This is a genomic window from Candidatus Thiodiazotropha endolucinida (genome assembly GCF_001715975.1).
GTDB lineage: Bacteria > Pseudomonadota > Gammaproteobacteria > Chromatiales > Chromatiaceae > Thiodiazotropha > Thiodiazotropha endolucinida.
Window position 1 is genome coordinate 1 of the sequence record NZ_MARB01000007.1, and the last position, 57671, is coordinate 57671.

Annotated in this window: 54 protein-coding genes (1 of these 54 running past the window's edge); 35 read left to right on the forward strand and 19 right to left on the reverse strand. The window is 52.6% G+C overall.

Annotated features, from left to right (window positions below; all coding sequences use genetic code 11):
• Both CODIS_RS21345 and CODIS_RS07225 read left to right on the forward strand, forming a co-directional pair.
• A partial coding sequence (locus tag CODIS_RS21345; protein WP_235615152.1) for a hypothetical protein occupies nucleotides 1-206 on the forward strand: 206 nt, incomplete at its 5' end.
• A complete protein-coding gene (locus CODIS_RS07225) occupies nucleotides 203-925 on the forward strand; it encodes a GDSL-type esterase/lipase family protein (RefSeq protein WP_069122996.1) in 723 nt (240 codons plus the stop codon). The genes CODIS_RS21345 and CODIS_RS07225, both read left to right, overlap by 4 nt.
• A 15-nt stretch (nucleotides 926-940) precedes the next feature.
• Here CODIS_RS07225 and CODIS_RS07230 read toward each other — a convergent pair whose 3' ends face one another.
• Nucleotides 941-1651 carry a hypothetical protein gene (locus tag CODIS_RS07230; RefSeq protein WP_154723045.1) on the reverse strand — a complete coding sequence of 237 codons (711 nt, stop codon included), beginning with the start codon at nucleotides 1649-1651 and terminating at the stop codon, nucleotides 941-943.
• Between the two features lie 221 nt (nucleotides 1652-1872).
• Between CODIS_RS07230 and CODIS_RS07235 the strand changes: the two genes are divergently transcribed.
• The 3 genes from CODIS_RS07235 (at nucleotide 1873) to CODIS_RS07245 (ending at nucleotide 5038) form a co-directional block, all read left to right on the forward strand.
• The gene (locus tag CODIS_RS07235) at nucleotides 1873-2547 is read left to right on the forward strand and encodes a hypothetical protein (RefSeq protein ID WP_069123006.1); all 675 of its coding nucleotides are present in this window, start codon (nucleotides 1873-1875) and stop codon (nucleotides 2545-2547) included.
• Nucleotides 2548-2787: 240 nt separating this feature from the next.
• A complete protein-coding gene (locus tag CODIS_RS07240) occupies nucleotides 2788-4113 on the forward strand; it encodes an NTP/NDP exchange transporter (protein ID WP_069123010.1) in 1326 nt (441 codons plus the stop codon).
• Nucleotides 4097-5038 carry an aldo/keto reductase gene (locus CODIS_RS07245; RefSeq protein WP_069123014.1) on the forward strand — a complete coding sequence of 314 codons (942 nt, stop codon included), beginning with the start codon at nucleotides 4097-4099 and terminating at the stop codon, nucleotides 5036-5038. Before CODIS_RS07240 ends, CODIS_RS07245 begins: the two co-directional genes overlap by 17 nt.
• 110 nt (nucleotides 5039-5148) lie before the next feature.
• On the opposite strand, the gene CODIS_RS07250 is transcribed toward CODIS_RS07245, so the two are convergent.
• Nucleotides 5149-6204 carry a GGDEF domain-containing protein gene (locus CODIS_RS07250; RefSeq protein WP_069123016.1) on the reverse strand — a complete coding sequence of 352 codons (1056 nt, stop codon included), beginning with the start codon at nucleotides 6202-6204 and terminating at the stop codon, nucleotides 5149-5151.
• A 601-nt stretch (nucleotides 6205-6805) separates the two neighbouring features.
• Between CODIS_RS07250 and CODIS_RS07255 the strand changes: the two genes are divergently transcribed.
• The 10 genes from CODIS_RS07255 to thpR all read left to right on the forward strand — a co-directional run bounded on the left by CODIS_RS07255 (nucleotide 6806) and on the right by thpR (nucleotide 15567).
• Entirely contained in the window at nucleotides 6806-7294 is a 489-nt protein-coding gene (locus CODIS_RS07255; RefSeq protein WP_069123019.1) for an NUDIX domain-containing protein, read from the forward strand.
• Between the two features lies 1 nt (nucleotide 7295).
• Entirely contained in the window at nucleotides 7296-8933 is a 1638-nt protein-coding gene (locus CODIS_RS07260; protein ID WP_069123022.1) for an aminoglycoside phosphotransferase family protein, read from the forward strand.
• Entirely contained in the window at nucleotides 8926-9816 is an 891-nt protein-coding gene (locus CODIS_RS07265; protein ID WP_069123026.1) for a GAK system ATP-grasp enzyme, read from the forward strand. Before CODIS_RS07260 ends, CODIS_RS07265 begins: the two co-directional genes overlap by 8 nt.
• Nucleotides 9813-10943 (forward strand): HprK-related kinase B, encoded by a 1131-nt coding sequence (locus tag CODIS_RS07270; RefSeq protein ID WP_069123029.1) that lies wholly within the window; start codon nucleotides 9813-9815, stop codon nucleotides 10941-10943. The genes CODIS_RS07265 and CODIS_RS07270 overlap by 4 nt, the downstream gene beginning before the upstream one ends.
• Before the next feature lie 45 nt (nucleotides 10944-10988).
• The gene (locus tag CODIS_RS21155) at nucleotides 10989-11954 is read left to right on the forward strand and encodes a histidine phosphatase family protein (protein ID WP_083220604.1); all 966 of its coding nucleotides are present in this window, start codon (nucleotides 10989-10991) and stop codon (nucleotides 11952-11954) included.
• A gap of 58 nt (nucleotides 11955-12012) precedes the next feature.
• Nucleotides 12013-12717, forward strand: a complete 705-nt coding sequence (locus CODIS_RS07280) for a histidine phosphatase family protein (protein WP_069123036.1) — start codon at nucleotides 12013-12015, stop codon at nucleotides 12715-12717.
• Nucleotides 12707-14053, forward strand: a complete 1347-nt coding sequence (locus CODIS_RS07285) for a metallophosphoesterase (RefSeq protein WP_162420161.1) — start codon at nucleotides 12707-12709, stop codon at nucleotides 14051-14053. Before CODIS_RS07280 ends, CODIS_RS07285 begins: the two co-directional genes overlap by 11 nt.
• A gap of 50 nt (nucleotides 14054-14103) precedes the next feature.
• Nucleotides 14104-14379: an amphi-Trp domain-containing protein gene (locus tag CODIS_RS07290; RefSeq protein ID WP_069123046.1), complete on the forward strand. Its 276-nt coding sequence runs from the start codon at nucleotides 14104-14106 to the stop codon at nucleotides 14377-14379.
• A complete protein-coding gene (gene pncC / locus CODIS_RS07295; protein ID WP_069123050.1) occupies nucleotides 14380-14895 on the forward strand; it encodes a nicotinamide-nucleotide amidase in 516 nt (171 codons plus the stop codon).
• Between the two features lie 150 nt (nucleotides 14896-15045).
• Nucleotides 15046-15567 (forward strand): RNA 2',3'-cyclic phosphodiesterase, encoded by a 522-nt coding sequence (gene thpR, locus CODIS_RS07300; RefSeq protein ID WP_069123056.1) that lies wholly within the window; start codon nucleotides 15046-15048, stop codon nucleotides 15565-15567.
• Between the two features lie 171 nt (nucleotides 15568-15738).
• On the opposite strand, the gene CODIS_RS07305 is transcribed toward thpR, so the two are convergent.
• The 8 genes from CODIS_RS07305 to CODIS_RS07340 all read right to left on the reverse strand — a co-directional run bounded on the left by CODIS_RS07305 (nucleotide 15739) and on the right by CODIS_RS07340 (nucleotide 25325).
• Nucleotides 15739-16854: a lipid A deacylase LpxR family protein gene (locus tag CODIS_RS07305; RefSeq protein WP_069123061.1), complete on the reverse strand. Its 1116-nt coding sequence runs from the start codon at nucleotides 16852-16854 to the stop codon at nucleotides 15739-15741.
• Nucleotides 16855-17372: 518 nt separating this feature from the next.
• A complete protein-coding gene (locus CODIS_RS07310; protein ID WP_069123065.1) occupies nucleotides 17373-19202 on the reverse strand; it encodes an ABC transporter ATP-binding protein in 1830 nt (609 codons plus the stop codon).
• Nucleotides 19195-19575 (reverse strand): hypothetical protein, encoded by a 381-nt coding sequence (locus CODIS_RS07315; protein ID WP_154723046.1) that lies wholly within the window; start codon nucleotides 19573-19575, stop codon nucleotides 19195-19197. The genes CODIS_RS07310 and CODIS_RS07315 overlap by 8 nt, the downstream gene beginning before the upstream one ends.
• 58 nt (nucleotides 19576-19633) lie before the next feature.
• Nucleotides 19634-22096 (reverse strand): EAL domain-containing response regulator, encoded by a 2463-nt coding sequence (locus CODIS_RS07320; RefSeq protein WP_069123073.1) that lies wholly within the window; start codon nucleotides 22094-22096, stop codon nucleotides 19634-19636.
• Between the two features lie 215 nt (nucleotides 22097-22311).
• Complete coding sequence (gene tsaA / locus CODIS_RS07325; protein WP_069123075.1) at nucleotides 22312-23034, reverse strand: tRNA (N6-threonylcarbamoyladenosine(37)-N6)-methyltransferase TrmO; 723 nt, start codon at nucleotides 23032-23034, stop codon at nucleotides 22312-22314.
• A 2-nt stretch (nucleotides 23035-23036) separates the two neighbouring features.
• Nucleotides 23037-23759, reverse strand: a complete 723-nt coding sequence (locus CODIS_RS07330) for an SDR family oxidoreductase (protein ID WP_069123081.1) — start codon at nucleotides 23757-23759, stop codon at nucleotides 23037-23039.
• A gap of 139 nt (nucleotides 23760-23898) precedes the next feature.
• Entirely contained in the window at nucleotides 23899-24393 is a 495-nt protein-coding gene (locus CODIS_RS07335) for a hypothetical protein (protein WP_069123085.1), read from the reverse strand.
• 107 nt (nucleotides 24394-24500) lie between these two features.
• On the reverse strand, nucleotides 24501-25325 hold the full coding sequence (locus CODIS_RS07340) for a glycosyltransferase family 2 protein (RefSeq protein ID WP_069123089.1): 825 nt from the start codon (nucleotides 25323-25325) through the stop codon (nucleotides 24501-24503).
• A 282-nt stretch (nucleotides 25326-25607) separates the two neighbouring features.
• Here CODIS_RS07340 and CODIS_RS07345 point away from each other — a divergent pair, with 282 nt between their 5' ends.
• From CODIS_RS07345 to lysS, 3 genes are all read left to right on the forward strand, one after another.
• Nucleotides 25608-26474: an RNA polymerase sigma factor gene (locus CODIS_RS07345; protein ID WP_154723047.1), complete on the forward strand. Its 867-nt coding sequence runs from the start codon at nucleotides 25608-25610 to the stop codon at nucleotides 26472-26474.
• 134 nt (nucleotides 26475-26608) lie between these two features.
• Nucleotides 26609-27707, forward strand: a protein-coding gene (gene prfB, locus CODIS_RS07350; RefSeq protein WP_154723048.1) for a peptide chain release factor 2 whose coding sequence is annotated in 2 segments (ribosomal slippage) — nucleotides 26609-26683 and nucleotides 26685-27707 — 1098 coding nt in all. Because the reading frame shifts where the segments join, the coding sequence is not laid out codon by codon here.
• 83 nt (nucleotides 27708-27790) lie between these two features.
• Nucleotides 27791-29296, forward strand: a complete 1506-nt coding sequence (gene lysS, locus CODIS_RS07355) for a lysine--tRNA ligase (RefSeq protein ID WP_069123104.1) — start codon at nucleotides 27791-27793, stop codon at nucleotides 29294-29296.
• Here the strand turns inward: lysS and CODIS_RS07360 are convergent.
• Entirely contained in the window at nucleotides 29293-31275 is a 1983-nt protein-coding gene (locus tag CODIS_RS07360) for a monovalent cation:proton antiporter family protein (RefSeq protein WP_069123109.1), read from the reverse strand. The two genes, lysS and CODIS_RS07360, sit on opposite strands and share 4 nt — an antisense overlap.
• A 149-nt stretch (nucleotides 31276-31424) precedes the next feature.
• Between CODIS_RS07360 and rnr the strand changes: the two genes are divergently transcribed.
• The 14 genes from rnr (at nucleotide 31425) to slmA (ending at nucleotide 47821) form a co-directional block, all read left to right on the forward strand.
• Complete coding sequence (gene rnr / locus CODIS_RS07365; protein WP_069123113.1) at nucleotides 31425-33788, forward strand: ribonuclease R; 2364 nt, start codon at nucleotides 31425-31427, stop codon at nucleotides 33786-33788.
• Nucleotides 33788-34534, forward strand: coding sequence for a 23S rRNA (guanosine(2251)-2'-O)-methyltransferase RlmB (gene rlmB, locus CODIS_RS07370; protein ID WP_069123119.1), 747 nt, complete (start codon nucleotides 33788-33790; stop codon nucleotides 34532-34534). The genes rnr and rlmB overlap by 1 nt, the downstream gene beginning before the upstream one ends.
• Before the next feature lie 82 nt (nucleotides 34535-34616).
• Nucleotides 34617-35366 (forward strand): TIGR04219 family outer membrane beta-barrel protein, encoded by a 750-nt coding sequence (locus CODIS_RS07375; RefSeq protein ID WP_083220607.1) that lies wholly within the window; start codon nucleotides 34617-34619, stop codon nucleotides 35364-35366.
• Between the two features lie 213 nt (nucleotides 35367-35579).
• Nucleotides 35580-36017 carry a 30S ribosomal protein S6 gene (rpsF, locus tag CODIS_RS07380; RefSeq protein ID WP_069123124.1) on the forward strand — a complete coding sequence of 146 codons (438 nt, stop codon included), beginning with the start codon at nucleotides 35580-35582 and terminating at the stop codon, nucleotides 36015-36017.
• Between the two features lie 25 nt (nucleotides 36018-36042).
• Complete coding sequence (gene rpsR / locus CODIS_RS07385) at nucleotides 36043-36267, forward strand: 30S ribosomal protein S18 (protein ID WP_069123127.1); 225 nt, start codon at nucleotides 36043-36045, stop codon at nucleotides 36265-36267.
• Between the two features lie 31 nt (nucleotides 36268-36298).
• On the forward strand, nucleotides 36299-37210 hold the full coding sequence (locus tag CODIS_RS07390; protein ID WP_069123132.1) for a DUF2232 domain-containing protein: 912 nt from the start codon (nucleotides 36299-36301) through the stop codon (nucleotides 37208-37210).
• Between the two features lie 70 nt (nucleotides 37211-37280).
• Complete coding sequence (rplI, locus tag CODIS_RS07395) at nucleotides 37281-37730, forward strand: 50S ribosomal protein L9 (protein ID WP_069123655.1); 450 nt, start codon at nucleotides 37281-37283, stop codon at nucleotides 37728-37730.
• A gap of 310 nt (nucleotides 37731-38040) precedes the next feature.
• Complete coding sequence (dnaB, locus tag CODIS_RS07400; protein WP_069123136.1) at nucleotides 38041-39447, forward strand: replicative DNA helicase; 1407 nt, start codon at nucleotides 38041-38043, stop codon at nucleotides 39445-39447.
• Nucleotides 39447-40541 (forward strand): alanine racemase, encoded by a 1095-nt coding sequence (gene alr, locus CODIS_RS07405; protein WP_069123141.1) that lies wholly within the window; start codon nucleotides 39447-39449, stop codon nucleotides 40539-40541. The genes dnaB and alr overlap by 1 nt, the downstream gene beginning before the upstream one ends.
• Nucleotides 40541-41917: a DNA repair protein RadA gene (gene radA, locus CODIS_RS07410; protein WP_069123146.1), complete on the forward strand. Its 1377-nt coding sequence runs from the start codon at nucleotides 40541-40543 to the stop codon at nucleotides 41915-41917. The genes alr and radA overlap by 1 nt, the downstream gene beginning before the upstream one ends.
• Nucleotides 41918-41973: 56 nt before the next feature.
• Nucleotides 41974-43176 carry a bifunctional phosphopantothenoylcysteine decarboxylase/phosphopantothenate--cysteine ligase CoaBC gene (gene coaBC / locus CODIS_RS07415; protein ID WP_069123151.1) on the forward strand — a complete coding sequence of 401 codons (1203 nt, stop codon included), beginning with the start codon at nucleotides 41974-41976 and terminating at the stop codon, nucleotides 43174-43176.
• Between the two features lie 547 nt (nucleotides 43177-43723).
• Nucleotides 43724-46201 carry a phosphomannomutase/phosphoglucomutase gene (locus CODIS_RS21350; protein ID WP_154723049.1) on the forward strand — a complete coding sequence of 826 codons (2478 nt, stop codon included), beginning with the start codon at nucleotides 43724-43726 and terminating at the stop codon, nucleotides 46199-46201.
• A gap of 118 nt (nucleotides 46202-46319) precedes the next feature.
• The gene (gene argB, locus CODIS_RS07425) at nucleotides 46320-47216 is read left to right on the forward strand and encodes an acetylglutamate kinase (protein ID WP_069123178.1); all 897 of its coding nucleotides are present in this window, start codon (nucleotides 46320-46322) and stop codon (nucleotides 47214-47216) included.
• A complete protein-coding gene (gene slmA / locus CODIS_RS07430; protein ID WP_069123184.1) occupies nucleotides 47216-47821 on the forward strand; it encodes a nucleoid occlusion factor SlmA in 606 nt (201 codons plus the stop codon). The genes argB and slmA overlap by 1 nt, the downstream gene beginning before the upstream one ends.
• A 164-nt stretch (nucleotides 47822-47985) precedes the next feature.
• Here the strand turns inward: slmA and CODIS_RS07435 are convergent, their stop codons facing one another.
• Nucleotides 47986-48987 (reverse strand): DUF4124 domain-containing protein, encoded by a 1002-nt coding sequence (locus CODIS_RS07435; RefSeq protein ID WP_069123188.1) that lies wholly within the window; start codon nucleotides 48985-48987, stop codon nucleotides 47986-47988.
• A gap of 83 nt (nucleotides 48988-49070) precedes the next feature.
• Between CODIS_RS07435 and CODIS_RS07440 the strand changes: the two genes are divergently transcribed.
• Nucleotides 49071-49817, forward strand: coding sequence for a sulfite exporter TauE/SafE family protein (locus CODIS_RS07440; RefSeq protein WP_069123192.1), 747 nt, complete (start codon nucleotides 49071-49073; stop codon nucleotides 49815-49817).
• 24 nt (nucleotides 49818-49841) lie between these two features.
• Here CODIS_RS07440 and pyrE read toward each other — a convergent pair whose 3' ends face one another.
• Entirely contained in the window at nucleotides 49842-50486 is a 645-nt protein-coding gene (gene pyrE, locus CODIS_RS07445) for an orotate phosphoribosyltransferase (RefSeq protein ID WP_069123198.1), read from the reverse strand.
• Between the two features lie 376 nt (nucleotides 50487-50862).
• Between pyrE and CODIS_RS07450 the strand changes: the two genes are divergently transcribed.
• On the forward strand, nucleotides 50863-52266 hold the full coding sequence (locus CODIS_RS07450) for an AmpG family muropeptide MFS transporter (RefSeq protein ID WP_069123201.1): 1404 nt from the start codon (nucleotides 50863-50865) through the stop codon (nucleotides 52264-52266).
• A gap of 39 nt (nucleotides 52267-52305) precedes the next feature.
• Nucleotides 52306-52986: a sulfite exporter TauE/SafE family protein gene (locus tag CODIS_RS07455; RefSeq protein WP_069123206.1), complete on the forward strand. Its 681-nt coding sequence runs from the start codon at nucleotides 52306-52308 to the stop codon at nucleotides 52984-52986.
• 114 nt (nucleotides 52987-53100) lie between these two features.
• On the opposite strand, the gene CODIS_RS07460 is transcribed toward CODIS_RS07455, so the two are convergent.
• From CODIS_RS07460 to CODIS_RS07485, 6 genes are all read right to left on the reverse strand, one after another.
• The gene (locus CODIS_RS07460) at nucleotides 53101-53544 is read right to left on the reverse strand and encodes a DUF4426 domain-containing protein (protein WP_069123210.1); all 444 of its coding nucleotides are present in this window, start codon (nucleotides 53542-53544) and stop codon (nucleotides 53101-53103) included.
• Nucleotides 53545-53788: 244 nt separating this feature from the next.
• The gene (locus tag CODIS_RS07465) at nucleotides 53789-55765 is read right to left on the reverse strand and encodes a dynamin family protein (RefSeq protein ID WP_069123215.1); all 1977 of its coding nucleotides are present in this window, start codon (nucleotides 55763-55765) and stop codon (nucleotides 53789-53791) included.
• A 100-nt stretch (nucleotides 55766-55865) separates the two neighbouring features.
• On the reverse strand, nucleotides 55866-56150 hold the full coding sequence (locus CODIS_RS07470; protein ID WP_069123220.1) for a DUF167 family protein: 285 nt from the start codon (nucleotides 56148-56150) through the stop codon (nucleotides 55866-55868).
• Nucleotides 56147-56725: a YggT family protein gene (locus CODIS_RS07475; RefSeq protein ID WP_201259015.1), complete on the reverse strand. Its 579-nt coding sequence runs from the start codon at nucleotides 56723-56725 to the stop codon at nucleotides 56147-56149. The genes CODIS_RS07470 and CODIS_RS07475 overlap by 4 nt, the downstream gene beginning before the upstream one ends.
• Nucleotides 56725-57552, reverse strand: a complete 828-nt coding sequence (proC, locus tag CODIS_RS07480) for a pyrroline-5-carboxylate reductase (protein ID WP_069123229.1) — start codon at nucleotides 57550-57552, stop codon at nucleotides 56725-56727. The genes CODIS_RS07475 and proC overlap by 1 nt, the downstream gene beginning before the upstream one ends.
• 37 nt (nucleotides 57553-57589) lie before the next feature.
• Nucleotides 57590-57671: the 3' end of a YggS family pyridoxal phosphate-dependent enzyme gene (locus CODIS_RS07485; RefSeq protein ID WP_069123241.1), read on the reverse strand. The gene runs 626 nt beyond the window's last position; the window shows 82 of its 708 coding nt (coding positions 627-708); its start codon lies off the right edge, out of view; its stop codon occupies nucleotides 57590-57592.

Consider the following 57671-nt stretch of genomic DNA (forward strand, 5'->3'; position numbering starts at 1 on the left):
GCGCCCCGAAGGAAGTGCCCTTGGGGTGCGCCTTGATTGGCGCTTTTTCAGGCACAACAGGGCGTATTGGATTAGTGTTAACAGGCCCTAGTCTGAGATTCTATTGCTACACTGCCTCTTTGAGTGATCTTGAGGCAGCGGATATAAAAAGCCTGTTGCTACATCTCGTTAATTTCAACATTACAGGAAAGTTTTTTTATCCATGAAACATCCCATTTCTTTGTATTTGGCGCTTTTTGTATTTTCAATCGCAACTTACGCAGGTCCGGTTTTGTCGGATAAAGCAAGCGATCAACCTGGTTCACAACAGATCGTAATGATAGGCGCATCCTATTTGCAAGGCTGGCCATTAAATGAAGTGGCATGTCTACCGGTTGTCAATAAAGGCATATCCGGTGAGACCTCAACTCAGGTTCGCGGACGCTTTGAATCCGATGCCATCTCCAACAATCCTGCAGCGGTTATTATCTGGGGCCATATCAACGATTTCTCGAATGCGCCAATGGAACTGGAAGCACAGACACGCCAAACAGCAATTGAGAATCTGAAATACATGATAGACCGCACTAAAGAAGCGGGAATCATACCGATCATCGCAACTGAGGTAACTTTCGGTATGCCGTCAGACATAAAAACTTCCGTCATGCAGTTTATCGGAAAAATATTGGGAAAACGTAGTTTCCAGGATTACATCAGTTCGAACGTTTTAGCGGTCAATGACTGGATCAGAAACTATGCGAATGAGCAAGGAGTCAGTGTCTTGGAGATAGAACGGTTGATGACCGATTCACAGGGAAACCGTAAGGAAGGCTATTACACCGAGGATTTGTCACACATCACTAAATTGGCATATCAGGACTTGCAAGCCTTTGCTCAACCGTTTTTACAGCAGGCGCTAATCGAAAAGCATGGCTTGTGCAATTAGACGGAATACTCTGATTCAGAACTCGATATCCCCTCCAACCCTGATGTTGCCGGGCAAACGCTTGATTCGCGTACCCGCCAGGTAGAGATCGCCGCCCACCTGAAGATCCTTGGGCAATTTTTTGATATCAACGGCCCGAAGGTCAAGCCATTCGCCCACGCTAAGCCCTTTGGGAAGGCACTTTATGGAAGTCCCGACCAGGTTCAACCAGCCGCCGATCTTCAGGCCATTCGGCAACTCCTTGACGGGTGTCGCGGACAGGTCCAATCCTCCACCCAGTTTGAGGTTTGCGGGAAGTCCGGTCAGCTCAGAATTGCCCAGATAGAGATCCCCTCCCACGCTGAGATTTTTAGGTAAGCTTTCTATCAGAGTACCGGAAAGCTCCAGATCTCCCGGCACCACCAGACCCTTGGGCAACTTCATGATTCTGCTTGCCCGCAGATCGAGTCCGGCGCCGAGTCTGATGCCTTTGGGAAGCGCATGAATCCTTGTGCTGAATAGACTGAGGTCACCATCGACACGAAGCCTGGGAGGCAACTCCTCGATCATCGTATCCGACATATCAAGGTTTCCGGCGACATGCAGACGCTTGGGCAAGCGAACGTTATGACTCCCTGAAAGGTCCAGATTACCATTAACAAACAGGGTCTTAGGTAACTTGATATCCTGGGCTTCATGAAGATCGAGATCACCCTCGAACTGCTTGCCTATCTGTGTATCACTCACTGGTTTTTTATACCTGCCATAATTCGACTGGATTGTTAAATTTTTACCCATTGCACCGGCAACCGGAATATCAATTCTGATAGAATCTAAATTCCAAGTTGAAATATATTACAGATTGTTGGCCACAAGCTTAAAAACGAGATCATCTCTGCCATGCAGTGACATTGTAACTGGACCCACCTAATTCTGGAATCACAGATGGAGTACAAGGGGAAAGGAGATTGAAAATCACGATTTTTCTGATCATCGTCGCTGTCATTCTCATTGCCGCATGGTATTTCGAGAACCACCGCCGTGATGCACTTGCGAAAGCGGCCCAACGCATCGGTCTCACGCTTGATCCCGGCCAACAGAGACTGCCCCAATTCGTTGATGATGCTGATTTCTATCTTTTCAACCAGGGTCAGCCACTGATTCAGAACATGATGCGAGGCGGACGTATCGGAGACCGTATTTTGGTTTTCAATTACACCTTCGAAGCCACTCAGGGATTTGAGGGCAGACGTGAAATCCCCAGTTTGACCGACGAGGGGGTAATCCTGACACATATGCAAACAGTGGTTGCCTTCCACGAAATCACCCCCCTGCCACACTTCGATCTGAGTCCGAATGACAAGTCTAAACGCACTCTGAATACAGACTTCAGAACAGTGGCTTTTGATGAGACCCCGAACTTTACTCAAAACTACCGTCTGGCCGCCCGTGAAGAGGCTAAAGTGAGATCGTTATTCAATAATGACCTGCTGACCCATTTCGCCAACAATCCCGGCTGGGTGGTTGAGAGCCGGGGCGATCGAGTGATCTTTTACCAGAAAGACAGGCGAGTTGACCCTGAACTGATAACAGAATTCATCGATCAGGCCCACTCCCTGCTCGACCTTTTACGTAGTAAATAAAGCCGGCAAGCAGATCCACCCTGTAAACTTCCGGATAACAGTAACCCGACAACTCAATAGATTGCCGATTGAATCACTCTGCAGGGTGAGGCGTTGCCATACAGAAGGATGTCTATTGCATAAACTTTTATAAAATTGCCCATAATTCAGGTAGTGCACAGTTCGTGAAGCACTGCAGTACAGCAATTTAACGGCTATCTCCCGAACCATCATCATAAGGACTGACAGCTGTAAACTACGATGATCAGACGCTTCGCCATTCACAACCATGTAAAAAACATGGTCAATATCAACCCGGGTGAATATGGTGCGGTAATCTGGTCCTTTGTCTATTTTTTCTCGTTGCTCAGCAGTTACTACATAATGCGCCCGATCCGCGACGAGATGGGAGTGATAGCGGGGGTAGATAAATTGCAATGGCTGTTCACAGCCACCTTTATCGTCATGCTGCTGGCAGTGCCACTGTTTGGTTATGTGACATCACATCTGCAACGCAAACTATTTCTACCCTACATCTACTATTTTTTTATCGTCAATATTCTACTCTTCTATCTGCTTTTCGAATCCGGTTTTTCACAGATACTTACTGCCCGGATCTTTTTCGTCTGGTTGAGTGTCTTTAATCTGTTTGTTGTCTCGGTCTTCTGGAGCTTTATGACCGATCTGTTCAAAAATGAACAGGCAAGGCGGTTGTTTGCCGTAATCGCCACAGGAGGAACTATCGGCGCGATTACGGGACCACTCTTGACAACCTTGCTGGTTCAATCTATCGGCAATGCATCAATGCTATTGATATCGGCCGGACTGCTTGGTCTATCTATCATCAGCATTTATCGGCTGATCGCCTGGCAACGTACTCAGCATGAAATCTATGAACCTCATCGACACGATGACAAGCCGCTGGGAGGAGCAATACTGGACGGCATTCGCCTTGCTCTCTCCTCCCCCTACTTGTTGGGAATCTGCCTGTTGATGCTTTTGTTTACGCTGCTCTCCACATTTCTCTATTTTCAACAGGCACAGATCGTCAAAGATGCATTTTCCGACTCGGAAACACGTACATCTGTTTTTGCTGCGATCGATCTCAGCGTGAATCTGCTTACTCTATTGTTACAGACCTTTGTGACTTCACGCCTGGTGAAGGGGGTTGGCCTGGGTATTACATTGGCTTTGATCCCTCTGCTACTTGCTTTCGGCTTTCTATTGTTGGGATTCTATCCGACACTACCGGTTTTGATCGCTGTTCAAGTAATGAGGCGGGCGGGAAATTACGCCATTATGCGACCGGCACGCGAGATGCTGTATGTAGTCCTTAGTCGGGAAGAGAAATATAAGGCAAAGAATTTTATCGATACCGTAGTCTATCGCGGTGGGGATGCCGTCAGCTCCTGGCTCTATGCAGGTCTTAAATCGGTCGGCTTCACGCTCTCCAGCATCGCCTGGATCGCTGTACCGATATCCCTGTTTTGGGCATGGATTGCATACAGATTGGGTCGGCGGCAAACTATTATGGCGAATGGACAACACGCAACTTCTGCAGGAGGAGGCTATGAATGGATCAGATAATCCGATTGGACGTAGGGCACTGCTCAAAATGATTGCCGCTATGGCTGGCAGTTGTTGGCTTACTCCCAGCTTGATTCAGGCTGTAGAACGAACAGCAATCAAAAAAACGATACCTGTCAGCAATGAGACATTACCCGTAATTGGAATGGGCACCTCACGCACCTTTGATTCTGCCGGAAACAGTGAAAGGATAGCCAATCTCGGCAAGGTATTGGAGCAGTTTTTTAGTATGGGAGGATCACTGATCGATTCATCCCCCATGTACGGCTCCGCTGAACATGTACTCGGCACCCTGTTAAAACGTACCCAACCGGGATCACTGTTTGCAGCCACCAAGGTCTGGACAGACGGAAAAGAGCATGGTGTCACTCAGATGGAACTCTCAAGGAAGCTGTGGGGCGTCGAACGTTTCGATCTCATGCAGATACACAATCTGAGAGACTGGCAAGTACATCTTGAGACACTGAAGAGGATGAAAGCGGAGGGTAAAATCCGATATATCGGCATTACGACATCTCATGGCCGTGATCATGATGAGTTGTACCGGGTTCTCTCGAACAATCCTTTCGACTTTGTTCAACTGAGTTACAATATCAGAGACCGGGCGGTAGAAAGCAGACTGTTACCCTTGGCGATGGACAGGGGGATCGCTGTGATCGCAAATCGTCCCTTTGCGCGGGGCAGCCTGTTCAGACAGGTGAAAGAGAAACCTTTGCCGGAATGGGTGGATGAATTCGACTGCAACAGTTGGGCGCAGTTCTTCCTTAAATATATCGTCTCCCATCCAGCCATCACCTGTGCCATACCTGCAACCTCAAAGGTACACCATGTACTTGATAATATGAGCGCAGGTTTTGGAAAAATGCCTGATAGCGCGATGCGCGGAGAGATGGAAAGAACCTTTGAGAAAATACCTCAAGCCTGACCTTTCAGGATATTGTTAATTACGATCCTGAAAACAAACTATTCAGATGCCGGGTTAGGGCCTGTTAACACTAATCCATATTGATTTGAATCCTTTGAAAGGGATTCAAATCAATCCGCCAGTGTCACCCGATTTCTGCCCAGTGATTTAGAGCGGTAGAGCGCCTGATCACAGCGGTTGAGAAAATCTTCGCAGGATTCCCCCATACGGAATGCAGCCACACCGATCGATCCCGAAATGCCGCCGACGACACTCCCGGTATTCGGTCGTTTGAGTACGATCTTCTCGATAACGGTACGGAAATGCTCGGCCAGGTTCCGCGCATTGCTGGAACCGATATCCGGCAGCAGGATGGCGAACTCATCACCGCCAAAACGCGCACAGGCGTCTTTTCCCTTGGTGTGACGATTTAACAACTCCGCCACTGCGCGCAGCACCTTATCTCCCAGCAGATGACCATGATTGTCGTTGACCTCCTTGAAATGATCAATGTCTATGAGCACCAAGCAGAAATTAGCAGCATGCTGCTCCTCTACCTCACTGATCATCGAGGCGAGTGTCTGATCGAATCCTCGTCGATTCATCACCCCCGTCAGCGGGTCCAGCATCGCTTCCTGCCTGGCATAACTCAGCTCCTCCTTGAGTTTCTCAACCTCGTCGGTTGAATTGAGCAGTTGTGTCTCAAACTGATTCGTCTCGGTAACCAATGAGCGGGTCTCCGATATGATCGAAGAGACCGCCTGCATGACACTTTCAATCCTGTTACTTTCCGCCAAGGTATCGATATGCGTTTTAATCTTTTCATTGGTTATCGATGTCTTGCCGGTCAGATCGATCATGGTCCCCAAGGTATGGGCGACGATATCCATCAGTTCGTCTCTCAGATTCCTCAGCACCGCTTCATCACAATTGCAGACATAGTGTCTGAACAGCTTCTCTACAGTTTCTTCCTGCCAACCCTTATCACTCTTCAGCAGCTCGTCCAAGCGTGCATTTAGAGCGGGATCCTCACCGAGGACATAGTGGTATGCAATACTGAAATTGACAGGATTGATAATGAGTTCATGTTTCGCCAGAAAGGCGACTGTCAAACGGAAGATCTCACCGGCTTTTTCTCGAGATTTTGGGTATGCGCCCATTGTTCTTCTCTCAGGCTTTTTTTTCATATCGACTTCAATCAATTCTCTTTTTTTAGTTACCTTTAAGAGGTTCTCAGCCAAAATACCTTAATTTTATCAGGTTTAATTTTCACATCAGGTAAGGCCTGGACAATTAACTGGGGTTTGGAAATCATGTGGTCATTTAGTTGTTTTGATTTCACCCATAATTATATACACAGCGTTTCGTTAATTCTCGCAAATATTAGCTAGGGCCTGTTAACACTAATCCAATACGCCCTGCTGGGGCTGTTTTTGTGCCCAGCAAGGCAGAATGAGCGAGGTGTAGTCATTCTACATGAGCGAATGATAACGCAGCTGGGGGCGAAAACAGCCCCAGCCCTTGGGGTGCGCCCCGAAGGAAGTGCCCTTGGGGTGCGCCTTGATTGGCGCTTTTTCAGGCACAACAGGGCGCATTGGATTAGTGTTAACAGGCCCTAGCGAACCTATCAGTTTCGGGTATGCAATGAGTGCCTACTTGCATCCCGATATTGTAATGGGTTGTGAACGGCCGGATAAATAATTAACTGCATTAATAATGATTGATAGCAATGCTTTTTCTAATCAATGATTATTACAATGAGCACAAAGGTGGCTACTCAACTGCCCAATGAATGACCAACCACAAAAAAAAGGGCTCGAACCGAACATCCGTAATGCCGTGCGCGCTGTGATCGTACGTGATCATGCGGTATTGATGCAGAAGAAATGGGCGCAACAGCGCGGTACCTGGTACACCCTTCCCGGTGGAGGTCAGGATGTGCACGAGACCCTGGTCCAGGCACTGGTGCGTGAATGCGAGGAGGAGATCGGCGCCACCGTGGAGATCGAGAGCCTGCTCGCCATTGCCGATTTCTACAAACAGCGCGATACTGCCTACCCTTCGGTGCGGCATCTGGTTGAGTTTCTGTTCGGCTGCTCCCTGCCGGCAAGCTATCAACCCGCATCGGGTCACCATCCCGACAAACATCAGATCGATGTGGTGTGGGTGCCCTTTGCCGATATCCTCAACCATGAGATCTTCCCCAAAGGATTGGCACCCCATCTACCCGGTCTAGCGCAAGCGACGACACCGACATATCTGGGAGTCATCGACTGACATGCCCCTCGCCAAAAGCATCCAGGAAAACCTTCATTTTCTGCTAACCGAGACCACCACCCACCTCTCCCTGCTGGAGGATTATCTGACCCTGCCTACGGTAACCATCCCCAGCCGGCTGCTGGACCGTCAGGGGTATGTGGAAAATCTGAAGCTGAGCATCCATAACCACTGTTTGCGGGAGATGTCTTCATCCCGCGGACAAGATGCTGATTACCAGTTATTGAGATCGGTGGAGGTGATCGCCAGCCAGCTGGAGCGGGTTGTGGAGCTTTGCCGGGATGCGGTGATGCAGAGCGCCCATGTTCAACATCGGGGTATGCTGAGGGTGAAGGATTTCCTTAAAATGATCGACCGGGTCAGCAATGGGCTGGAGTTGATCGAACCCGCTTTGTCGGCAAAGGATACCCGCCAGGCCCTGAAGATCGGCAAGGTGGAACGACACCTGGTCGATGCCTACCAAAAACAGCTCAAACGATACTCGAGGCTGCTGAAAAAGGAGAAACATCCAGCGGACCGGATTTCGCTCGTCATGTTGGCGCATATTATCGAGCAGATGGGCAATGCCATGTTGCGGGTCAGCGAGGCGATCATCTCTGCGTCGATGGGGCAGCATTTCAGTACCGACCGTTACCATGCATTCAATGCCTCGGTGACAGAGCTCAAGACGGTGAACGACATCGATAAACTGGCGTTCAAACCGATCGCAGAGACCAAATCGGGCAGCGCCATCAACGCGCTCAGCAGCGATGAAGAGGGCAGCGGCTACCACGCCATCTTCAAGGATGGCCGCAAGCGTAAGCTGAAGGAGGAGAAGCAGCGGGTCAATGATTGGCACGACATCTTTCCCGGACTGGCGCCGAAGATCCTCGCCTATCAGAAACAGGGCGATTCCGCGGCCCTGTTGATTGAGCACCTGGCGGGGCAGACCTTCGAACAGATCCTGCTTGACGGTTCGGATGCGCTGCTTCAGCAGGCCCTGAACCATCTGACCAAGACCCTGACACAGGTATGGCTTGAGACCAAGACCAAGAAGCCTGTCTCCGCCGGGTATATGAAACAGCTGGCGAAGCGCATGGGGGATGTGTATGCCATCCATCCCGAATTCAGACAGCCGGCGGTTAATATCGGAGGCGCAGCGTTTCCCGCATTCGATGAACTCCTGAAGCGGATGCAACGCTTCGAGTCTGACGTCAAGGCGCCGTTTTCCGTCTACATCCACGGTGATTTCAACGTCGATAACATCATCTTCGACCCGCGGGAGAAACGTATCAATTTCATCGATCTGCACCGATCCAGCTATATGGACTATCTACAGGATGTCAGCGTCTTCATGGTCTCCAACTATCGACTGCGGGTGTTCGATCCCCGGGTCAGGCGGCGGATCATGGATCTCTGCCACGCCTTCTATCGCTTCGCCAGGGCCTTTGCCCGCAAACAGGGGGATGAGAGCTTCGAGCTGCGACTGGCGATGGGCCTGATCCGCTCCTTTGCCACATCAACCCGTTTTATTCTTGATAAATCCCTGTCGGAGCGCATGTTCTCGCGCGCCACCTACCTGATGGAGAGACTGCTCGAGAGCGAATCCAAATCCAAGCGCCCGTTTGTGGTGCCCGTAAAGGAGATATTCATTGGCTAAACCGAAGATCGGGGTGGTCGGCATCCCTGGAAAATGGTCCACGGAGGCCCTGGCGGACGCGGTGGAGGCGGCCACAGGCTTTCGCCTGGTGATCGACATGGCCGAGGTTTGTGCCGAACTCGACAGCGGCAGACTCGTCTATCGGGAGCATGATCTGACCCGTCTCGATGGGATCGTGGTGAAAAAGATCAGCGAAGAGTACAGTCCCCATGTCCTGGACAGACTGGAGATGTTGCGCCAGTTGCAGCGTGCCGGGGTGCGGGTGTTCAGCAAGGTAGAGCGTATCATTCGCCTGATCGACCGTCTCAGCTGCACCCTGTCACTCTACAATGCAGATATTCCTATGCCCCCAACCCGCATCACCGAGAGCGCTGCCATCGCTGCCGATACGGTCACTGCATTTGGATCGGCTGTCTTCAAACCGCTCTATTCCACCAAGGCCAGAGGGATGACGTTGATCGATGCCGATCAGGATCCGCAACAGCTGTGGCAACAGATCGAGGCCTTTCGGGTGGACAATCCGGTGATGTACATCCAGAAAAAGCTCGCGCTACCGGGCAGGGATCTGGGAATGGTGTTTCTCGATGGGGAATATCTCGGTAGCTACGCCCGGGTGGGGAAATCGGGGACCTGGAACACCACCATCAGGAGCGGCGGTCACTACGAGGGTTATCAGGCCGACGAGGCGTTGGTGACGCTTGCCCGCAAGGCGCAGGCAATCTTCGGTCTTGACTTTACCACTGTCGATGTGGCGGAGACCGAACAGGGGCCGGTGGTCTTCGAGGTCTCCGCATTCGGTGGTTTTCGTGGAGCGAAAGAGGGTATGGGCATCGATGTGCCATCCCGCTATGTGGCCTATATACTGGAGGAACTCGACGTATGAACACGCCTGCTGAATGGATTGGTGTCAGCAGTGCCGGGGATGCGGCCAAGCTGCTTATGCAAAAGGTGCAACTGTGCGGGGAGCCGTTGCAGCTGAACATAGGTGATTGTGTCCTGGTGATTCGTTCCAACAGTCAGTCGCTGCTGGATCGGTTGGCAAGTTATTTTCATCATCTGCCCAAGACCAGGGGTCTGGCGACCATCGAAGTCACTGCGATCGAGAGCGATAAGCTCGAGACCGGTCTGCCGTTTATCGACTGGCGCCGCGAAGCGGGCAAAAGTGGACGCAAGGATGCCTATGTGGAACTGACAGATGGCCGCCTGGTGCTCAAGGTGCGCACCGGCATGCTGTTTCTGCAGAGCGAGCAGTGGCGCATCGCGGTCGGGCCTTGTGAGGAATATGACAACCAGCTGATCAATTTCATCAATTCGCAGGTAATGAACTGGCTGCAGCAGCGGGAGTGGTTGATCTGTCACGCCGCCGGCTTGATCCTGAATAATCATGCGATCGCCATGGCCGGATTTTCCGGGGGTGGCAAGTCGACCCTGATGCTGCATCTGATGGAACACCCGAAGAGTCGCTATCTGACCAATGACCGGCTCTTCCTGCGACGTCGGGACGTCGGGGTGGAGGCGGTGGGCATCCCCAAGCTTCCCCGTATCAATCCAGGCACCGTGGTGAACAGTCCACGGCTTTCACCGCTGATCGATGAACAGAGAAGGGAACAGCTGCTGAGGTTGCCGCACCAGGAGCTATGGGAGCTTGAAGAGAAGTTCGATGTGGATGTAGAACGGCTGTATGGCCGCGATCGTATCGATACCTCGACACCTGTATCCTTTGCGGCGATGGTGATCCTGAACTGGAGCAGGGGTGAGCGTGCACCGGTTAAGATGACAAAGGTCGACATTGCGCAACGCAGTGAATTGCTGAATGCGGTGATGAAATCTCCAGGGCCATTCTTTCAGGATAGCCTAGGTGAGTTTATAAGGGATGATGAACCGCTTCAGCCCGCACCTTATCTGGACCTGCTGAAGCGTGTCCCAATCTATGAGGTGACAGGTAAAATAGATTTTACCGGGTTGAAAGAGTTGTGTTTGAAACTATGGATGAGTGTTGACAGGCCCTAGCAAACAGACACCCAGCAACTAAGAACTGTATGAGGCAGACAGACAATGACTAGAGAATTGATGTTGCTCAGACACGGGAAGTCCGATTGGAGTCAACAGTTAGAGGATTTCAAGCGCCCGCTAAAGGATCGCGGCAAACGTGGCGCCCAACGCATGGGGGTGTGGTTGCTGCAGCAGCAGTTACAGCCCGATTATGTCATCAGTTCACCCGCAGAGCGTGCCATCGTGACTGCTCAGAAGACGGTGAAGGCCATGGGTGGCGATGCCGATGCCATCGTACAGGATCGGCGCATCTATGCCGCCAATGTGGGTGAGTTGTTGCGGGTACTCTCGGATGTGCCACCTGACGGCAAGCGGGTCATGTTGGTGGGACACAACCCGGGATTGGAGATGCTGACAGAGTATCTGCACGGTGAGCGCATCCCTCTGCCCAGTGACGGCAAACTGATTCCCACCGCAACTTTGGCGCATATTGAAATGCCGGATGACTGGATTGATCTGAAGGCAGGGGACGGTGAGCTGCTGTCCATCGCTCGCCCGAGCAGTATGGACAAGAAATTCCCGTATCCCGATGAACATGGCACTGAGATGCGGGATCGGCCGGCCTACTACTACAAACAATCCTCGGTGATTCCTTATCGGATAGAGGAGGGCGAGGTTGAAATCCTGGTGGTCATGTCGAGTAAGCGGAAGCATTGGGTATTGCCGAAAGGGATCAGCGAACCCGCATTGAGTCTGCAGGATTCGGCAGCAAAAGAGGCCTTGGAGGAGGCAGGTGTCGAGGGCGAGGTTGCTGAAGCGCCCATAGGCGCCTATTCCTATGAAAAATGGGGCGCTGAATGCACGGTGAGTGTCTACCCGATGAAGGTTACCCGTGAATTGCCGGAAAAAGAGTGGGAGGAGCGCCATCGCGGACGCGAGTGGCTGGCGCCTAAACAGGCGATGAAACGGGTCAAGCAGGTTGAATTGAAACCGATGATACAAGCCCTGGCCAAACAATTGAAAGGGTAGGTCGTCAAACGCATGGTCTTGCTCAACGAACACCCTCTGTCTTGTATGGCGCTGAGTCGTGGCTAGATTGATAGCCGCCATATTGCGTCATGGCGAGTATCATCAACTGCCTGATACCCCGAGTGCACTGCAACCCTATCCCTTGACGGGGGTTGGGGCAGAGCAGGCAGAGCGCTCGGTAACCCTGATTCAGGGTGTCCTCGAAATGTTCAAATGGCGGCTGCATCCGGTAATCGACAGTTCGCGCTTGTTGCGTGGTTGGCAGACCGCTGAAATGATTCGCAAGGGATTGCAGATTGCAAGTCAGGATAGATTGCAAATCGAATCATACGATGCACTGGCCGAGCGTTCCCTGGGTTCAGCGGCCAACCTGTCGTTGCAACAGATAGAGTCGGTATTGCGGGACGATCCCCGATTTTCTCCGCCGCCGGCCGGTTGGAAGTCCGACAGCCACTATCGACTACCGCTTCAGGGAGCGGAATCGCTCATGGATGCCGGCCAACGGGTGGCGGAGCACATGCAGCAGCGGCTTGTCGAACTGCAATCGCAGGTAAAGTCGGATACCGTGAAGTTGTTTGTCGGTCATGGTGCTGCCTTTCGTCATGCCGCCCACCATCTCGGTGTATTGCCATTTGATCAGATTGCGGCACTGAGTATGTATCATTGCCGGCCGGTTTTTCTCGAATGTGTGCCGGATGGACCATGGCAGCATCTGACTGGAGAGTGGAAGATCCGCTCGAAAGGTGAATCATTTGACGACTAAGAACAAAAACAGTATCGAACGTCACACCCGGTATCTGCCGGAATACAAGGGCCGGAAATGGCTTGATGTGGAATTACCCACAAACAGTCAGCCGTGGCTCTTGGGCAGACAGCGTTCGGTTGTCAAAGAGAGGGGGCAGCGCAGTTCAACGGCGGGTCTGTTGAGAGAAGTGGTGAAACGAGGTAAATGGCAGTGGCCAAAACGCAAGCTCTACTTCTTTTCCGACCTGCATGCCGACGCGGATGCCTTGATCGCCTCTCTGGTGGCATCGGGTGGGGTGAAAAAGACAGGGAGTAAACAGCATGCGTTGAAGCTGACCTCACATGGCAAAGATGCCATTTTCGTCATCGGCGGGGACTGTTTCGACAAGGGGCCAAGCAACCTAAAACTGTTACGGTCGATACAGCAGCTGAAACAGCTGGGAGCCAAGGTAGTGCTGCTGGCGGGTAATCACGATCTGCGCATCAAGTTGGGTATTGCATCGGTGGGCATGGATCCCGATCCTCGCCACGACCACTTCTTTATACGTATGGGCAGTAAGGTCATACCCATGTTGCGTGAAATCGTCGATGAGTATCTTCAGGAGAAGGATGCATTGAAGGGTGTGCCGCCCACCCGCACCTGCCGACGCATACTCTACCCGCCGAAGCGCTGGTTTAAGGAGTTTCCGAAAATGGCGAGTTGGGTGATGCCTGATAAACGTATGGCCAGGGAGCTGAAACGTCTCAAGGAGAAGATAGACGACTTTGAATCGGACTGCGAGGCGGTAGGTCTCTCATTGCGCCATGTATATGCCGCTGTGATGAAATGGCAACAGCTGTTTATCAAGCCGAAGGGAGAATTCAGTTGGTTCTTCAAGCAAATGCAACTGGTCTACCGACAAGGCTCTTTTCTTTTTGTCCACGCAGGTATAGATGACAGGATGGCGAAACTGATCGAGCGTAAAGGCATCAAGTACATCAACATGGAGTTCAGGGACAGTGTCGAAGATGAGATTTTTGAATTTTACTATGGACCAATGGCCAATCTGATTCGTACAAAATACCGGGACGTGGATATGCCGCTGACACGCAAAGGGAGCGACTTGATGCACGATGCGGGCATCCACACCATAGTCCATGGCCATGCCAACCGTCATTACGGACAAAGGATCATGCTGCGCAAGGGGATGATCCACTTTGAATGCGACGCCACTATCGATCGCTATACTCGCATTAAGGAAGGGCTCAAAGGAAAGGGTGCCGCAGTGACCATCTTTCACCCAAAACAGCTTGTGATGGGTATCAGTACTGACTATCCGCATATCAAGGTGTTCGATTATAAATCATTTACATAGGTAATCTCTGAGCCGCCTATGCTTAATCGATGTAGAGTTGGGAAATAATCATGAGACAGGGTAAGAAAAACTTCCGTCATGAATCGTTGCAGGATAAAGAGTCGATTCAGGCGCTTCTAAAGGCGATCTCTCAAGGGATTGCAAAAGGTAAACTGACCCTCAGCGATGAGGATGGCGAGATGGTTATGCAGCCAAATGGACTGCTGCAGTTGAAAGTCGCCGCCACTCAGGATGAGGAACGGCATCGCATTAATCTACGCATTACCTGGCAGGTCGAAACGGACAGGCCGAAAAAGAGCAAGAATTTAAAGGTCAAAGTGAAATAGATGGATACTGCATCGGCTCAAGCCGTTGAAGAGCTGACTGAAGTATGTGCCGGCAGGCTGCGCCAACAGGGTTATCGTTTGGTTGTCGCCGAGTCCTGCACCGGTGGATGGCTTGCCAAGATATTGACCGATCTGCCCGGGAGCAGCGATTGGTTCGACCGCGGATTTGTGACCTACAGCAATCAGTCGAAACAGACAATGTTGGGCGTCTCGTCCACAACCCTGCAACAATCCGGTGCGGTAAGCGAAGCCTGTGTCCTGGAGATGACGCAAGGAGCATTGACTGAAAGCGGTGCCGACGTGGCAGTGGCAATCAGCGGGATTGCCGGGCCCGGTGGCGGCAGCAAGGAAAAGCCGGTGGGAACCGTCTGCTTCGCCTGGCAGGTCAAGGGTAGCGAGGGGATGGCCCAGCGGCACTGTTTCAATGGTGATCGCAACCAGGTGCGTTGGCAGGCGGTGGTCTACGCTTTACAACAACTTGAGGGAATACTGAGTGCGTCTCGCACCTCCATTTGATTACTTTGGTGGGGCTCTGTTTCAACCATCACGGCTAATAAGGAGAGTCACTCTAAAGCTCGAGTATATAGCTAGCGGCATCTCTATCGTTTCGTGACTGAATGGAGCATGGATTCAATAGCAGAGTGAGCGAGGTAATCAGACTGAGTGATGAGTGAGGAGCGTTATTTCTTTGCCCTATGGCCGGACGAGACGGTACGGTATCGCCTGAGTACCCTGGCGCATACATCCGAGCCGGGAGAAGGGCGCCGTCATAATGCAAAAGATCTGCATATGACCCTGGTCTTTCTCGGTCAGATAGCGCCATCCCAAAAGCGCTGTATCGAAGATGTTGCCGATGGTATCAGGGGGGCGCCGATCGAGTTGTCGATTGATCGTACCGGCTATTGGTCGAGACCCAGGATATTCTGGGCCTCACCGGGAGAGACGCCCCCAGCGCTCAGCCAACTGGTTGTGGATTTGAACAATGGCCTGACCGGTTGTGGACACGAACCGGAGGAACGTAGTTATAAACCCCATGTCACCCTTTACAGGAAGGCGCGCCGGGTTGTCCCGCAACAACTGGCGGAGCCTATTGTCTGGCAGGTGAACGAGTTTGTCTTGGCGTCTTCGGCGAACCCGGGTTCATCCGGGACACGTTATCAGGTGTTGCGGCGCTGGGCACTGGGATAGGCCTGGGCATGCCACGTAAACAATATGATGTGACAAGTAGGGTGCGGTTTGCCGCACCGAACCATTAACAGAACCATCCCAGCGTGGTAATCGGTAGATGGTGCGGCAAGCCGCACCCTACATCTGTTTTTAAGTCCCCCGTGGAAATGAGAAAAATGGGAATAGAAGAGATCAATAGGTCTTGCTGATAATCAGTCCACTCCAGAAAGGGTCATCCTTGCCGCTGTTCTCGATCTCATTGTTCTGCTTGCGCATAACAAAGCTGATACCCATTCCGTTGCTGAATGTTTTGGTGATACCCAGCCATCCATTCAGAATCACAGATTCCAATTCATCCCGGTTGAATGTCACTGCACTGTTGCGAAACTGGCCTTGCAGTATGGCGTTGTAAAAACGGTATTTCAGGTTCAATCCCCCCCAGATAAAGAACTCCGGTCGAGTGTGCCCATGATCGGTTGTATGTCCGAATGTTTGTCCAAAGCTGATGTATTCGGATTGATGAGGGGTAAATTGCCACCAAGGCGTATTGAGTTTCCCCAGCCGAAAACTGATTGCGCCGTTGATGTCCGTCGTATAACCGATACCGGCTTCAAGCCCGACTCTGACATCATACGAAAGGTTTCCCTGACGACTCTGCAGCAACTTCTGAATAGAGATTGAGTATTTGGCCGTCAACTCACCACCGTCAGAGATCTGATTGCTCCATCCCCTAGGTTGGTCGGAGTCGGTCAGGTTGTGCATCGCCTTTTGCACTTCCTCACCTACATCCGTGCCCAGGACTCCCAGCAGCAGCGTCGACTGAAAAAGCAATCCACGTGAGGGGTAGACACGACTCTGGCTGTTGGAAATAAACAGCATGTTGGCATAGGGGTGATCGTTCTCAATGGGATCTGATTCAGCGAGATCATCGGGGGTAAAAATGGTTAGGCCGAATTCGATGGCATGTCTGTGGATGCCATTGTCCCCTGTCTGGTTTCTGCCGAAGCCGCTCAGTCGATCCAGACTATTGAGCCATGGGTCGAGAGAGAACCAGTAATCGGCGGCACGCTTACCTGTTAAAGTGAGTGCAAGGCCTCCCGTATAATTTCGATCCTTTTCGTCGTTGAAGGAGATGTCATTATCGAAATAGATCTGCCAGCCTGTGTCATATGATTCATTCTTAACACGCATATCCTTATCCCAGTCGCTCTCTGCATGATCTATCTGGGCCACCGTCAAGATTAATGCCTGGAATAAACCAAACGGGAAGAATCCAAAATAAGAGTTGCGTTGATGGTTGTATGACATAGAGATTATATCTTTCCTTACCACTACCTGGTAATCCACTTTACTCAGCCACTACAAAAAAATGATGTTAAAAAAGTTTCAGTGTTGAGTTTATTTGAGTGGATGGTTATTTTTCAACGGTCTGGCATGGGAACCATATTGCATATTACTAACCTACCTACTGTATATGTTCCCACGCTGGAGCATGGGAACGAGCAAAATATGATGTGACAAGTAGGGTGCGGCTTGCCGCACCGAACCGTTATCAGAACCATCCCAAGCGTGATAACTGGTAGATGGTGCGGCAAGCCGCACCCTACATCTGTTTTTTTGGTTCCCACAGTCCCCCGTAGGAACCCATGTGTCTCCCTGTTGCTTTCTGCACTCTGTATTTACATCAGGGATGGATGAGCATGTGAAACCGACAGAAACCTGTTATTCAACGATACGTATAAGATAATCAAAGGGTTTCATCCACCGCATTCCTGGTTCGGAGCGGCTTAGGCAGTAAATCTTGATAGGCGAGTGCTCCAATATACCTAACGCTGCGGCTCCTGCCGACCGTACAGGCTGGTATAGAGGCCGTTGTTTTCCAACAATTCCTCATGACGACCCTCTTCAACGACCTGCCCATCTTCAAATACAAGCACCCGGTCAGCCTGTTTTACAGCGCTTAGTCTATGCGCAATGATTATCGTAGTTCGTCCCTTGAGAAAGCTCTGCAGGGCAGCATGGAGGTCGCCTTCCGTTGTGGTATCGAGGGCGGAGGTGGCTTCATCGAGAATCACCACCTTGGGGTCGGTCAACACCATGCGTGCAATAGCAAGCCGTTGCCTCTGACCGCCGGACAGGCGGACGCCGAAACGGCCGATCAGGGTCTCCAGACCATGTTCCATGGCTTGCACGGTTTCCTGTAACTGTGCGATCTCCAGGGCCTGCCACAATTTATCATCCGCAATCTCGCGTCCCAGGGTGAGATTGATCCTGACACTGTCATTGAGCAGGGCCGGGTGTTGAAGAACGGTGGCGACATGGTCCCGTACTACATCCATACCGATCTCATCTACGGCAATCTCGTCAAACAGAACACGCCCGGCCTTGACAGGATAGAGACCCAGTATGATTTGTACCAGTGTGGTCTTTCCACCGCCGCTGGCCCCGACGAAAGCAACCTTTTCACCGGCTTTGACCTCTAGGTTGACACCGTTCAATACAGACGAGCCATCGCCATAGGCAAAGTGGATATCCTCAAGACGAAGACCGACAGTGGGTTTGCCGAGAAAGGGATTGTGGTTGTGCGGATAGGTCGGCTCAAGGTCGACGCTCAACATCTCGTTTATGCGGCCGAGCGCTGCCTGCGCGCCATTGTAGGCATACTGGATATTCAATACTTCCTGCACCGGCCCCATCATGAACCAGAGATAGGCGTAGACGCCTAACATTTCCCCAATCGTCAGATCGGACCAGAGTACCATGAACATGCTGACAGTGCGGAAGATATCAAAACCGAAGAGGAAGATCATGAAGGAGAGACGATTGGCCGCATCGCTCTTCCAGGTGAACGCCGCCGAGTGATGACGGATATTATCGGCCTTGTCGATAATGCGTCTTATATAGTGCCGCTCCCGGTTGCTGGCGCGAATTTGTTGAATGGCATCCAGGGTCTCCTCGAGAGACTCCTGAAACAACTGGAAGGCTGAGTTTTCCCTCTTTTTGAGCTGTTTGACCTTGCGCCCGAATATCGTGGTGAAATAGATCACCAAGGGATTGAGAAAAAGAATGAACAAGGCCAGGGCCCAGTTGATCCAGAGCAATACGATCGCGGTTCCGATGATACTCAACGCAGCCACCAGGAACTTGCTGGTAGTGACGCTGACGAAGCTGTCCACGGCTTCCAGATCGGTAACCAGATGGGAAGCGACGGTGCCGCTGCCCATGGTCTCGTAGGCGGACATGGAGACGCATTCAAGTCGGAGCAGCAGATCCCGCCGGATATGAAAAATGACATCCTTGGCGATCCGCGTGAACTGCCATGTCTGCCATACACCGAAGATAAGCGCGAGAAGGCGCAGGATGAGGGTGAGAACCAGAACCGCGAGAATGTACAGCACCGGTCCATGCCAGGCCTGTGGAAACAGGGCATTCATGGCGGCAATCGCCTTCCCGGGTTGGTCGAGCAACACTTCGTCCACCAACAACGGAATCAACAGGGGGACGGGTACGGCGGCGATGGCGCCCAGAACGGCGATCAGATTGGCGGCAACCAGCTCACGCCGGTGATGCAGCACCATCTGGATCAGCTCATTCCAGCGATACTCCCCTTCGCGCAAGCCGGATTTGGACAACGGGTATGCGGCATCACTACTCATGACATCGAAGGTTGGCCTTCATCCGCCGAAGAGCCTCGATTCGGCTCTGGTTATGATGAAGACGATCATTCTCTCGATATTCGGCAATGGCGGAATAACCCAGATAGCTCAGGGCGCCTGGCACCCAAAGGGAACCGATCCAGATGGACGCTCCGGTATAGGGGTCTTCATAGAATCCGGGTTTGGTACTGTAGGATTGGCTTTCGAGGTGTGACAATCGCTGTTCCAGCTGCCTGCAGCTGAGTTGCTCGTCCCCTTCCTCATAGAGGGGTTCGACAGGTCTCGGATAAGCTCTGGCCTCATCAGCCGATATGGCAGGTGTTGAAACCAGCACCAGTAGCAGTGGCAGGGTGTATCGTTGCAGTTGCATCATAATACGGCTCCCTAATCCCCCGGCGAGTCAATGTCAGTAACCCGGATGGGGGAATGCTTCAGAGTACGGACTCGTTAAAATCGTAGATCAGGTTGCTTTCCGGCCGCTGTACGAAATTCCCCTGTACGTAATCGGTACCGCTGCTCCACAAAGTGGCGATGCTGCGTGGATCCTCCACTTGCGGAGCTATGACTTTGATACCTTTTTTGTGGGCAAGTTCGATGAGCTGCTTGAGTCCTTGCTCGGGATCCTGTAACAGGTTGAAATCGAGCTTTAGATATTGAATGGGCAGGTGCTCGATGACTCGCTCGGTTTCCGGTGTAAGTGTGGCGCGGGTCAGCAGGGACGAGATGCCGATCTTGCCCAGGATGTCGAAGCAGATCTTCGCGGATTTGAGGTTTTTTGCCACTTCGTTGATATTGAACTCGAAGGTCAGCGATCCTTTCTGTACCTGACCCTGGCGGTATTTTTCGCGCAGCCAGGTAAGACGCTCCATGTTTTCCAGCAGATCGGTGGATTGGGAAACGAACAGATGGATCTCATTCCCTTGCAGCTTATGTTCATTGATGACATGGACTGCCCGTCTTGTAGTCCATTGATCCACCTTGCTGATCAATCCCAGCTCCTCGGCCGCGGGGATGAACTCCGCGGCACGATGCAGTTTGCCATCGGGTTCCTGAAGTCGAAGCAGGGTCTGGTAATGGGCCTGGGTGCTGCCCTGTAAGGCCACAATGGGTTGGAAGTAGATGTCGAAATAGTCCTTCTCGATGGCGCTTTCGATCAATGTACCCATGTCTACCGCAGCACCTTCACCTACCTGTGCCTGGGGTGGTTTCTCCGCTTCAACGAATGTGATTTGATTACCGCCTGCTTCAAGGGCCTGGCGACTGGCGATCTGAGCATGGGCGATGATTGAGCGAGAATCATGATTATTCCTCTCGACCGGATAGATGCCGATGCTGAGAGTGACCCCGACAGTGGTATTTTCGACCTCGATGATCTGCTTGGATATCGACTGACATAGCGTTTCACCCAGAGACTGCAGATCATCCCTTGATGGACGCAAGGCAAGCAGGCTCAGGCTGTTGTCGCCAAAGCGGGTCAGTATATCCTGGCTCTGCAGGTGCTGTTTCAGATGATCGGCAACCATCGCGAGTACCGCATCAAGGCCGCCGATACCCACCGACTTGATGAGTTCTTCCGGATTGTCTATCTGCAGAAAGAAGATCCCTGTGATTTCATCGATGGGTGACTCCGATTGCAATAGGGCGTCAAGACGTTCAAGCAGATAGTTGCGTGAGTGAAGGCCGGTCTCTTTTTCACCCCGGGTATGGCCGTGCAGACGGTGACTGAGTTGGCGTGCGCGTCGGATGCGGTTGGTGACGGTGGTAATGAGATGTTTGGGTGCGATCGGTTTGGAGAGAAAGTCCTCGCCGCCAAAACTGAGCGCACTCAGCTGTTTGTCAAGATCCTGCTCACCGGAGAGAAACACGATCGGTACGTCGAGGAACTCATTGTCTTCCCGGATGACAGTTGTCAGTTCAGTGCCGCTGGCTTCCGGCATATAGAGATCCATCAGGATCAAGTCCGGTTTTAAATCCTGCAGGACATCCATGACCTGCAGCGGATCTGTCACGCACCGGCAATCAAAATTAGCCTTGCTTAAAATGGCATCGGCAAAATCGGCCTGTGCCGGGTCATCCTCGACGATCAGAACACGATAGGCGGTGTGCGAATGGGTGGAAGAGAGTTCGCGGATGCGTTTTGCCGCCAGGTAGGGATCGACCGGTTTCACCCAATAGGCACTGGCATCCACGCGCATGGCGGAGAGTCGGGTCTTAAGGTCCGGGCTGTCCGCGATGAAGGCTACGGGCATGCCGGGGAGCGCATTATTCTTGTTCCACAGACCACCATTTTTCGATTCAGGGAAGAGTTTGCCCAGCAAATCCACATGGCTGATCAGTAAGCTGGTATCATCCGGATTGATCTCATAGTAGCGTATGATCTCTTCCGCGTCAGTGAGATACTCGACGTCGAATTGGTTGGCTTGCAGGTGTCGGGTCAGATTCGCCGCCAGCGCTTCATCGATACCTAGGATAAATATTTTCTGTTCAGCGGAGAATTCCGATTCATCCTTGTCGGCTTCCGCAGGTTTACTGGCGAGCAGTTCCGCCTGCTGGTTACAGGCCTGAATAGCAGCGTCCTTGAAGGCGTGAACCAGGCCGTCCAGGGCAACGACGTCGTCATGCTGGGGCTTCAGGCCGGTGCCGTGGTAGTCGCCAAGATGAGAAATCAAAGATCTCCCGCTCTGTGCAATTTGTGGTACGCCGAATTTTGTTCCTGATTCGTTCAACGTTGTGATTCGTTCGATAAGGGTATCCAGGTGGTTGCCTTTCCAATCGCTATGGACCAACTGGTGCCAATTCTCCAAAATCGCGGAGACCCTACCGGGGACTTGATTCAGAAACGTCTGTACCAGGTCGGGTTTCGCGATATGTTTGACGGGTTTGTCGTTACTCATCAGGGATTTGGGTTTATTTTTTTACCAATTCGGCGTATCTGCACGAGACGCTGGGACAGCATATCAATGCACGACATTTGCTTCAGCTTCTAACTACTTGTCCGATCAGGGAATGATAGCGGTTTGTTAGGCCAACAGGAAGCACTCTTTGAAGAAATGGGCAGATACAACAAAGATCCGCGTGCGGGGAGAAATGAGGTCCCGCTGACAGCTCGTCACTCGGCAGAGATCTCCTCGATCGATTGCAGCTCGATGACATGAAAAGTCCCCCCATTAACCTCCCAACGAATATTGAAATCGTGCAGGCGCATACCGAAACGGCTCCTTCTGCTTTCATCCAGGTAAGCGGGGCGCGGGTCATTTTGCAGGACGCGCAGTATCAGCTGCCGCAGTTTATGGGCCTCTGCAGGCGGCAGACGATTGAGAACCATTTCCGCCGCTGATGAGTAGCTCAATTCGATCGCCTTTCCTGGCGCATCGGCGGCGTACCCGCTGTTTGCGTCCGGAATGGCATCTACATAGGGTAGGTAGGGTTTGATATCAAGCACTGGTGTGCCGTCCAACAGGTCGACACCCCCCAAATGCAGATTGACACAGTTGTGTGACAATTCGAGGTCGAGCAGATCGACCACAGAGAGACCGATGGGATTGGGGCGTATGGGACTGCGCGAGGCAAATACCCCCACCCGTTGGTTTCCGCCCAATCGGGGAGGGCGAACGGTAGGTTTCCACCCGCCAGTTGCAGAAGCATGAAATACGAACACAACCCAGAGATGGGAGTAATCGGCCAATTCGCGAAAAGCCTCCGCCCGGTTGTAGGGAGGGAGGATCTCCAGCCGAGCCTCAGCTTCGGGTATCAGACGCGACTGCCTGGGAATGCCGAATTTCTCTTTGAAACAGGAGTGAATGATGCCGATTGGTTGGAACTCGAAATACATATTTAGTTTTTAAACTGAATTACCTTTTTCAGAGGATTGAGGTTGATTTCATCAAACACCGTGCCGGGATGAGACCTCAATACCAACATCACGGTGTCTGCAATATCTTCCGCCCGCAGTGCGTTTACCGCCAGTTCACCCGGCTTGAAATTGAGCTTGTGGTAAAAATCCGTGTCCACCATACCGGGATTGATCAGGCAGACTCTGACGCCCCTGCTGCTACATTCGCTGCGTAGGGATTGGGTAAACCCCCTTAGGGCAAATTTACAGGCCGAATAGACAGCACCTTTGCGCCCCCCGGCCAATGCCGCCTCCGAACCGATAACTACCAGATCGCCGTGACCCGATTGCTTAAGCAAGGGAACCAGGGCACGGGCGACATAAAGATGCTGTAACAAATTGATTGCAACCAGATCGCTGATCTGCTGATATGAGAACTCCTCTATATTGCCGAATCGTCCGGATCCTGCATTCAAGATCGCACCATCCATGTCTGGGTGATCAGTTGTTATCTCCTGCAAATGTTTTGGTAAGGTATCGAGGGAAGCGAGGTCTACAATACGCTTTTCGAGACCATCTTCGTCGGACCAGCTTGCAAAGTCACGTCCAACGGCCACCACTTGATGGCCATGATTCAACAATCGACGTGTTATCGCGGCGCCGATACCGTGACTGGCACCGGTTACCAGTAATTTTCGTGGTGACGCATGAGACTCTTTATCCATCGGCAATTCAACTTGTCACTGTTTGTCATCTGGTGTGGAACGGATAGGGTAACAATTGCCTGTTATAAACGGTAATCAATTTTAAAAAGGTAGCCGGAAATCCTCCCCAATCAGTATCAGCAGGAAATCGACAAACAGGTTACTGAGTCAATTCGATCATTGAGCGAATCAAACCGAGTTGTTGTTGAACCAGTGTGCCCACGAATTTAGCACTGATTCCTCGTGAGTCATTGGCGGGGTTATCCGAAACGATCTTGAAGATCTTGGCGTATTCGATCATATCGATATCATTCACGGCCTGAATGAAACCGGATGACTCCATGTCGAAGGCCATATCATCCGTATATTCGGATTGGGGCTCGGGTACGCATGTCAATGCTCCGGTCGTCCTGGTAATCAAGTGTTTAATTGTTAGTGGCCACTCCATGCCGCTTTGCCGATCGATAACGCGGTTGATCAAGAGCGGTGTGCCGACAGCGAGAGATCCATGACCGCAGATACCAAAATTGATCCATTGTGCAGTAGAACAGGATTTGATCGACTGTATATAGCGCACCCCCCGGGCGGATGCTGTCGCTCCCGGCCCGGTTATGACTAACTGGATCCCGTTACCATGGTAAACAGGTATTTTCATGTTTACCTGATCACGTTGTAATTTTAGTAAGTTAATTAATGGCCTCGCCTCGGCAGGAAGCGCTATGACGAGGTTGGTAAACTTGCTGTCCCGTTGTCGCATCTGCCTCATTCCATCGTATAACGCCGCTGAATTGCCCGATAATACTCCGCACGTTCGTATTGACCACGCTTCTCTGCGCCCTGGGCCAGGATTCCGCTTTTTTTCACCAATGTATTCACGGCGGCAATCCGGTCATTCCTATCAAGCCGACTATTTTCGAGCAACTTGATTAAGGCATGGACACGAAATCTGTCCATGCCCCAATGGCGTTGTGACAACTGGTCTGCATGACCGCCATATTTTTCTATCAGGGGTTTGTCGATAAACAGGACCTCTTCTGTGGCACAGATCCTCAGCCACAGATCATAATCCTCACAGGCCGGCAGTTCGGTATCGAACAGACCGAAATCGTCAAATAATGTACGGTGCAATATAGCCGATGAGGGAGAGATGACACACAGCGGTAGGCAGCGCTGGAAGATCATGCCACCGCTTTTCTCATGTTTTCGCAATTGGTTGACCCTGACGCCTTTGCGTATCCACAATTCGTTGCTGTGGCAAAGACGATAGTGCGGTGAATCGGTCAATGACTCGAGCTGTAGCTGGAGTTTATCCGGTAACCAGCGATCGTCTGAGTCGAGCAAGGCGATCCATTCACCGCGGGCCTTCTTGATTCCCAGATTTCGTGCACTGCTGACACCTTGGTTGGATTGGTATTGATAGTCGCACTGGCTATATCGATCTGTCATCAGCCGCGCTGTATCGTCATCTGAACCGTCGTCGACGACAATGATCTCCAGCGGCGGACGGGTCTGTGACAATACCGAATCTATCGCTCTCGGCAGTGTATGGGCGCGATTGTAGGTTGGAATGATAACTGAGACCGACATATGTCAAGGTTGGACTTGGTGATGTGAAAACGGGTTTGAGGCGGTGAATTCAGTATCCGGTCAATCGTAACGGTTATTGCGGGCGGCAAGAGGGTTGTTTATAGCACATTACCAATAACCGAAATATGGGGTGGTGGTTTGAATTCATCTTAATAACCTGGAAAACAAGTGTTTTTTTGTGAAATTGTTTGAGCCGCTTGTCAAAAAACAGGCAAAAAACCCCGTATGCTTTATAATTGTCAACGAAACTGTGCACCGTAACCTATGGACGGATTCTTGAAAATGAGTGCCTGGCAAGGGATTTTGCACATTCCAGCAACCTACCTGAGAGGAGGGTTTCTCCTCGGAGCCAATGCTGAAGTGAGATCGAGAAGATTTGATACCGATGCTGTGCTTGAGAAGATATTACAGCACGATAAGGAGGGTTTTACCTCCTTCTATGAGCGATACCGAGGACGTGTCTATCGCTTTATAGTCAGGCAATATGGCACCGGCGAATATGGCAAGGCAGCCTACTATTCGGCATGGCGCCACCTGGTGGTTTCCGGGCTAACCATCAAAACCCCAAAAGATCTCAAGCGCTCATTTTATTCATATCTCGGCAAGTCGGTGCAAAATCCAGGCATTTCTCAGGGCACTGATATGCCGAGTAACTATCTACCCCGCGATATCGAGGAAGACGGTAATTGGAGCTTGGTCCTTATGGAGCACTTCAAACAACTGTCTGTTGAGAAGAAGCGCTATTTTCTCTTCAAACATGAGATCGGTATCAGTGAAACGGCCATTTCCAGGACATTGAATGTCAGCAGGAAAGACGTTGAGAAAGGATTGCGGGAAGCCGAGTCGGAGCTCCGCGAGGCAATGGAGGATTCAGGCTGTCCAAAGAAACGCTCATTGGAGAGGCTCTATCGTGAGAGCAGGGTGGTGAAGCCACCTGCTTCGTGGGATCAGGAGATCATTGATTCATTCAATATGTGGCTCAGACAGACGGAGCAACCGAGTCAGCCTGAGGAGGCCCCTGTAAAATCGGACGCTTCCACAGGTATCGCTGGAAAGTTGGGTCATTTCAAAGACCAGGTCAGATCCAGATTTTCGAATCTAGGCAAACGAACCCACCAGAAAGGGAACCGGGTACGCAAACTCTCTTAGGGCCTGTTGAGACTGAGACAATCGGCTCTATGGGACCATTTTCAACCTTTTTTTGATGACAAGTGCAGGGCTAGAGGTTTCTGCGCACAGGTAGGTAGTGTAGAATTCCCGCTTTTTCCCAAGCCGGTATTGCCATGCAAGATATTAATCCTATTAGCCAAACCATTGCTGATTTGAAGGGACGGGCCACCTCCCTGAGGGGGTATCTTTGACTATGAAGGCAAGCAGGAACGCCTGACCGAAGTTCTTCGCGAACTGGAAGATCCCACGATATGGAATAATCAGGAACGGGCTCAGGCCCTGGGCCGTGAGCGCGCCACCCTTGAAACGGTGGTACTCACGCTTGACGATCTCACCAATGGCCTGGCTGATGCAGACGAGCTGTTGGAGATGGCGGTCGAGGAGGAGGATGAGGCTGCAGTCGAGGCCATCCAGGAGGAGCTTGCGGATTTTGGTAAAAAGGTCTCGGATCTGGAGTTCAGGCGCATGTTCTCCGGCGAGACCGACCACTGTAACGCATTCCTCGATATCCAGGCCGGCTCGGGCGGTACCGAGGCACAGGACTGGGCAGAGATGTTGCTGCGTATGTATCTGCGATGGGGCGAACATCGCGGTTTCAAGACAGAGCTCATCGAAGTGTCCGCGGGCGAGGTGGCCGGTATCAAGAGTGCCACGGTGAGGTACGAGGGAGAATATGCCTTCGGCTGGTTACGCACTGAAATCGGTGTGCATCGTCTGGTACGAAAATCGCCGTTCGATTCCGGCAACCGGCGTCATACCTCGTTTGCCGCTGTCTTCGTCTCCCCGGAGATCGATGATTCCATCGAGGTCGATATCAATCCCGCCGATCTGCGAATCGATGTCTACCGTGCCAGCGGTGCGGGGGGACAGCACGTCAACCGCACTGAATCGGCGGTGAGAATCACCCACAACCCGACCGGGATTGTGGTTCAGTGCCAGAACGATCGCTCGCAGCACAAGAACAAGGCAACGGCCATGAAGCAACTCAAGGCCAAGTTGTACGAATTCGAGGTGCAGAAGCGAAATGCCTCGCAACAGGAGCTGGAGGAGAGCAAATCCGACATAGGCTGGGGCAGCCAGATTCGCAGTTATGTGCTCGATGCCTCACGGATCAAGGATCTGCGCACCGGAGTTGAGACCGGAAACACCCAGGCCGTGCTCGACGGCGGAATCGATATGTTTATCGAGGCGAGTCTTAAAAGCGGTGTTTGACCCGCTTGCCAATACCATGCGGATGGCGCCGGACAGGTTCAAGCAATGATTGAAATTATTGAATATTTTGAGTTGAACAGACCATGAATGACGAGACCCAGGACGAAAACAAACTCATCGCCCAACGCCGCGAGAAGCTGCAGCAGATGCGCGATAACGGGAACGCATTTCCGAACGATTTTCGCCGCAACAGCATGGCCGGCGAGTTGCATGCCGAATATGGGGAGAAGTCGGGTGAAGAGCTTGAAGCTTTGGGGCTCAGGGTCAGACTGGCCGGACGCATGATGAGCCGGCGGGTGATGGGCAAGGCGAGCTTTGCCCATCTGCAGGATATGTCGGGACGGATGCAGCTCTTTGTGCAACGGGACGCACTTGATGAGGGTGTCTATAACACTCAATTCAAGAAGTGGGATATCGGAGACATCATCGGAGCCGAAGGTATTCTGTTCAAGACAAAAACCGGCGAACTGTCCGTCAAAGTCGACAGTCTCCGCTTATTGACCAAGGCGCTACGGCCCCTTCCCGAGAAATTTCACGGTCTCTCCGACCAGGAGATTCGCTATCGTCAACGCTATGTCGATCTGATCATGAACGAGGCGTCGCGCAACACCTTTCGACTACGTACCCGGATAGTGCAGTTTATTCGCAATTACCTCGATCAGCGCGGTTTCCTGGAAGTGGAGACACCCATGATGCAGGTGATACCCGGCGGCGCCACAGCACGTCCCTTTGCTACCCGCCATAATGCCCTCGACATGGACATGTTTCTGCGCATCGCCCCGGAACTCTATCTGAAGCGGCTTGTGGTAGGAGGGTTTGAAAGGGTCTATGAGATCAACCGTAATTTCCGTAACGAAGGGCTCTCCACCCGCCACAATCCTGAATTCACCATGCTGGAATTTTATGAGGCCTATGCGGACTACAACGATCTGATGGATCTTACCGAGGCGATGTTGCGGGGTCTATGTCAGGAGGTCCTGGGTGGCACGGAAGTGTCCTATCAGGGTGAGCGCTATGATTTCGGCAGCCCCTTCCAGCGCATGACCGTCAAGGAGTCCATCTGCCATTTCAATCCCGACATCACCGCGGAGATGCTGGATGACGAGGCACAGGCCCGGGCCATTGCCGAACGGATGGAGATTCCCCTCAAGCCGAGCTATGGGCTCGGTAAGATTCAGATCGAGATATTTGAGAAAAGTGTGGAGCATCGCCTGATGAATCCCACTTTCATCACTGCCTATCCCACCGAGGTTTCACCCCTGGCGAGACGCAACGACGACGATCCGTTCGTGACCGATCGATTTGAATTTTTCGTCGGCGGACGTGAGATTGCGAATGGTTTCTCCGAACTCAATGACGCCGAAGACCAGGCGGAACGTTTTCGCAGACAGGTGGAGGAGAAGGAGGCGGGGGATGATGAGGCGATGCATTACGATGCCGACTATGTGCGTGCACTGGAGCATGGCATGCCGCCTACCGCAGGCGAGGGGATAGGGATTGATCGTCTGGTGATGCTGCTTACCGACTCGCCCTCGATTCGCGACGTGCTGCTGTTTCCACACATGCGGCCGGAGTTGGCGGGGTCTTAAAGACCATACAACAGCAGACCCTCTGCATGTTCCAGATGGTGCGCGGTTCCGGCCAGTACCAGGACATCTCCCGCTTGCAGGCGGGTCTCGGGGGCCGGCGCCTCGCCCCTGATGCCGCCCCGACGCACCGCGGTGATACTGACATCCCAATCCCATAGGTGCAGGTCTTCTATGGTATGTCCGACGGCGAATGCACGATCGGGCAGGGTGACGGTATGCAGGCGTTCCTGAAAGCCCTCTTCGTGATCGAGATCGATGGCTTCCTCCCCATGGTAAAAATCGCGTAGCAGTTTGTAGTGATTCTCGCGAATTTCGCGCATGATCTTGAGGATACGGGAACCCGGCACCTTCAATAGCAGCAGAAGCTGTCCACCCATCATTAGGCTGGCTTCAACCGCCTCCGGCATGACCTCAGCCGCACCTGCCGCTTCCAGCTCCTCCAGATGCGAGTCGTCTTTGGTTCGTACCAGGACGGGCACTTGCGGCGCCACCTTGCGGATGTGGTGGAGGATCTGTAATGCAATGGTGTGGCCTTCGAAAGTGACCACCACCACACCGGCACGCTCGATACCGGCCGCATGCATAATCTCATGGCGAGTGGCATCGCCGAAATGAACCGGTTCACCAGCCTCGTGGGCCTCCCTGACCACCGAGGGATCGAGATCGAGGGCAACATAGGGAAAACCTTCATGATCGAGGAGTCGGCCCAGGTTTTGGCCAATACGACCATAACCGCAAATGATGACATGCTGCTCCATTCCCTCTGCCTCATGCTCCAGGTCCTGAGGGATGGCATAATCCTGGTCCGAAGGACGCAATTGACAGAATATTTCTGTCAGCTTGCTATTGTAGCGAATCAGAAAAGGGGAGATCGCCATGCTGATTATTATCGCCGCAAACAGCAGTTGCCCTGCCTCACCGGGTATCAGGGAAGATTGCAGGGAGAGGTCCAGCAACACAAAACCGAACTCACCGCCTTGCGCCAACAACAGTCCTGAACGAAATGCGGTTGCGGAAGATTGCTTGGTCTGACGCACCAACAGCAGAATGATCGCCGCTTTAACCACGATGAGGGCGGCGGCGACAAGAAATACCCACTGCAGTTGAGGCAGCAGTGACAAGAGGTCGACACGCATTCCCACAGTGATGAAGAAGAGCCCGAGCAGAACATCCTGAAAAGGGCGGATATCGGCCTCGATCTGATGGCGATACTCGGTCTCCCCCAGCATCATGCCGGCCAGAAAGGCGCCCAAGGCCAGGGAGAGCCCCGCTTCATGGGTCAACCAGGCAGCGGCAAGGGATACCAGGAGTACAGTCAGCGTGAACAATTCAGCCGATCGGGCGCGTGCGATCTCATGAAACAGCGGACGCAGTGCCCAGTGACCAATCGCCATGATTACCGTGAACACCACCGCGGCCTTGATCAAGGCCCAGGAGAGCGGTATCAGCAAGCCCTGCTCCGCATCGCTGACAAGTATGGGAATCACCACCAGTAACGGGATTACCGCCAGGTCCTGGAATAGCAGAATACTGACCCCGACACGGCCATGCGCCGTATTCAGCTCAACCTGCTCTATTAACTGTTTAATCACGATAGCGGTCGAGGAGAGCGCCAGAATGGCGCCGATAACGAATGCTGCAGCCAACTCGAGTCCCAACAACCAGGCAATGCCACCGGCGATAATACCGGTGATCAATACCTGGCTGCCGCCGAGACCGAATACGGCGCCTTTCATGGCGATCATCTGCGGCAGGGAGAACTCCAGCCCAATCGCAAAAAGCAGAAATACAACCCCGAATTCGGCCAGGAAGCGGGTCTCTTCATTGGATGCGATCACACCTGTGCCGAACGGGCCGACCAGGATACCGACGATCAGATAACCGAGTATGGGCGGCAGGTGAAATCGTTTGAACAGCGTCACTGTCAAAACGGCAACAGCGAGTAATATGAGGATGATCTGTAACGTGTGAATGTTCATTTCGGGTCAAGCCGGGCCGATAGTGCAACAAGTTTGATGATATCGATGAAATAAATCCAATCCCAATTGAGATAGGATGGGATAAGTCATGGGGTATTAATCGGTTAAATGTTAAAATCCTTTTTTTCAGCAAACAAATAAGACAAAACGTGGCAAACAGAAAAAAGAGCAGACGATCCAGCGTGAAGGATCCGCACCATGCACGCGAGGCACGTAAATACCAGAATCCCATCCCAAGCCGGGAGTTCATCATGGAGACCCTGGAAAGAGAGGGTGTCCCGATGGACATGCTCTCTCTGGCGGATCGTCTTGAACTCGTTTCGGAAGATCAATTCGAAGCACTGCGTCGACGCCTGCGCGCCATGCAGCGTGACGGACAGCTGGTCTGTAATCGTAATGACAACTACTGTCTGGTCAATAAGCGCGACTTGATCGTCGGGCGGATTATCGGACATGCGGATGGTTTCGGTTTTCTCAGGCCCGATGATGGGGGTGACGATCTCTATCTCTCCTTCAAAGAGATGCGTTCCGTATTTCATGACGACAGGGCCGTTGTGAGGGTGACCGGGATGGATCGCCGCAACCGTCTGGAAGGGGCGGTCGTTGAGGTATTGGAGCGTAATACACGTAATGTCGCCGGTCGTCTCTACATGGAGACTGGTGTGGGCTTTGTGGTGCCCGATTCCAAGCGGCTCAGTAAGGATGTGATTATCCCGAGCAGCGAGATCGGTGTCGCCAGACAGGGACAGATGGTGGTTGCAGAGATTCTGGATCAACCCACCAAGCGCACACCTCCCATCGGCCGTATCACAGAGATCTTGGGAGATCATCTGGGACCGGGTATGGAGACCGATATCGCCATTCGCACCCACAGTATACCGGTCGACTGGCCGGATGAAGTGGAGCATCAGATCAAGGCCGTCAAATCCGAAGTGGCCGAACCGGACAAAAAGGGCAGGGTCGATTTGCGCCATCTCCCGCTGGTGACCATCGATGGTGCGGATGCCAGGGATTTCGATGATGCCGTCTACTGCGAACCCAAACCGAAAGGCTGGCGCCTGCTGGTCTGTATCGCCGATGTTTCTCACTATGTCGAACCGGGCAGTGCCCTGGACAGTGAGGCGCGGAACAGGGGCAACTCGGTCTATTTTCCGGACCGGGTGGTACCCATGCTGCCGGAAAAACTCTCGAATGGCCTTTGCTCCATCAACCCACGGGTCGACCGCCTCTGCATGACCTGTGAACTCTATATCGACAAAAGCGGCAAGGTGACGAGATCGAAATTCTTTCCCGCCGTGATGCGATCCCATGCGAGATTGATCTATGACGACGTGGCGGCAATGCTTGAAGGCGATCCCGAATTATGTAAAAAACACGCCAAGCTGTTGCCTCATCTGCACCATCTCTATCAACTCTACCAGGTGTTGCTGGAACAGCGGTCGACAAGGGGTGCCATCGATTTCGATACCACCGAGACCCGGATAGAATTCAATGAGCTGAAGCGAGTTGAACGGATTATACCGGTAGAACGGAACGATGCGCACCGCCTGATCGAAGAGTGTATGTTGGCTGCGAATGTGGCGACAGCACGCTTCCTGCTGCGAAATAAGCAACCCGCGCTCTATCGCATCCATGAGGGACCAGCGGATGAAAAACTGACCGATTTGAGGGAGTTCCTGGGTGAACTGGGGCTGAGTCTGCCTGGGGGTAAGAAACCCAAGGCCTCCGATTATGCGATACTGCTGGAACAGATCAAAGAACGTGCCGACAGACACCTGATCCAGACTGTTCTATTGCGTTCTCTTTCTCAAGCACTCTACAGTTCGGACAATGTGGGCCATTTCGGTCTCTCATATCAGGCCTATACCCACTTCACCTCACCGATACGACGTTATCCCGATCTGATTGTCCATCGAGCCATCAAACATGCAATCAATCAGGGTAGTGCAGATGACTTCGAATATACCAAGGCAGAGCTTCAAGCCCTGGGCGAACACTGCTCAAGCACCGAAAGGAAAGCCGATGAGGCAACTCGGGATGCCCTCGATTGGCTGAAGTGTGAATATATGCAGGATAAGGTTGGTGAGACCTTCAACGGGATTATCACCAGTGTCAATTCATTTGGCGTATTTGTCGAACTCGACGAAATCTATGTCGATGGCCTGGTGCATATTTCAGCACTCCATAACGATTACTATCACTACGATCCGGTGGGGCATCGCCTAACCGGGGAGCGTACCGGTAAGGTACTGCGCCTGGGTGATCCGTTGAGCATAGTCGTGGCCAGCGTTAACCTGGACGATCGTAAGATCGATTTTGTGCCTGCCAAGGAGGTGGAACAGGCAACGGACGCAAAAAGAAAATCACGCCGTACCCGGAAACGTACCCCTGGCAGAACTGAGCCTGGAAAACCGAAAAGGACTGAAAAAGAAAAAACCTCCGGCAAAGACAAAAAGTCAGGTAAGAAGAAGACACGGAAAAGACGACCCAAAACAGGTACGAAGAAGAGCTGATGTCGGATAACCATGCATGGGTAATGGGCCTGCATGCGGTGAAATCAGCACTGCAGCAATCGGAGGGGGTTGAAGAGCTGCTGGTCGACAGCAAGCGACGGGATGATCGTATTAAAGAGATCGTTGGGCTTGCCGAAACAGCGGGTATCCCATGCCACCGAATACCGGGCAAGGTGTTGGACCAGAGGGTCCATGTGGAAAATCATCAGGGTGTGGCGCTGCGCGTCAAGCAACGGCAGACACAGGATGAACCCTATCTCAGGGCACTGTTGAAACGGCTTGAGAAGCCTCCGTTTCTGCTCATACTCGATGGCGTTCAGGACCCACACAATTTAGGGGCGTGTCTAAGAAGTGCCGATGGCGCGGGTGTACATGCGGTTGTTGCGTCCCGGGATCGATCGGTGTCATTGACGCCGACGGTCAGAAAGGTAGCGAGCGGGGCGGCGGAGACGGTGCCCTTCATTCAGGTTTCCAATCTGGCTCGAACCCTGAAGTGGTTGAAAGGGGAGGGCGTATGGCTTATCGGCACCGCGGGTGAGGCGACTCAAACGCTGTATGAAACCGATCTGTGTGGCGCCTTGGCGATTGTCATGGGGGGAGAGGGCAAGGGATTGCGCAGACTGACGAGAGAACAGTGTGATCTGCTGGTGAAGCTGCCAATGGCGGGAAATGTGGAGAGCCTCAATGTTTCGGTAGCCAGCGGTATCGCTCTCTATGAAGCGGTTCGTCAGCGTGGTAGCTTTTAGTTTTTACGAGGGAATGACAGCCGAGAGGCTATATCCAGGGCCTATCATCAGTGTTATCGGGCTCTAAGTTGAGGAGAGCGTTGTGATCAGAAAACTAACCTGCATATCTTTGCTTGCCGGCTTGATGGTTACGCCCGTCTATGCCGACACGGTGCTGGGTATGACTGCCGATGTGGATTTTTGGAACATGGAGTCGTCAGGTTCCTTCGCAGATAGCAGCGATCTGCAATCTTTCGACCTCGACAGCGAACGCAACGCCATCCTGACACTCGCATTCGAGCACCCGTTGCCACTGGTGCCGAATTTAAAGATCAGAACCAATGATCTCAGCTCTTCGGGTGATCAGCGTCTGTCGGACGACTTCAGCTTTTCGGATACCGATTTTCCGGCAGATCTCGATGTGAATGTGGATTTCGAGGCGCAAAACACCGATTTTATCTTCTATTACGAGATCTTCGATAACGACACGATCTCTTTCGACCTGGGATTGAATGTCAAATATCTGGATGGCGATATCGAGGTTGAGAGTAATGGTCTGCGGGCCAGTGAGACCTTCGACGGTTATGTGCCGATGTTTCATGGGGCCGTTGAGGTGGGTGTGCCCGCCACGCGTCTTTCGTTTTTTGGTGACCTTAACCTATTGAGTGTGGGCGATCACACCCTGCAGGACTATACCGCAGGGGTCGCCTTCAAACTGGTGGAAAGCCTGGCTGTCGATATCAGCCTCAGGGGCGGTTATCATCGCATCTCCCTGGAGCTTGATGACCTGGATGGCATCTACACGGATTGGGATTTCGATGGTGCCTTCCTCGGGGTACAGGCAGATTTCTGAGCCGGTTCCCGCATTATTGACTGAATAGGGGGGATCTATACAGATCCCGCCTCTACAAGTTGCAGATTTCCCCGCAACTCGGTAGAATCCGCCGCTTCCCGGTGCCCGACTGCCGCTGGTGGCGTCTCGTAAGGACGGCATGGCGACTGGACCGGGCATCACTCCTTGCCTTACCGCATTTGCGGGAGGCTGCCTAACCCGAAAGGAGAGACAATGAGGCACTATGAAGTCGTGTTCCTGGTCCATCCCGACCAGAGTGAACAGGTACCCGCTATGATCGAGCGTTATCGTTCGGGTATCGAAACCAAGGGTGGTGCGATCCATCGCCTGGAAGATTGGGGCCGCCGTCAGCTGGCCTATCCCATCAATAAGATCCACAAGGCACACTATGTTTTGATGAACATCGAGTGTGATGCCGAGGCATTGTCCGAACTGGAGAGTGCCTTTCGCTTCAACGATGCCGTGATTCGTAACCTGGTCATTCGTCGCGACGAAGCAGTCAGCGAAATCTCTCAACTGGCCAAGTCCCAGGAAGAGGAAGAGAGAGAAGGCGCATCTTCGCGTAACCGCGATGATGATGCTGTCACAGCGGATGATGATGAAGCTTCCGATGAGCCCGAAGAAGAAACCGAACCTTCGGACGAAGATTAATCGAGTGGATTGAGAGGTACTATACATGGCACGTTTTTTCCGACGTAAGAAATACTGCCGCTTTACTGCGGAGGGTATCAACGAGATCGATTACAAGGATTTGAATCTGCTCAAGGCGTATATCAGTGAGAGTGGCAAGATCGTTCCAAGCCGCATCACCGGTACCAAGGCAAAGTATCAACGTCAGCTTGCCACTGCTATCAAGCGGGCACGCTACTTGGCGCTTCTGCCATACACTGATCAGCATTAAAGGAGGTATTTACCTTCCGGAGTAACGGAGCATGAAAGCATTGGCATCCTTTGTGATGCGCGGGACGTCCCAGTCAGCAATGGCTACGACGGGCCTGACCATGCTGTCTCTGGTATTTCCGTTTATCGGCATTTTAGGCAGTGCCTGCGCAGGGTTGGTTTTCCTTCGTCAAGGGATGTCAGCCGGGATTAAAACCTTACTTCTGTCGACATTGGCCATTGCCCTGTTGATGTGGGTAATAATCGGTAATCCACTACCTGCAGTTGGAATTTTGCTGGTATTTTGGCTGCCGGTCGCCTTACTCGGCATGCTGTTGCGGAACACCATGTCACTGGCATTCACGACACAAGTGGCCATTGGGTTTGGCCTGCTGGTTGTGTTGGTACAGTACATCGTACTGAGTGATCCTGCGGCATTCTGGCAGGAGTATCTGCAACCACTGGGACAGCGCTTTGTGGATACCGGATTGCTGGATCAGTCGCAAAGCCAGCAACTGGTTGAACAGATATCAGTAGTGATGTGCGGTGTGGTTGCTGTGGTGTATATGCTGCAGTTGGTATCCAGCCTCTATCTGGCCCGCTGGTGGCAGGCAGTGTTGTACAACCCGGGTGGGTTCGCCAAGGAGTTCCATCAACTGCGTGTGCACCGGGTGGTGGGAGTGGTTGGAGTATTGGCATTGCTGTTCCTGTTGATGCCAGGTGAGCGTATACCCGTTACCCTCAACTGCATGGGAGCCGTTTTTCTGGGCGTGCCGTTTTTGCAGGGGCTGGCTGTTGCCCACGGTGTGTTCAATGGAATGAAGTCGGTGCAGCTCTGGTTGGTATTGGTCTACCTGTTGCTGATTGTGTTCATGCCACAGATGGTGATGGCTTTAACCGTTATCGGTCTGATGGATGTGTGGATAGATTTTCGAGCTCGCTTCAGACAGCGTCAAAGCGGGTAAGAGCGGGTTACTGGAAGGCTGTAAATAGGGCTCGGTAACCTATGAATTGACCTATATGAAGGTGGTTACAATGGAAATAATTCTATTGCAAAAAGTGGATAACCTGGGTGATCTGGGTGAGAAGGTTAATGTAAAGAGCGGCTTTGGCCGTAATTTTCTGATTCCTTCAGGTAAAGCCGTACCGGCGACAGAAGAGAACGTGAAGATCTTCGAAGAGCGTCGTGCGGAACTCGAGAAGGAGGCTGCGGAAAAACTGCAGGCAGCCGAGGCGCGTAAAGCGAAAATTGACGGAATGGAGATCTCCATCACCTGCAAGGCAGGTGATGAAGGGCGCCTGTTTGGTTCAGTCGGTACCGCTGATATTACAAAAGCCGTCACTGACAACGGTGTGGAACTTGCCAAGAAAGAGGTGTTGCTACCCAATGGTGCATTCCGTGTCGCGGGTGAGTATGAGGTCAACCTGCATCTGCATGCTGACGTGAATGCCACCATCAAACTGACGATCGTGCCGGAAGCATAAGCGGTTGAGCTTCAAGTTCGGTAGAGACAAGTGTGCGGCTTGCCGCATTGCTGATCCGATGAACCACCGAACCACGAATGCACATTCAAAAAGAGGAGGCGAGGTGCGGTAAACCGTATCTTACCTCCTCATTTGCGTTCTTTTGCGGTGATTCGCGTCCATTTGCGGGCGATGAGCTCATTTTTTCGAATTTGACCACCGAAGCGTGGTTCCCTCCCATGGTCAACCAGCTTTCCTAGGCCAGCGCAATCCCGTATCCTTACAGGTCGATTCGGCAACTTCGCACCACCGCCTCAACAGACCAAAATTGATGTCAGAAAGCGCCTATCCAGAAGAGATACCACCCTACCCGGATCTCGATACACGTGCCATCAAGGTGCCGCCGCACTCGATTCAGGCCGAGCAGTCGGTGTTGGGCGGTCTGATGCTGGATAATGCCAGTTGGGACAAGATCGCGGACCTGGTGGTAGAGGGTGATTTCTATCGCAAGGAACACCGTCTGATCTTCAACGCCATCGCAGCCCAGGCCGAGGAGAGTCAGCCGTTCGATGTAGTAACGCTGGCAGAACACCTGGAACGCAAGGAGGTTCTGGAGGATGGCGGAGGATTGCCCTATCTGGTGCGACTGGCGGAAGAGACACCGAGTGCAGCCAACATCAAATCCTACGCCGGCATAGTCCGTGAGTACTCGGTGATGCGGCAACTGATATCAGTGGGCACGGATATCTCGGACAGCGCTTTTCATCCCCAAGGCAGGAAGGCCGAAGAACTGCTCGACAACGCGGAGCGTAAGGTCTTCGAAATTGCCGAGCAGACGATGAAGGGAAAGGGGGGATTCGCTCCGATCAAGGCCTTGCTGACCAAGGCGGTGGACAGGATCGAGACCCTTTTCCAGCAGGATGAACCGATCACGGGCATCAGCACAGGTTTTACCGACTTCGACCAGATGACCTCCGGCCTGCAGCATGCGGACCTGATTATCGTCGCTGGCCGCCCATCAATGGGTAAAACCACTTTCGCCATGAATATCGCTGAGAATGTGGCCATTCAAGGAGGCAAGAGTGTGGCGGTATTCAGTATGGAAATGCCGGGTGATGCCTTGGCGATGCGTATGATGTCCTCTCTGGGGCGTATCGATCAGCTTCGGGTGCGTACCGGCAAACTGGATGATGATGAGTGGCCACGACTCTCATCCGCGGTCAGTATGCTGGCTGAGACCAGTCTCTACATCGATGATACACCGGCACTGTCACCTACCGAGGTGCGTGCCCGCGCGCGACGACTCAAGCGTGAGAATAAAGACCTGGGCCTGATCGTGATTGATTATCTGCAATTGATGCAGGCTCCGGGCGAAGGGGAGAATCGTACCACTGAGATCTCCGCCATCTCCCGTTCCTTGAAGGCCCTGGCCAAAGAATTGGATGTTCCGGTGATTGCCCTCTCCCAGCTCAACCGGAGCCTGGAGCAGCGTACCAACAAGCGTCCCATCATGTCTGACCTGCGTGAGTCGGGCGCCATCGAGCAGGATGCCGACCTGATCGTCTTTATCTATCGCGATGAGGTATACAACGAAGACAGTCCGGATAAGGGCATTGCGGAAATTATCATCGGTAAGCAACGTAACGGTCCGATTGGTACGACCCGTCTGACTTTTCTTGGTAAATATACAAAATTCGAAAACTACACCGACGAGATTTACGGTGATGAGGGCTATTGATGGGCTATGCCCCGCAGGCCATTATCGACCATGCGGCGCTTCGTCATAACCTGAAGCGTGCAAAGGAGGCCGCAAAAGGTCGCAAAGTATGGGCTGTGATCAAGGCGGATGGTTATGGTCACGGTATGTTGTGTGTTGCCGATACGCTCGTTGAGGCTGATGGGTTGGCTGTCGCAAGACTCGATGAGGCTATAGGCCTGCGGGATGCGGGGGTTACCCAGCCTGTTCTGGTCCTGGGTGGCTGTTATTGCGAGGATGATTTCAAAAAGGCAGCTGAGGCGTCGTTTGAGATCGTGCTCCATCATGGATCGCAGTTAGATCTACTGACTAAGACGCGCCTTAAACCGCAATCGTTGAAGCTTTGGATCAAGTTTGATACAGGCATGCACAGGTTGGGATTCGAGGATCAAGAACTCTCCGGGTCAGTTGCGGCACTGCGAGCAAATCCGGCGATCGCAGCGCTTAACCTGATGACCCATTTGGCTAATGCGGATGACAGGCGTGATCCGCTCACCAAGACCCAATGCGCCTTGTTCGAGTCCATCGATCATACCCCTTTCGATGCCTGTTCCATCGCCAACTCAGCTGGTCTTCTCGGACATCCGGCGTCGCTCGCGGATTGGGTGCGCCCGGGGATCATGTTGTATGGTGTATCCCCGTTCATCGATTCCAGTGCCGCCGCCGAAGGCCTATTGCCGGCCATGACTCTGCAGAGTCGGGTGATTGCTGTTAAAGATTGCCGCAAAGGCGAGCGAATCGGCTATGGCGGCACCTTCACTTGCCCCGAGGCGATGCGAGTGGCAGTCATCGCCATCGGATACGGTGACGGCTATCCACGCCACGCCCCCAGCGGTACCCCCGTATTGGTGTCGGGAAAACGTCTGCCCCTGATAGGCCGGGTATCCATGGACATGATCAGTGTCGACGCGCGGGGTCTGCCCGGCGTGAAGGTGGGTGACGAAGCAGTGCTGTGGGGCAGGGAATTGCCGGTGGAGGAAATTGCGAAAGCGGCAGGGACCATTGCATACGAACTGCTCTGTGGCGTCAAAAAGCGTGTCGAGTTTCTCGACGTCAATCGGGATAGGGAGGGTTGATGGCACAAGGTGGTAAGCGTCAGGTGAAATCGCTCTATGTCTGCCGTGAGTGTGGCGCCAGCTTTCCCAAGTGGGCCGGGCAGTGCTCTGAGTGTCAAGCCTGGAACGCCTTGGAGGAGAGTCTTGCTGCCCCGGTCTCCGGCACGAACAGTCGCTATAGCGGCTACGCGGGAGCGACATCCCCGCAGATCATCAACCTGACTGATGTGGAAAGTGAGCGGGAGGTACGCTCCTCAACCGGAAGCCCCGAGCTGGATCGGGTTTTGGGGGGCGGGCTTGTCGAGGGTTCGGTTGTTCTGATCGGTGGTGACCCGGGTATCGGGAAATCGACCCTGTTGATTCAAACCCTGGCACGCCTTTCCGATTCCCAGCACACGCTCTATGTTTCGGGTGAAGAGTCACCTCGTCAGCTATCATTACGCGCCAGGCGCCTGGGGCTTCCCACCGACAAACTGCAGCTGTTACCCGAAACCTGTGTCGAGAGGATCATCGCCGCTGCAGATCGGGAACGTCCACAGGTGTTGGTGGTTGATTCAATCCAGACCATGTATACAGAGCTGTTGCAGTCCGCCCCCGGTTCTGTCTCCCAAGTGAGAGAGGCCGCAGCACAACTGGTGCATTTTGCCAAACGTCGCGCCACGGCGGTTTTTCTCGTCGGGCATGTGACCAAGGAGGGTAGCCTGGCCGGCCCCCGGGTATTGGAGCATATGGTGGATAGTGTGCTCTATTTCGAAGGTGAAGCCGGCAGCCAGTTCCGCCTCATTCGCACCATCAAAAACCGGTATGGTGCCGTCAATGAATTGGGTGTCTTTGCAATGACGGATAAAGGACTGAAGGAGGTCAGCAATCCTTCTGCAATCTTTCTTTCCCGTCAGGCCGAAACGGTGCCGGGAAGCATCATTCTGGTCACCCGCGAGGGAACACGCCCACTGTTGGTGGAAGTCCAGGTATTGGTGGATGAAAGTCCCCTGGCAAATCCACGCCGGGTTACCCTTGGCCTGGAACAAAACAGGCTCTCCATGTTACTTGCGGTTCTACACCGTCATTGCGGCATCGGGATGTTTGATCAGGATGTCTATGTCAATGTGGTTGGTGGAGTGCGTATAACAGAGACGGCTTCAGACTTGGCTGTCTTGATGGCGGCGCTCTCCAGTTTTCGCGATCGGCCGATCGATCTGGGCTTGATTGTTTTTGGTGAAGTGGGATTGACGGGAGAGATCAGGCCGGTACCGAATGGCCAGGAACGTCTGCGTGAAGCAGCCAAGCATGGTTTTAAACGGGCTGTCGTTCCACGCCTGAATCTACCCAAGCAGCCGATACAGGGACTGCAGGTGACAGGCGTGGATAAATTATCCGATGTGTTGGAGATTTGTTAACATTTTCAGTTGCATGGGGTACTCTTACCTCTCCTTGCCAAGGTGATCGGGACGTCATGTCGGGATTATCAAACAAAAAGATCCTATTAGGGGTGACCGGTGGTATTGCCTGTTATAAGAGTGCAGTGCTGCTGCGGGCCCTACAAACAGCCGGGGCTGAAGTGCGCGTGGTCATGACTCCGGCGGCCCGGGCATTTGTCACACCGTTGACCTTTCAGGCCCTTTCAGGCCATGCGGTCTATACCGAGCTTCTCGATCCAGCCCAGGAAGCGGCAATGGATCATATCTCTCTAGCCCGCTGGGCCGACCTGGTATTGATTGCACCGGCGACAGCGGATTTTATTGCCCGCGCTGCGACGGGACAGGCGGATGATCTTCTGTCTACACTCTGTCTGGCCACCGAGGTGCAAATTGCGCTGGCACCCGCAATGAACCGGCAGATGTGGCTGAATCCGGTAACCCAGGAGAATCTGCAGAGACTGATGATAAGGGGTTATCTCTGCTGGGGGCCCGATGATGGTGCGCAGGCCTGTGGTGAAACCGGGCCGGGGAGAATGCTGGAACCCGAGGTCCTGTGTCAAATGGCCGAGAGCCATTTCAGTCCGGGTATTCTGGAAGGTGTCAGAGTACTGATGACTGCGGGTGCAACCCGGGAGGCTATCGATCCCGTCCGCTTCGTGGGCAATCGCAGTTCGGGTAAGATGGGGTATGCGCTGGCGCAATCGATGCGGGATTTAGGTGCGGAAGTGACGCTGGTAAGCGGCCCTACATCACTTGCCATACCTTCGAATATTACAACTATCCATGTGGAAACAGCGCTTGAGATGTATTCCTCAGTCATGGAGCATGTTGAGGATTGTGATATTTTTATCGCAGTTGCGGCAGTCGCTGATTATCGTCCGATACAAATCGCCACTGATAAGATCAAGAAAAACAAAGAGAAACAAACACTGGAACTTGTCAGGAATCCCGATATACTCGCTGAAGTGGCTGCAACAGAAAGCCCGCCGTTCACAGTAGGGTTTGCCGCTGAGACCGAAAAGGTCGAGCAGCATGCAGATGAAAAACGTCGCCGCAAGCAGCTGGATATCATAGCTGCGAATAAGGTCGGTACTGATGAAGGAGGATTTGAGTCCGACCGGAATGCACTACTATTGTTGTGGCAGGATGGTCGGGAAGAGTTACCGATGATGACAAAATCGGTACTGGCTCACCGGCTGGCCGAGAGGATCGCTGCGCAATATCGTGCCCGCATCTGAAGGGTAAGTATTCTGTCGCTGCCGGGGATACAACAATACACTACCTGGTTGCGGTATTTCGGGGTCGGCAGACTAGGGCCTGTTAACACTAATCCAATGCGCCCTGTTGTGCCTGAAAAAGCGCCAATCAAGGCGCGAGGAGAGAAGTTTGGTTATTCCAAATGAACGACGAGCAACGCCGAGTGGCGCTTTTTCAGGCGCAACCCGAAGGGCTGGGGCTGTTTTCGCCCCCAGCGGCGTTATCTTCGCTCATGTAGAATAACTACACTACGCTCATTCTGCCTTGCTGGGCACGAAAACAGCCCCAGCAGGGCGCATTGGATTAGTGTTAACAGGCCCTAGGGTCTATGGATTATGCTGGATAGATATCGATCTCGAGCCAGTATGGTATTTCGAGTTGTTCGATATAGGGATCATTCGAATGGTTCGAACTCTATGAGCAGCAGTCCTGGAACAAGAAGAACGTTTGTAAAGCAGTTTATAATTTTAGCCAACATGGTTGTTGCTGAATGGCTTTCAGTGCACCCAGCATGATCCAGGAATTGATATGGGGTTTTTAAAACGCAGCGGAGAGACAAATAAACAACAGGGTGGTGGTCGCACCATCCGTGGCTATTGGCTGCTGGGGGTGTTCGGGTTATTGATACTGACACTGGCGGCCTGGTCCTATCTTATCTATCAGAATCATGGAGCGACTCAGGCAAACCATAAGCAACAGGTCAAGTCCGTAGCCCAGATGCTTGCCGGCTCCATCTCCAAAATCCTGCAACAACATTCAGTATTGATTCAGGGTCTTGCCCGGCAACCCGCCATGGCGGACTTATTCATCGGTTTCGATGAGGTCGGATTGGCCAGTGAGCAAGCCAGACTTACTCGCCTTGTACCCGAAGCATTGCGGGTAAGGCTGTTACCCACAGGTTTCAATGAGCCGGACACCAGTGAGATACCGAATATGGGCTACGCATCGTTGCTGCTGTTGAGAAAGGCGGAGAAGAGCGATGCTTTACTGCCCGCAGAGCTACATCAGTTCGGTACGCCACATCAGCATATCGCTATTGCCAGTAGTATTGCTTCTGATAATGGCGGACAAGCTGCCGGTGTGATACACGTCGCCTATTCCATTGAAATGCTGAAAAAACTCCTGAGTGGTGTTGATAATCTCCATAGCCGCATCGAGGTTCAACAAACTCTTTCAGCCAAAGACCCGCTGGCGATTATCGGCATGGGAGACAAGCCTGCTGACGGGGTTAAGCCGGATGGTGTGATTCCTGTCAAAGGATCGATCTGGCAGGTTGCCTATTGGGGCGGTAGTGGCTTCAAGTTTGATTTGATGGGCAACCTGCTGTTGGTGGTACCGGGTTTGCTGCTGTTTTTACTGACAGCCCTTTTACTGCTTCGCCTCAGCCAACAGATGATGAACGCCCTCAAGCGGGATCAACAGTCGATCCTCTCCTTGGTGGAGGCACTGGTCGTAGGTCGTCCGCCCAAAGCCCAACCGGCGCAATTGGGCGATCTGCAATCGACCCTGGAGGTGATGGAGCATCAGATCAGGGAATACCGCTCTACTCAGGCAGAGAAGGGTAAATCCAAGCGGGCCATAACCACCAGCGATGGCGGATTGGGAATCAATCTCGACGAGGTAGCGGTGCAACCGCAGGAAGAGACAGCGATAGAGATCGTCACCAATATTGAAATTCCCGCCGAGATCTACAGGGCTTACGATATTCGCGGCGTTGTAGGTGAAAGCCTGAATGAAGAGATTGTTGCTCTGCTGGGTCAGGGAATTGGCAGTGACATATTCGAGAAAGGTCATCAGTCAATAGTCGTTGCACGCGATACCCGTAATTCCAGCGAACGCCTGCAAAGTGCTTTGATACAGGGCCTGCAGGCAAGCGGCCGCGATGTGATCGACATCGGTATAGTACCTACACCACTGCTTTATTATGCCGTGCACGAGTTGGATATGGAGTGCGGTGTCATGGTAACCGGTAGTCACAATCCGCTGCAGTACAACGGGCTTAAACTGGTTGTCGGTGGTGACAGTCCAACCCAGGATGAGATTCAGGATCTGCGACGACTCATCGATGCAGGTCAACTGCTGCAGGGGGATGGCTCCTTCGATTCTCAAGAGATCATCAATGACTATATTGATCGAGTGATTTCCGATACCCGGCTTGGGCAGCCGCTCAAGGTTGTGGTCGATTGCGGCAATGGTGCTGCATCCGTGGTTGCACCGGAACTCTATCGACAGCTGGGGTGTGAGGTTGTAGAACTCTTCTGCACTCCCGATGGTAATTTTCCCAATCATCATCCGGATCCCGGCGATCCGAAAAACATGCAGGATCTGCAAAAGGCTGTGGTGCAACATCAAGCCGCCTTGGGAATCGCCTTCGATGGGGATGGCGACCGCATCGGCATCGTTGACTCTTCCGGCAAACTGATTTGGCCGGATCGATTGTTAATGTATTTGGCCATTGACATACTGACCCGTGAACCTGGCGGCGATATCATCTACGATGTTAAATGTTCGCGTCATCTCGCGAATATCGTGCTCTCCAATGGCGGGCGCCCGCTGATGTGGAAGAGCGGACATTCCATGTTGAAATCGAAGATGAAAGAGACTCATGCGCTGCTGGCGGGCGAATTCAGCGGTCATATTCTGTTTGCTGAGCGATGGTATGGTTTCGATGACGGCATCTATGCCGGTGCACGCTTACTTGAAATCCTCTCGCTCGATTACAGGACGAGTGCGGAAGTGTTCGCAGAACTGCCCGAGAGCCTTTCAACCCCGGAGTATGCCTTGGAGATGGAGGAGGGGCGGGCGAAAGAGGTGATGGCGGCTATCGAAAAATTACCGGATCTGCCAGGCGCCAGAATGGTCAAGATCGATGGTCTCCGAGCAGAATTTGAACAGGGTTGGGGACTGGTGCGAGCATCCAACACCGTTCCTGCGCTCCTGTTTCGCTTTGAAGCGAACAGCGAACAGCGAAGAGGATTTGGCTCATGTCCAGTCGATATTTCGTGATATGCTTGCGAAAATAGATCCAAATCTGCAACCGCCGTTCTGAGATGCCGGGATTAGTGTTAACAGGCCCTGAGTTAACCGACCAGTTTTAAATAGTTAGCAGTCCAATAGTAAGAACATGAGTCTATCTCCTGAGCAGGCACAGAACGTCGCCCATGTATTGACCTCCGCATTGCCCTATATCCAACGTTTTAGGGGTAAAACGCTGGTGATTAAATATGGCGGCAACGCGATGGTTGATGAAGGATTGAAGAACAGTTTCGCCATGGATGTGGTATTGATGAAACTGGTTGGAATAAATCCTGTCGTGGTGCATGGAGGCGGTCCTCAAATCGGTAATCTGTTACAAAGGCTGGGGAAGGATTCAGAATTCATCCAGGGTATGCGGGTGACCGACAGTGAAACCATGGATGTGGTTGAAATGGTGTTGGGGGGATTGGTCAACAAGGATATCGTCAGCTTGATTAATCGCGCCGGTGGTTCGGCTGTTGGACTCACCGGAAAAGACGGTGATCTGATCCACGCCAGAAAAATGGTGATCAGTCGCAAGGGACCGGAGCTTGAGGTTCCTGAAATTATCGATATTGGACACGTTGGCGAGGTTGAGAGTATCGATGTCAGTGTGGTGGATATGCTGGTGCATGGGGACTTCATCCCGGTGATTGCGCCGATCGGCATAGGAAAGGACGGTCACTCATACAATATCAACGCTGACCTGGTTGCCGGCAAGGTGGCCGAGGTGATGCAGGCTGAAAAACTCATTCTTCTGACAAATACAAGGGGACTGCTGGATAGGGATGGCGGTCTGCTGACCGGTCTCTCGGCGGAACGTGTCGATGCGTTGATAGAGGACGGCACAATTCATGGAGGTATGTTGCCGAAGATCTCCACCGCGTTGGAGGCGGTAAAAGCAGGTGTCGGCACTTCCCATATCATCGATGGTCGGGTACCCCATGCCGTGTTGCTGGAACTTTTCACGGATGAAGGAGTAGGTACATTGATCCGGCGGCGCTAATGGCAGCGGATAAGCCATCCCGTCGTCAGGTGATACTGGAAGCGCTGGCAAGTGAGCTGGAACAGAATCCGGGTAGTCGTATCACCACCGCATCCTTGGGTAAGGCGGTAGGTGTCTCCGAAGCTGCACTCTATCGCCATTTCGCCAGCAAAGCCAAGATGTTTGAAGGCTTGATCGACTTCGCGGAAGAGAGTGTCTTCGCGCGGGTGAATCAGATTCTTAAGGAACAATCTCAGGTCGAACCCCGTTGCGCCCAGCTGCTCTATCTGATACTGGCCTTTTCAGAACGAAATCCAGGCATTACACGGGTGTTGCTGGGTGATGCCCTGGTGGGCGAGACAGAACGCCTGATGGTACGCGTCGGGCAGTTTTTCGATCGGGTTGAGACCCAGCTAAAGCAGATACTCAGGGAAGCGGAAATGCGTCGAGAGATCGTGCTATCTGCCGACAGTACCGTAGCGGCAAACTTGATGACCGGTTTTGTAGAAGGGCTGATGCATCAATATCTACGCAGCCGGTTCAGAATATCACCACTGCAGCAATGGGATGAGCAGTGGCGACTGTTGTCGATCGCACTCTTCTCCGTGCCTGACTCATCCACTTGAGCGCTTCACCTGATCAATAGTGACTCAAGACAACATTGCATTGTTTAGATTCTAGTGTAGGGGCGTTACACTGATCCATCACTGATCAAATACCCGTGAACCACCTTTCAAATATATTGAAGGGTGTCTGTAAATTTGAATCGGTATATCTTACCTACCCTATTTCAGGGCAGGGATTGGGATAGATCACCGGCTTTCGCAAGCTCATTGCGGAATCCCTGCTTTATACGATTTATAGCCTCACCGTTTGCACAGAGCCTCTTTTGCAGCGAAATGATCTTGCACTGAAGATCCATAAAAATCACTAAGGAGCCTCGTTTGGGATCATCGATACGGGAAACCGAGATACTGATATCGTCATCCTCCATCGGTTCACCCGTGATCACGATATTGTCACCTTCAATTTTAACGGGGGTAGTGGAGTGGGCCTTGAGATAGGCCTTAGCCCTTTGCCAGGGGCCTTCGCAATTATCACCGCTTTGGCAGTGATAGACATTCTGCAGGGCATGGTCGAAGGAATCCCTGGCCTTCTGTATCGGGTCATCGGATTGCTCCAGCTTTTTCAGCTCCCGGAAACGCTTCAGATCCCGGGCAAAGGATTGACGAATGCGGTTTTTGTCATGCTCCCTCTCGATGATGGAACTATAGGCGTCTTCGAGGGCTTGTCGTTTGATTTCGATATCCTGAAGCATTCTTTTTGACACGCTGCGTCCACGTAACTCTCTTTTAGCCGCATCTTGCTGCATCTCCTCAAGCGTCGTTTTGAGGCGTCTTATGTTCGCCTGGGTGACACGTACCGATGTATCCACTGCCTGAAGCTGACCGTCTCGGGTCATCAGAATGTCGTCCGCACTTCTGAAGGTGCGCAACAGGACACGATCCTGGGCCTGCTGCTGTTCAACCAGGCGCTGCTGTTCCTGGCGCAGCCTTTTCTGCTCCGCTTCCTGCTGTAGTTCCTCCTCGGTCTTGGCGGCATCCACCTCTTTGACAACAATTCCGTGCTCATCCAGGTGGGAGCGTGCACGATGGGCATCCGTGGGGGGGAGGGTCTGAGTGTAGTGGGTCTGACCCTTATCATCGACCCACTTGTAGAGCTTGCCGGCCAAGGCGGTAGGCGGCAGAAAAAGTATGAATAAGATGATCGGGGTTATGATTCTCGGACGCATACAGGCTAAATTCTCTGTTTCTAAGTCAAAAGGGCTCAGAGATAGATTATACTTCGTGGCTTACATCATAAGATAGCTGCTTTGTGGAACAGTTCACCCTTTTCGTGATTTCTCTTCTGGCTAACCTCTTTTCAGCCTTCTCTGGAGGTGGGGCCGGACTGGTTCAATTGCCGGCCCTGATCTTTCTCGGATTACCCTTTGGGGTGGCTCTCGCGACACATAAAGTGGCCTCAGTGGCCCTCGGCATAGGGGCAACGGTCCGCCATCTGCGTGAGGGTGGGCTGGAGCGCCAGTTTGTGATTTTTATGCTGCTCACGGGGTTGCCGGGTGTGGTGATAGGTGCCAGCCTGATTCTTCAGGTGGCGGACAGGCATGCTGAAATCGCCCTGGGCGTGTTGACTTTAGGGCTGGGGATCTATTCCTACCTGAGTCCGAAGCTCGGCATCGAATATCAGGCGATCCACAGGGACAGAAACGGTTTTCTGATCGGCGGAGCCGGGTTGTTTCTGATCGGTATCCTGAATGGCTCTCTCACATCGGGGACGGGACTCTTCGTCACCCTCTGGCTGGTACGCTGGTTCGGTCTCGACTATCGACGGGCGGTAGCCCACACACTGGTCCTGGTCGGGGTCTTTTGGAACGGCAGTGGTGCCCTCACCCTAGGTATCCTCGGCGACATACATTGGGCGTGGATACCGGTACTCCTCATCGGTTCGCTGCTTGGCGGCTATCTGGGAGCACACCTCTCCATCGCCAAGGGCAATCGCTGGATCAAACGGGGATTTGAGGTGGTCACCCTATTGATTGGAACCAAATTGGTTCTGGGCTGAGGCAGCCGATAGCGTCGCTACAACTCAAATCACGCCATATTGATCCCGATAAGCCTGAATGCGTTGCAACGACTCTCCGCTATCGTCACTCTCCTGCAGATATTCGATCAACTGCTCAAGCCGCACAATGGCGCTGACAGGTATGCCGTAATCGCTTTCTACCTCCTGGATTGCCGATCGCTCCCCCTGACCCCGCTCCTGACGGTCGAGGGCGATGACAACACCAGCGGGAATTGCCTGGAGAGATTGAATGATATCGACGGATTCCCGGACCGAGGTGCCCGCGGAAATGACATCGTCGATAATCAAGACTCTTCCTTCCAGCGCATGGCCGACAATGACACCGCCTTCGCCGTGATCCTTTGCCTCTTTACGGTTGAAGGCATAGGGTATATCGATGTCGTGCTGATCGTAGAGTGCCGCTGCGGTCACGGCCGCCAGCGGTATACCCTTGTAAGCGGGGCCGTAGAGTACATCGAAGGTTATGCCCGAAGCGACGATAGCCTGGGCATAATAGCGTCCGAGCCGGGCCAGGTTGGCACCGCTGTTGAATAGCCCGGCATTGAAAAAGTACGGGCTGACGCGCCCGGATTTCAGGGTGAATTCACCGAATCGCAATACACCGACATCGAGGGCAAAGTTTAAAAATTCGCGTTGATAATCCTGCATCTATGAATACCTATTAAAACCGATCGCGCATTGTACCCTTTTTGAGAGGACGCTTTCATCAAAATGCCTGCTTATAAGATCAGACTGAATGCTTCGATTTTGGGAAATAAAAAGATGAAGCCGCAAATGGACGCGAATCAACGCTAATGATGTGTCTGTTGCGTAGTAGCCACAACTCTCTTTTTGATTACAGTGAACGATTCGATTCTGAAAATTGTATGTTTTATTGCGTTTTTTGCAGTGATTCGCATCCATTTGCAGCCTGCATTTCTTCCATTGATATTCACCTGATTGAGAGCGGAGCCATTTTATAAGGGATAGGGGACTTAGGCTCCATTGGCCCTTATAATAATGCTTTTTTACTTCAGAGGTGTGCGTGAATTCAGCCAGCAGGTTTTCCGACTGGTTCGAGACGTTGAAGGTCTATTGGCAGCCTGGAGCCCGTAGTATGTTGTTTCTCGGCTTTTCCGCCGGACTGCCCTTGTTATTGGTCTTCGGCACCCTGTCGTACTGGCTGAGAGAGGCGGGCATCGCGCGGTCTACCATTGGATTCCTCAGTTGGGTGGCGCTTGCATACGGTTTCAAATGGGTTTGGGCGCCACTGGTCGATCGGCTGAAACTCCCGTGGTTGACTGCCAGGCTGGGACGCCGCCGTGCCTGGATGTTGCTGGCGCAACTATCGGTGATTACCGGACTCTGCGGACTCGCATTCTCCGATCCTCTGCAGGGACTGCGCAGCTTTGCCTTATTGGCACTGCTGGTGGCCTTCTCATCAGCGACCCAGGACATCGTCATCGACGCCTATCGAATTGAGAGGGCAGCCGTCAGATTGCAAGGTGTCATGGCCGCCAACTACATGATTGGATACCGCATAGCAATGATTGTGAGCGGGGGTGGCGCGCTGGCGATCGCACAATGGGCAAGCCCGACTGAAAGTGGCTACTATCTCAACGCATGGATGGTCGCCTATCTAAGCATGGCGGCCTTGATGCTGGTGGGAGTGATTACAGTTTTAGTGATCCGGGAACCCGATGTCCATCCAACCAGGGCAACCCTGGAGCAGGAGGCGGCGGTAGACAGCATCATTGAACGTCAAGAATGGCTGCCGGGGCTGTTTCGCGCCTTAAGCGAGTGGTTCTACGGTGCGGTGATCAGTCCGTTCGCCGATTTTGTCCGGCGTTATCGTTGGCATGCAATCTTGATCCTGGCCTTGATTGCCACCTACCGGATCTCGGACGTGGTATTGGGGGTGATATCAAATGTCTTTTATGTCGATCTGGGATTCAGTAAACGTGAGGTTGCGGTCGTTGCCAATCTGCTCGGGGTGATCATGACCCTGCTTGGGGCAGTCATTGGGGGAATGTTGGTGACCCGGGTGGGGGTGATGCGTATCCTGTTATTGGGGGGTATTTTGGCCGCATCCACCAACCTGCTGTTTGCATGGTTGGCCGGCATCGGTCATAACCTGGCCATGCTGACGCTGGTGATATCAGCGGACAATCTTAGTGCCGGTCTCGCTACTTCGGCATTTGTGGCCTATCTATCCAGTCTTACCAACATATCCTATTCGGCCACGCAATACGCACTTTTCAGCTCGGTAATGCTTTTGCTGCCTAAGTTTGTCGGTGGCTTTTCCGGTGTCATGGTCGACGGCTTGGGTTATGTGAATTTCTTTCTCATAACCGCGTCTATGGGTATACCTGTATTGATCCTGATTCTGCTGGCAATGCGCCATCTGCCTCCGAGCCAGTTGCCCGATCATGAAGGGGCGGTCACTTGATACTCCACTATGCAACAAACTGCCGCTGAGGATGTGTGAATGATTGAACAAAGCAGTTATCTGGCCGCTTTTGTCGTTGGATTGCTTGGTGGCGGGCACTGTGTCGGTATGTGCGGGGGAATTGTAGGCGCACTCACTTTTGGTCTTCCCGCCTCGGTGCAGAGCCGCTTGCTCAATACCTTCCCCTATCAGTTGGGCTATAACCTTGGACGTATCACCAGTTATGTGTTCGCTGGCGCTATCATGGGCGGACTGGGTGTTTTGTTGACACAGGCAGTGCCTGTCTATGTCGCACAACGGGTGTTGTTGGTGATTGCGGGTGCTTTTATGATCCTGCTTGGTCTCTATCTGGGTGGATGGTGGACAGGGTTAGCCAGAATCGAGCGTGCGGGAAACCTGTTATGGACGAAGATTGAACCCTTCGCCCGTAAATTATTACCTGTAAAGTCACCTGGTCAGGCTTGGATTCTGGGATTGGTATGGGGTTGGATTCCCTGCGGATTGGTGTACAGCATGCTGGTGTGGACAGTGTCGGCCGGGAGTGTGGCGAAAGGGGCGGGGCTGATGCTTGCCTTCGGACTCGGTACGCTGCCCAATCTCTTCGTCATGGATATCTTGGCAGGCAGCCTTGCACGGTGGTTCAAGGATATCCGTGTCAGGCGAGCCGCCGGATTAATTGTCATTCTATTTGGAATTGTAACCCTTGCGAGGGCCTTGTGATGGTATCGAACCGGTCTCCTGCTTGGACTGCATTATCAACACGACAAACTTGGTCGCCGGGTCAATAACGCTCAGTCCATATCAGGAGAATCCAACAAAGCCTGTCGATTGAGATTAGTCGATGAAAAACTCCTGTGACAACTTTGCCGTGTAGTAGCGGGTTTCACCTTTTGGTTGAACCTGGATCTCAAAGTTGAGTTTCTCCTGGTCAGCGATACGGAATTCTCCAATGTAGTAGACAGCATCGCCTTCGGTGATTTTTCGCATCGGAATACTGATCAATTGTCCGCGTATATTATTGGCCTTGGCCAATACGACGGCTTCTGAGGATTCACCAGTTGTTCCCTCTACAGACTTGATGACACTGACATTCAACATACCCCGGTATTTACTCCGCTGAATGCCGTATTGCCTCGCGATTGAGGGCTCCAATAAGGCGCTGGGGATGGCATTGTGGTGAATGGTGAATCCGGGTATCGCGGTACTGTTTTCTGCCCAGCAGGTGGCGGTCACAAGGAAAAACGAAAGGAAAACAAAAACTTTTTTGGTACAAAACATAAACAAACCCCTCCTGATATGATGCCGGTCTGGGTGGCCGGTCTTTGTTGTAGTCTCAGTGTAGTCGATCAGTGTGCATGGGTGAAGTGGCCGATGAGTATGCAGGTAAAGGTCTAGAATCAGTGACCCACACAGCTCAATTCAATCCAGCGCATCCACTTCCAAAAAGTATATCCTTACGTAAAACAGCGTGGTGACTGTGAATCATAAGAATCTACATTATAGTTTTCCGCAGAGGTCGTCCTCAGGAGACATTCTGCTTTACCAGTTTGGGTTTCTGGCGTTGACTGTGATGCAGTGGACGGTTGTTACTGATCCGGTTGGACATGTTACGCAAGGAAGTTAACTGGCGAGCCAGTTCTGTATACTGCTCCTGCAACTCGAGGATACGGTATTGCAGGGTATTGCGTGATTGTCCAATCTTCTGCAGGTTGTTGAGACGTTTCTCCATCATCTCCTTGTGATCTTTTATCTGCATCACCAGGGGCTCGAGGGCGCTCACGATCCATTGATTGATTTCGGAATCAGCACGCTGGAAGATGTCGCGTGCACGTTTTACAAGTGCGGAGAAGAAGCGCTTAACGACAAAGTTCTGTTCCATCATGGCAGTAACCGGGCTGTTGCGAAAGATCTCTGCCTCCTGATGCAGCAGTTCCAGTTCAACCCGGTATTTTACAATTGAGAACATTTTTGGTTGCACGACTGCAAAGCCATGTTCGTTTTGAAATTTACGATAGATGGCGCGGATCAGCTTTCGGGTCTGTTCACTTTGTGTGACCACTTGGAGCATGGTGCGGCGTGTCTCCTCAAAAAGATTTTTCATTGAGGTCTTCATACCGCTTGTGGTCCAGCTGTTGGTCATCTCCTTTCTGCATTTAGTGATGGTTTCATCGAGCTGATTGAGACTGAGAATCTCTGACAATAGGCCGGCTTGCTGTTTAAGTTGCTTGCGACTCTGTTGGAATGTGTCCACATCGCGCAGGTACTGGGCCTGTTCGCTACGGGTCTTTTCCATCAGGTTATTGATGACATCGTCACTCTTGTCGCTCAGCTCCTCCAGTTCTTCGAGTTGATATTTTGTCTCGTTAAGTTTGCCCGACAGCATACTGCGACTGTTGTCCAGCATCTGGCCGACATCGGAACTGATGGTGTCGAGAACAATCTGTTGCTTGATGTTCAGTACGTCCTGGCCCAGATAGTTTTCCAGATCCAGCAGCCCGCTCTTATCCAGTAGTTCCGGTTCATTTTTGATCTTGGCCAGCAGTCCCTTTTGCGCAGAGATGGGAAAGACCGCTTTGGATTCCACTCCCAACATCGCGGCCGTGTCACTTTGCTGGCTTTGGATGGCATCATGGATATCCTCGTGCTCACGCAGGTCGTCCCACAAGGTATCGATCTTGTTCAGCACCACCATCAATCCTCGTTGGCGACCACTCTGGAAACCCTTCACGTGGTGTTGCCAGATCTCCATGTCACTGCGGGTCACGCCTGTATCGGCGCCAAGCACAAAAAGCACCGCCTGGGCGGCGGGCAGCATGTTCAAGGTCAGTTCTGGCTCTGTTCCCAGTGCGTTTAAGCCGGGGGTATCGAGTATGGTCAGTCCCTTTTTCAGCATATCGTGCGGGAAGCTGATCATGGCATGGCGCCATTTGGGTATCTCTACGGTTTCCGGAGGCTCGTCCTGATGGGGATGCAGCTCCTGACTGTAGAGACCCAGATGCTTGGCTTCCTCCAGGGTAACCGTCTTGGTCTGGATGACTTCATTCAGGGCGGCCTGCATCTGTTCAACCGAGTCGATTTCCAGGGGGTAGTGGACCCACTGCTTGGTATCGTGCCGCAACTGACTCAGTGTACTGTCCTGCAGACGTGTCTCGATAGGCAGCAGGCGCACATAGGCTTCATGACGCACGTCATCGTAGAAAATCTCGGTGGGGCACATGGTTGTGCGGCCGGCATCGGATGGGAGCAGGCGCCTGCCGTAATCGGCAAAAAAGATGGCATTGATCAGTTCGGTTTTGCCACGGGAAAATTCGGCGACAAAGGCGATAGTCAGCTTGTCACCCCTGAGGGTGGTCAAGGTTTCTTCGATACGCTGCTCGATGTCGGCGGAGGACATTCCGTTCTCTTCCAGCCAGGGACCATACTCCTCGATGGTGTTGATGACATCCGTCTTCCACTGTTCGTAAGCCTTTAACTGTTCTTGAAATCTTACCTTTTCCATGCCATTGCCCCAATAATTTAAGCCGGAACAGACCCTTATCAACTTTTTAGCTAAACGTCATGATACGCGAGGAGTGCCCGGGACGCCATATCCGGATAGCTTAATCTTCAAATTCTATCGGCAGTCGGGAGGGGGACTTTAACCGCACAGTCTTGCTGCGGGAGCTTTTTCCGCCGATCAGTTCGACCCGGGAGGCGGGAAGACCGAATGCCTTGGCGAGGAGCTTCAGCAAGTGACGGTTAGCCTTACCGTCAACAGGTGGTGCCGTGATGGCGATTTTGTACTCATTTTCACCGTAGGGGCCGATAAAGGTATCCCGGGACGCCTTGGGCTGAACACGCAGATGGAGGATCAGATCCTTCTGATCCCAGCGATACCAGGTCACAGAAAAGGACTGCTCGTGATCTGGCGGAGTGGGGGCAACAGCAGCATTTTCAGCAATATAAGGCCAATCATGACCAGCATAGGTGAGAGATCGATGCCACCCATCGGGGGAAGAATCTTCTGTGCCGGCCGCATCAGAGGACCAGTCAAGCTGTACAGCAAGGCCGTGGCCGGGTTATAGCTGCCTGGGTTCACCCAGCTGAGGATAACCTGAATCAATATCCCAAACAGATAGATATTGATGAATAATTCCACCAACTCAGGAATGGCCCAGATGAAGGGGGCAATCAGGTTGATACCGGTTCCGGCAAGACTAATGATGAGAAACAGCTCGATGGCCTTAAGCAGCCAGGCGAGTATGAGTGAGGAGAGGTCTATACCGCCAACACCTGGAATTATCCGGCGAAAAATTTTCAATGGAGGGTTGGTCACTTTCACTAGAAATTGGGAAATCGGGTTGTAGAAATCCGCTCTTACCAGTTGCAGCAGGAAACGCAGCAACACTGCCAGGATGTAGAGCCCGAACAGTGTCTGTATCAGAAAAACGACGGGATCGGTAAGGTAACTGCCACCCATTATTGCTCTCCCAGCATTTCTGAGAGCTCGACTGAGCGCTCTTGGGCCCCATGTAAGGCCATATCGATCAGGGTTCGTATCTTACCCTCCTCGAGGATATCCAGAGCACGTTCTGTCGTACCACCCGGAGAGGTGACCTTTTGTCTCAAGACTGCAGGTGAATCACTGCTCTCCAGGGCCATGCGGGCGGCGCCCAAGGCCGTCTGCAGGGTGAGCAGGCGGGCTGTATCCTCATCCAAACCCATCTGCCGGGCGGAGGACTCGATCGCCTCCATGATGAGAAAGAAGTAGGCGGGGCCACTGCCGGAGACCGCTGTGACAGCGTCCATCATCGACTCCTCCTCAACCCAGCGCGTAAGTCCCACTGCCCGCAGTATGCTCTCGGCCTGGTTACGCTGTGCCTCGCTCACCCCCGGGCCGGCATGAAGACCTGTCGCCCCGGACTGAATCATGGCTGGGGTGTTCGGCATACTGCGTACCAGGGCCACTTCACCTCCCAGCCAATTTCGCAAGCTGGACTCCTTGACGCCGGCCGCGATGGATATCACCAGCGGTTTGACCTGCTGTATGGCTGCTGCCAGGTCCTGGGCCACTGATTTGAGCACTTGCGGTTTGACCGCCAATACGACCACCTCGGCGTTACTGATAGCGCTGTTATTGTCTGATTGAGTATGAACGCCGCAACGGGCAGCCAGCTGGGCGAGCTTCTCAGCGTCGGGGTCGCTGACCGTGATACGCTGCTTCTCGTAGCCGTCGGCAATCAAGCCGTTTATCAGGCTGGTGGCCATGTTGCCGCCACCAATGAATGTAATGTTGTTGTTACTCATGCCGTTGCTGTTGACTAATGTTGAATGGGTGCAAATGTTATTGATTATACTGCCGCGGGCCGAAAATTGCGGTGCCGATTCTGACGATTGTAGTACCTTCGGCAATGGCGGCTTCGAGA

Coding starts and splice junctions, on each gene's coding strand:
- CODIS_RS07225 (WP_069122996.1), top strand. CDS start 203: ATGAAACATCCCATTTCTTTGTATTTGGCGCTTTTTGTATTTTCAATC.
- CODIS_RS07240 (WP_069123010.1), top strand. CDS start 2,788: ATGATCAGACGCTTCGCCATTCACAACCATGTAAAAAACATGGTCAAT.
- CODIS_RS07245 (WP_069123014.1), top strand. CDS start 4,097: ATGAATGGATCAGATAATCCGATTGGACGTAGGGCACTGCTCAAAATG.
- CODIS_RS07250 (WP_069123016.1), bottom strand. CDS start 6,204: ATGAAAAAAAAGCCTGAGAGAAGAACAATGGGCGCATACCCAAAATCT.
- CODIS_RS07255 (WP_069123019.1), top strand. CDS start 6,806: ATGAATGACCAACCACAAAAAAAAGGGCTCGAACCGAACATCCGTAAT.
- CODIS_RS07260 (WP_069123022.1), top strand. CDS start 7,296: ATGCCCCTCGCCAAAAGCATCCAGGAAAACCTTCATTTTCTGCTAACC.
- CODIS_RS07270 (WP_069123029.1), top strand. CDS start 9,813: ATGAACACGCCTGCTGAATGGATTGGTGTCAGCAGTGCCGGGGATGCG.
- CODIS_RS21155 (WP_083220604.1), top strand. CDS start 10,989: ATGACTAGAGAATTGATGTTGCTCAGACACGGGAAGTCCGATTGGAGT.
- CODIS_RS07290 (WP_069123046.1), top strand. CDS start 14,104: ATGAGACAGGGTAAGAAAAACTTCCGTCATGAATCGTTGCAGGATAAA.
- pncC (WP_069123050.1), top strand. CDS start 14,380: ATGGATACTGCATCGGCTCAAGCCGTTGAAGAGCTGACTGAAGTATGT.
- thpR (WP_069123056.1), top strand. CDS start 15,046: ATGAGTGAGGAGCGTTATTTCTTTGCCCTATGGCCGGACGAGACGGTA.
- CODIS_RS07305 (WP_069123061.1), bottom strand. CDS start 16,854: ATGTCATACAACCATCAACGCAACTCTTATTTTGGATTCTTCCCGTTT.
- CODIS_RS07310 (WP_069123065.1), bottom strand. CDS start 19,202: ATGAGTAGTGATGCCGCATACCCGTTGTCCAAATCCGGCTTGCGCGAA.
- CODIS_RS07315 (WP_154723046.1), bottom strand. CDS start 19,575: ATGATGCAACTGCAACGATACACCCTGCCACTGCTACTGGTGCTGGTT.
- CODIS_RS07320 (WP_069123073.1), bottom strand. CDS start 22,096: ATGAGTAACGACAAACCCGTCAAACATATCGCGAAACCCGACCTGGTA.
- tsaA (WP_069123075.1), bottom strand. CDS start 23,034: ATGTATTTCGAGTTCCAACCAATCGGCATCATTCACTCCTGTTTCAAA.
- CODIS_RS07330 (WP_069123081.1), bottom strand. CDS start 23,759: ATGGATAAAGAGTCTCATGCGTCACCACGAAAATTACTGGTAACCGGT.
- CODIS_RS07335 (WP_069123085.1), bottom strand. CDS start 24,393: ATGAAAATACCTGTTTACCATGGTAACGGGATCCAGTTAGTCATAACC.
- CODIS_RS07340 (WP_069123089.1), bottom strand. CDS start 25,325: ATGTCGGTCTCAGTTATCATTCCAACCTACAATCGCGCCCATACACTG.
- CODIS_RS07345 (WP_154723047.1), top strand. CDS start 25,608: ATGAGTGCCTGGCAAGGGATTTTGCACATTCCAGCAACCTACCTGAGA.
- lysS (WP_069123104.1), top strand. CDS start 27,791: ATGAATGACGAGACCCAGGACGAAAACAAACTCATCGCCCAACGCCGC.
- CODIS_RS07360 (WP_069123109.1), bottom strand. CDS start 31,275: ATGAACATTCACACGTTACAGATCATCCTCATATTACTCGCTGTTGCC.
- rlmB (WP_069123119.1), top strand. CDS start 33,788: ATGTCGGATAACCATGCATGGGTAATGGGCCTGCATGCGGTGAAATCA.
- rpsF (WP_069123124.1), top strand. CDS start 35,580: ATGAGGCACTATGAAGTCGTGTTCCTGGTCCATCCCGACCAGAGTGAA.
- rpsR (WP_069123127.1), top strand. CDS start 36,043: ATGGCACGTTTTTTCCGACGTAAGAAATACTGCCGCTTTACTGCGGAG.
- CODIS_RS07390 (WP_069123132.1), top strand. CDS start 36,299: ATGAAAGCATTGGCATCCTTTGTGATGCGCGGGACGTCCCAGTCAGCA.
- rplI (WP_069123655.1), top strand. CDS start 37,281: ATGGAAATAATTCTATTGCAAAAAGTGGATAACCTGGGTGATCTGGGT.
- dnaB (WP_069123136.1), top strand. CDS start 38,041: ATGTCAGAAAGCGCCTATCCAGAAGAGATACCACCCTACCCGGATCTC.
- alr (WP_069123141.1), top strand. CDS start 39,447: ATGGGCTATGCCCCGCAGGCCATTATCGACCATGCGGCGCTTCGTCAT.
- radA (WP_069123146.1), top strand. CDS start 40,541: ATGGCACAAGGTGGTAAGCGTCAGGTGAAATCGCTCTATGTCTGCCGT.
- coaBC (WP_069123151.1), top strand. CDS start 41,974: ATGTCGGGATTATCAAACAAAAAGATCCTATTAGGGGTGACCGGTGGT.
- CODIS_RS21350 (WP_154723049.1), top strand. CDS start 43,724: ATGGGGTTTTTAAAACGCAGCGGAGAGACAAATAAACAACAGGGTGGT.
- argB (WP_069123178.1), top strand. CDS start 46,320: ATGAGTCTATCTCCTGAGCAGGCACAGAACGTCGCCCATGTATTGACC.
- slmA (WP_069123184.1), top strand. CDS start 47,216: ATGGCAGCGGATAAGCCATCCCGTCGTCAGGTGATACTGGAAGCGCTG.
- CODIS_RS07435 (WP_069123188.1), bottom strand. CDS start 48,987: ATGCGTCCGAGAATCATAACCCCGATCATCTTATTCATACTTTTTCTG.
- pyrE (WP_069123198.1), bottom strand. CDS start 50,486: ATGCAGGATTATCAACGCGAATTTTTAAACTTTGCCCTCGATGTCGGT.
- CODIS_RS07455 (WP_069123206.1), top strand. CDS start 52,306: ATGATTGAACAAAGCAGTTATCTGGCCGCTTTTGTCGTTGGATTGCTT.
- CODIS_RS07460 (WP_069123210.1), bottom strand. CDS start 53,544: ATGTTTTGTACCAAAAAAGTTTTTGTTTTCCTTTCGTTTTTCCTTGTG.
- CODIS_RS07465 (WP_069123215.1), bottom strand. CDS start 55,765: ATGGAAAAGGTAAGATTTCAAGAACAGTTAAAGGCTTACGAACAGTGG.
- CODIS_RS07475 (WP_201259015.1), bottom strand. CDS start 56,725: ATGGGTGGCAGTTACCTTACCGATCCCGTCGTTTTTCTGATACAGACA.
- proC (WP_069123229.1), bottom strand. CDS start 57,552: ATGAGTAACAACAACATTACATTCATTGGTGGCGGCAACATGGCCACC.